The 55,414-nt window shown below is 73.0% G+C and carries 66 protein-coding genes and 3 pseudogenes (1 of these 69 cut by a window edge); 54 read left to right on the plus strand and 15 right to left on the minus strand.

All coding sequences use genetic code 11. The annotated features are described in order from the left end of the window. The first annotated feature begins 932 nt into the window (after positions 1-932). On the plus strand, positions 933-1,151 hold the full coding sequence (locus BI06_RS22975) for an AlpA family transcriptional regulator (protein ID WP_043470954.1): 219 nt from the start codon (positions 933-935) through the stop codon (positions 1,149-1,151). Between the two features lie 455 nt (positions 1,152-1,606). After that, positions 1,607-2,845: a tyrosine-type recombinase/integrase gene (locus tag BI06_RS22980; protein WP_043470957.1), complete on the plus strand. Its 1,239-nt coding sequence runs from the start codon at positions 1,607-1,609 to the stop codon at positions 2,843-2,845. Between the two features lie 81 nt (positions 2,846-2,926). Here BI06_RS22980 and BI06_RS22985 read toward each other — a convergent pair whose 3' ends face one another. Next, the gene (locus tag BI06_RS22985; RefSeq protein WP_030393721.1) at positions 2,927-3,685 is read right to left on the minus strand and encodes a phosphoglyceromutase; all 759 of its coding nucleotides are present in this window, start codon (positions 3,683-3,685) and stop codon (positions 2,927-2,929) included. Positions 3,686-3,833: 148 nt separating this feature from the next. Here BI06_RS22985 and BI06_RS48290 point away from each other — a divergent pair. Then, positions 3,834-3,971: pseudogene (locus BI06_RS48290) on the plus strand (MFS transporter); the annotation flags it as partial. Positions 3,972-4,011: 40 nt separating this feature from the next. Next, entirely contained in the window at positions 4,012-5,733 is a 1,722-nt protein-coding gene (locus BI06_RS22990) for a recombinase family protein (protein ID WP_206743643.1), read from the plus strand. A gap of 69 nt (positions 5,734-5,802) precedes the next feature. On the opposite strand, the gene BI06_RS49615 is transcribed toward BI06_RS22990, so the two are convergent. Next, positions 5,803-6,030 carry a hypothetical protein gene (locus BI06_RS49615; protein WP_043470960.1) on the minus strand — a complete coding sequence of 76 codons (228 nt, stop codon included), beginning with the start codon at positions 6,028-6,030 and terminating at the stop codon, positions 5,803-5,805. Positions 6,031-6,119: 89 nt separating this feature from the next. After that, positions 6,120-6,506 (minus strand): hypothetical protein, encoded by a 387-nt coding sequence (locus tag BI06_RS22995; RefSeq protein ID WP_043470963.1) that lies wholly within the window; start codon positions 6,504-6,506, stop codon positions 6,120-6,122. Positions 6,507-6,716: 210 nt separating this feature from the next. Between BI06_RS22995 and BI06_RS23000 the strand changes: the two genes are divergently transcribed. From BI06_RS23000 to BI06_RS23170, 36 genes are all read left to right on the plus strand, one after another. Then, a complete protein-coding gene (locus tag BI06_RS23000; protein WP_043470966.1) occupies positions 6,717-6,902 on the plus strand; it encodes a hypothetical protein in 186 nt (61 codons plus the stop codon). Then, a complete protein-coding gene (locus BI06_RS23005; protein ID WP_043470968.1) occupies positions 6,899-7,198 on the plus strand; it encodes a hypothetical protein in 300 nt (99 codons plus the stop codon). The genes BI06_RS23000 and BI06_RS23005 overlap by 4 nt, the downstream gene beginning before the upstream one ends. Then, positions 7,195-7,662 (plus strand): hypothetical protein, encoded by a 468-nt coding sequence (locus tag BI06_RS23010; protein WP_043470970.1) that lies wholly within the window; start codon positions 7,195-7,197, stop codon positions 7,660-7,662. Before BI06_RS23005 ends, BI06_RS23010 begins: the two co-directional genes overlap by 4 nt. A gap of 160 nt (positions 7,663-7,822) precedes the next feature. Further along, the gene (locus tag BI06_RS23015; RefSeq protein WP_043470972.1) at positions 7,823-8,008 is read left to right on the plus strand and encodes a hypothetical protein; all 186 of its coding nucleotides are present in this window, start codon (positions 7,823-7,825) and stop codon (positions 8,006-8,008) included. A gap of 148 nt (positions 8,009-8,156) precedes the next feature. Next, on the plus strand, positions 8,157-8,981 hold the full coding sequence (locus tag BI06_RS23020; protein WP_063795011.1) for a helix-turn-helix domain-containing protein: 825 nt from the start codon (positions 8,157-8,159) through the stop codon (positions 8,979-8,981). After that, on the plus strand, positions 8,978-9,661 hold the full coding sequence (locus tag BI06_RS23025) for a hypothetical protein (RefSeq protein WP_043470975.1): 684 nt from the start codon (positions 8,978-8,980) through the stop codon (positions 9,659-9,661). The genes BI06_RS23020 and BI06_RS23025 overlap by 4 nt, the downstream gene beginning before the upstream one ends. Next, a complete protein-coding gene (locus BI06_RS23030) occupies positions 9,658-10,080 on the plus strand; it encodes a hypothetical protein (RefSeq protein ID WP_051741623.1) in 423 nt (140 codons plus the stop codon). Before BI06_RS23025 ends, BI06_RS23030 begins: the two co-directional genes overlap by 4 nt. Positions 10,081-10,157: 77 nt before the next feature. Further along, the gene (locus BI06_RS23035; RefSeq protein ID WP_043470978.1) at positions 10,158-10,376 is read left to right on the plus strand and encodes a hypothetical protein; all 219 of its coding nucleotides are present in this window, start codon (positions 10,158-10,160) and stop codon (positions 10,374-10,376) included. Continuing rightward, complete coding sequence (locus BI06_RS23040; protein ID WP_043470981.1) at positions 10,373-10,834, plus strand: hypothetical protein; 462 nt, start codon at positions 10,373-10,375, stop codon at positions 10,832-10,834. Before BI06_RS23035 ends, BI06_RS23040 begins: the two co-directional genes overlap by 4 nt. Positions 10,835-10,920: 86 nt before the next feature. Further along, the gene (locus tag BI06_RS23045; RefSeq protein WP_043470984.1) at positions 10,921-11,757 is read left to right on the plus strand and encodes a hypothetical protein; all 837 of its coding nucleotides are present in this window, start codon (positions 10,921-10,923) and stop codon (positions 11,755-11,757) included. Positions 11,758-11,916: 159 nt separating this feature from the next. Continuing rightward, a complete protein-coding gene (locus tag BI06_RS23050) occupies positions 11,917-13,194 on the plus strand; it encodes a hypothetical protein (RefSeq protein ID WP_043470987.1) in 1,278 nt (425 codons plus the stop codon). A 116-nt stretch (positions 13,195-13,310) separates the two neighbouring features. Continuing rightward, on the plus strand, positions 13,311-13,523 hold the full coding sequence (locus BI06_RS23055; RefSeq protein ID WP_043470989.1) for a hypothetical protein: 213 nt from the start codon (positions 13,311-13,313) through the stop codon (positions 13,521-13,523). A 148-nt stretch (positions 13,524-13,671) separates the two neighbouring features. After that, positions 13,672-14,241, plus strand: coding sequence for a hypothetical protein (locus BI06_RS23060; RefSeq protein WP_043470993.1), 570 nt, complete (start codon positions 13,672-13,674; stop codon positions 14,239-14,241). Between the two features lie 132 nt (positions 14,242-14,373). Then, the gene (locus BI06_RS52485; protein ID WP_043470996.1) at positions 14,374-14,889 is read left to right on the plus strand and encodes a helix-turn-helix domain-containing protein; all 516 of its coding nucleotides are present in this window, start codon (positions 14,374-14,376) and stop codon (positions 14,887-14,889) included. A 3-nt stretch (positions 14,890-14,892) separates the two neighbouring features. Further along, positions 14,893-16,167 carry a PBSX family phage terminase large subunit gene (locus BI06_RS23070; protein WP_043470999.1) on the plus strand — a complete coding sequence of 425 codons (1,275 nt, stop codon included), beginning with the start codon at positions 14,893-14,895 and terminating at the stop codon, positions 16,165-16,167. Beyond that, entirely contained in the window at positions 16,154-17,620 is a 1,467-nt protein-coding gene (locus BI06_RS23075) for a phage portal protein (protein WP_043471001.1), read from the plus strand. Before BI06_RS23070 ends, BI06_RS23075 begins: the two co-directional genes overlap by 14 nt. Before the next feature lie 20 nt (positions 17,621-17,640). Next, positions 17,641-19,872 carry a phage minor capsid protein gene (locus BI06_RS23080; protein ID WP_043471004.1) on the plus strand — a complete coding sequence of 744 codons (2,232 nt, stop codon included), beginning with the start codon at positions 17,641-17,643 and terminating at the stop codon, positions 19,870-19,872. A gap of 8 nt (positions 19,873-19,880) precedes the next feature. Continuing rightward, positions 19,881-20,045: an Rmf/CrpP fold protein gene (locus BI06_RS51060; protein WP_158516453.1), complete on the plus strand. Its 165-nt coding sequence runs from the start codon at positions 19,881-19,883 to the stop codon at positions 20,043-20,045. 295 nt (positions 20,046-20,340) lie between these two features. Then, the gene (locus tag BI06_RS23085) at positions 20,341-21,519 is read left to right on the plus strand and encodes an IS30 family transposase (RefSeq protein WP_107113307.1); all 1,179 of its coding nucleotides are present in this window, start codon (positions 20,341-20,343) and stop codon (positions 21,517-21,519) included. A gap of 89 nt (positions 21,520-21,608) precedes the next feature. Further along, entirely contained in the window at positions 21,609-22,319 is a 711-nt protein-coding gene (locus BI06_RS23090; RefSeq protein ID WP_051741626.1) for a hypothetical protein, read from the plus strand. Between the two features lie 15 nt (positions 22,320-22,334). Then, positions 22,335-23,348, plus strand: a complete 1,014-nt coding sequence (locus tag BI06_RS23095) for a major capsid protein (protein WP_043471007.1) — start codon at positions 22,335-22,337, stop codon at positions 23,346-23,348. Then, on the plus strand, positions 23,348-23,605 hold the full coding sequence (locus BI06_RS23100; RefSeq protein WP_043471010.1) for a hypothetical protein: 258 nt from the start codon (positions 23,348-23,350) through the stop codon (positions 23,603-23,605). The genes BI06_RS23095 and BI06_RS23100 overlap by 1 nt, the downstream gene beginning before the upstream one ends. A 17-nt stretch (positions 23,606-23,622) precedes the next feature. Then, on the plus strand, positions 23,623-24,015 hold the full coding sequence (locus BI06_RS23105) for a hypothetical protein (protein WP_043471460.1): 393 nt from the start codon (positions 23,623-23,625) through the stop codon (positions 24,013-24,015). After that, complete coding sequence (locus tag BI06_RS23110; RefSeq protein WP_051741628.1) at positions 24,009-24,332, plus strand: hypothetical protein; 324 nt, start codon at positions 24,009-24,011, stop codon at positions 24,330-24,332. The genes BI06_RS23105 and BI06_RS23110 overlap by 7 nt, the downstream gene beginning before the upstream one ends. Further along, positions 24,329-24,685, plus strand: coding sequence for a minor capsid protein (locus BI06_RS23115; protein WP_043471013.1), 357 nt, complete (start codon positions 24,329-24,331; stop codon positions 24,683-24,685). The genes BI06_RS23110 and BI06_RS23115 overlap by 4 nt, the downstream gene beginning before the upstream one ends. Next, positions 24,678-25,097: a minor capsid protein gene (locus BI06_RS23120; RefSeq protein ID WP_043471015.1), complete on the plus strand. Its 420-nt coding sequence runs from the start codon at positions 24,678-24,680 to the stop codon at positions 25,095-25,097. Before BI06_RS23115 ends, BI06_RS23120 begins: the two co-directional genes overlap by 8 nt. An 11-nt stretch (positions 25,098-25,108) precedes the next feature. Beyond that, on the plus strand, positions 25,109-25,603 hold the full coding sequence (locus BI06_RS23125) for a phage tail tube protein (protein WP_043471018.1): 495 nt from the start codon (positions 25,109-25,111) through the stop codon (positions 25,601-25,603). Beyond that, entirely contained in the window at positions 25,600-26,076 is a 477-nt protein-coding gene (locus tag BI06_RS23130) for a hypothetical protein (RefSeq protein ID WP_043471021.1), read from the plus strand. The genes BI06_RS23125 and BI06_RS23130 overlap by 4 nt, the downstream gene beginning before the upstream one ends. Positions 26,077-26,307: 231 nt before the next feature. Next, the gene (locus BI06_RS23135; protein WP_043471024.1) at positions 26,308-28,755 is read left to right on the plus strand and encodes a phage tail tape measure protein; all 2,448 of its coding nucleotides are present in this window, start codon (positions 26,308-26,310) and stop codon (positions 28,753-28,755) included. Between the two features lie 4 nt (positions 28,756-28,759). Beyond that, entirely contained in the window at positions 28,760-29,710 is a 951-nt protein-coding gene (locus BI06_RS23140) for a phage tail family protein (RefSeq protein ID WP_043471027.1), read from the plus strand. 12 nt (positions 29,711-29,722) lie between these two features. Then, positions 29,723-30,865, plus strand: coding sequence for a hypothetical protein (locus tag BI06_RS23145; protein WP_149030448.1), 1,143 nt, complete (start codon positions 29,723-29,725; stop codon positions 30,863-30,865). A gap of 26 nt (positions 30,866-30,891) precedes the next feature. Beyond that, positions 30,892-32,001 (plus strand): hypothetical protein, encoded by a 1,110-nt coding sequence (locus BI06_RS23150; RefSeq protein ID WP_043471030.1) that lies wholly within the window; start codon positions 30,892-30,894, stop codon positions 31,999-32,001. Between the two features lie 3 nt (positions 32,002-32,004). After that, positions 32,005-32,736, plus strand: a complete 732-nt coding sequence (locus BI06_RS23155; protein ID WP_051741632.1) for a hypothetical protein — start codon at positions 32,005-32,007, stop codon at positions 32,734-32,736. Positions 32,737-32,814: 78 nt separating this feature from the next. After that, positions 32,815-33,951: a peptidoglycan-binding protein gene (locus tag BI06_RS53735; RefSeq protein ID WP_233290258.1), complete on the plus strand. Its 1,137-nt coding sequence runs from the start codon at positions 32,815-32,817 to the stop codon at positions 33,949-33,951. A gap of 54 nt (positions 33,952-34,005) precedes the next feature. Further along, on the plus strand, positions 34,006-34,236 hold the full coding sequence (locus tag BI06_RS23165) for a hypothetical protein (protein WP_043471033.1): 231 nt from the start codon (positions 34,006-34,008) through the stop codon (positions 34,234-34,236). Continuing rightward, a complete protein-coding gene (locus BI06_RS23170) occupies positions 34,233-34,562 on the plus strand; it encodes a hypothetical protein (protein ID WP_043471037.1) in 330 nt (109 codons plus the stop codon). Before BI06_RS23165 ends, BI06_RS23170 begins: the two co-directional genes overlap by 4 nt. A gap of 66 nt (positions 34,563-34,628) precedes the next feature. Here BI06_RS23170 and BI06_RS46625 read toward each other — a convergent pair whose 3' ends face one another. Together BI06_RS46625 and BI06_RS23175 are read right to left on the minus strand one after the other, a co-directional pair. Next, positions 34,629-34,838, minus strand: coding sequence for a DUF397 domain-containing protein (locus BI06_RS46625; protein ID WP_082558622.1), 210 nt, complete (start codon positions 34,836-34,838; stop codon positions 34,629-34,631). Further along, positions 34,835-35,653 carry a helix-turn-helix transcriptional regulator gene (locus BI06_RS23175; protein WP_043471040.1) on the minus strand — a complete coding sequence of 273 codons (819 nt, stop codon included), beginning with the start codon at positions 35,651-35,653 and terminating at the stop codon, positions 34,835-34,837. The genes BI06_RS46625 and BI06_RS23175 overlap by 4 nt, the downstream gene beginning before the upstream one ends. A gap of 124 nt (positions 35,654-35,777) precedes the next feature. Between BI06_RS23175 and BI06_RS23180 the strand changes: the two genes are divergently transcribed. The 5 genes from BI06_RS23180 to BI06_RS23200 all read left to right on the plus strand — a co-directional run bounded on the left by BI06_RS23180 (position 35,778) and on the right by BI06_RS23200 (position 38,812). Continuing rightward, a complete protein-coding gene (locus BI06_RS23180) occupies positions 35,778-36,233 on the plus strand; it encodes a hypothetical protein (protein WP_043471043.1) in 456 nt (151 codons plus the stop codon). Positions 36,234-36,729: 496 nt separating this feature from the next. Continuing rightward, entirely contained in the window at positions 36,730-36,957 is a 228-nt protein-coding gene (locus tag BI06_RS23185; RefSeq protein WP_043471047.1) for a hypothetical protein, read from the plus strand. Positions 36,958-37,119: 162 nt separating this feature from the next. After that, on the plus strand, positions 37,120-37,359 hold the full coding sequence (locus BI06_RS23190; RefSeq protein WP_043471050.1) for a DUF397 domain-containing protein: 240 nt from the start codon (positions 37,120-37,122) through the stop codon (positions 37,357-37,359). 86 nt (positions 37,360-37,445) lie between these two features. Then, positions 37,446-37,925 (plus strand): hypothetical protein, encoded by a 480-nt coding sequence (locus tag BI06_RS23195; RefSeq protein WP_043471053.1) that lies wholly within the window; start codon positions 37,446-37,448, stop codon positions 37,923-37,925. Positions 37,926-37,939: 14 nt separating this feature from the next. Beyond that, positions 37,940-38,812 carry a JmjC domain-containing protein gene (locus BI06_RS23200; protein ID WP_051741635.1) on the plus strand — a complete coding sequence of 291 codons (873 nt, stop codon included), beginning with the start codon at positions 37,940-37,942 and terminating at the stop codon, positions 38,810-38,812. Positions 38,813-38,858: 46 nt separating this feature from the next. Here the strand turns inward: BI06_RS23200 and BI06_RS23205 are convergent, their stop codons facing one another. Continuing rightward, positions 38,859-39,113, minus strand: a complete 255-nt coding sequence (locus tag BI06_RS23205; RefSeq protein WP_051741748.1) for a winged helix-turn-helix domain-containing protein — start codon at positions 39,111-39,113, stop codon at positions 38,859-38,861. Positions 39,114-39,266: 153 nt separating this feature from the next. Here BI06_RS23205 and BI06_RS23210 point away from each other — a divergent pair, with 153 nt between their 5' ends. Next, complete coding sequence (locus tag BI06_RS23210; RefSeq protein ID WP_043471059.1) at positions 39,267-39,671, plus strand: hypothetical protein; 405 nt, start codon at positions 39,267-39,269, stop codon at positions 39,669-39,671. Between the two features lie 411 nt (positions 39,672-40,082). Then, positions 40,083-41,285, plus strand: a pseudogene (locus tag BI06_RS23215) (MDR family MFS transporter); the annotation flags it as partial. A gap of 46 nt (positions 41,286-41,331) precedes the next feature. Here the strand turns inward: BI06_RS23215 and BI06_RS23220 are convergent. Together BI06_RS23220 and mshA are read right to left on the minus strand one after the other, a co-directional pair. Continuing rightward, positions 41,332-41,871, minus strand: coding sequence for a YbjN domain-containing protein (locus BI06_RS23220; protein ID WP_051741638.1), 540 nt, complete (start codon positions 41,869-41,871; stop codon positions 41,332-41,334). Between the two features lie 109 nt (positions 41,872-41,980). Further along, on the minus strand, positions 41,981-43,372 hold the full coding sequence (gene mshA / locus BI06_RS23225) for a D-inositol-3-phosphate glycosyltransferase (protein ID WP_043471481.1): 1,392 nt from the start codon (positions 43,370-43,372) through the stop codon (positions 41,981-41,983). 381 nt (positions 43,373-43,753) lie between these two features. Here mshA and BI06_RS23230 point away from each other — a divergent pair, with 381 nt between their 5' ends. After that, the gene (locus BI06_RS23230; RefSeq protein ID WP_030393717.1) at positions 43,754-44,587 is read left to right on the plus strand and encodes a methylase; all 834 of its coding nucleotides are present in this window, start codon (positions 43,754-43,756) and stop codon (positions 44,585-44,587) included. A gap of 180 nt (positions 44,588-44,767) precedes the next feature. Here the strand turns inward: BI06_RS23230 and BI06_RS23235 are convergent, their stop codons facing one another. Further along, positions 44,768-45,319, minus strand: a complete 552-nt coding sequence (locus BI06_RS23235; RefSeq protein WP_037779831.1) for an O-acetyl-ADP-ribose deacetylase — start codon at positions 45,317-45,319, stop codon at positions 44,768-44,770. Between the two features lie 238 nt (positions 45,320-45,557). Between BI06_RS23235 and BI06_RS23240 the strand changes: the two genes are divergently transcribed. Beyond that, entirely contained in the window at positions 45,558-47,129 is a 1,572-nt protein-coding gene (locus BI06_RS23240) for a PP2C family protein-serine/threonine phosphatase (protein ID WP_030393715.1), read from the plus strand. Positions 47,130-47,274: 145 nt separating this feature from the next. On the opposite strand, the gene BI06_RS23245 is transcribed toward BI06_RS23240, so the two are convergent. From BI06_RS23245 to BI06_RS23260, 4 genes are all read right to left on the minus strand, one after another. Beyond that, a complete protein-coding gene (locus BI06_RS23245; RefSeq protein WP_030393714.1) occupies positions 47,275-47,628 on the minus strand; it encodes a DUF2516 family protein in 354 nt (117 codons plus the stop codon). A gap of 138 nt (positions 47,629-47,766) precedes the next feature. Beyond that, on the minus strand, positions 47,767-48,297 hold the full coding sequence (locus tag BI06_RS23250) for a hypothetical protein (protein WP_037779798.1): 531 nt from the start codon (positions 48,295-48,297) through the stop codon (positions 47,767-47,769). Positions 48,298-48,317: 20 nt separating this feature from the next. After that, on the minus strand, positions 48,318-48,773 hold the full coding sequence (locus BI06_RS23255) for a helix-turn-helix domain-containing protein (protein WP_037779797.1): 456 nt from the start codon (positions 48,771-48,773) through the stop codon (positions 48,318-48,320). A gap of 136 nt (positions 48,774-48,909) precedes the next feature. Next, positions 48,910-50,034: a MerR family transcriptional regulator gene (locus BI06_RS23260; RefSeq protein ID WP_043471062.1), complete on the minus strand. Its 1,125-nt coding sequence runs from the start codon at positions 50,032-50,034 to the stop codon at positions 48,910-48,912. Between the two features lie 189 nt (positions 50,035-50,223). On the opposite strand from BI06_RS23260, the gene BI06_RS23265 reads away from it, so the two are divergent. Continuing rightward, positions 50,224-50,850, plus strand: coding sequence for a YceI family protein (locus tag BI06_RS23265; RefSeq protein ID WP_043471064.1), 627 nt, complete (start codon positions 50,224-50,226; stop codon positions 50,848-50,850). A 280-nt stretch (positions 50,851-51,130) separates the two neighbouring features. Here BI06_RS23265 and BI06_RS23270 read toward each other — a convergent pair whose 3' ends face one another. Next, positions 51,131-52,096 (minus strand): LysR family transcriptional regulator, encoded by a 966-nt coding sequence (locus tag BI06_RS23270; RefSeq protein ID WP_043471067.1) that lies wholly within the window; start codon positions 52,094-52,096, stop codon positions 51,131-51,133. A gap of 173 nt (positions 52,097-52,269) precedes the next feature. On the opposite strand from BI06_RS23270, the gene BI06_RS23275 reads away from it, so the two are divergent. Continuing rightward, the gene (locus BI06_RS23275) at positions 52,270-53,541 is read left to right on the plus strand and encodes an MFS transporter (protein ID WP_063764208.1); all 1,272 of its coding nucleotides are present in this window, start codon (positions 52,270-52,272) and stop codon (positions 53,539-53,541) included. Positions 53,542-53,551: 10 nt separating this feature from the next. Beyond that, positions 53,552-54,043 carry a macro domain-containing protein gene (locus BI06_RS23280; RefSeq protein ID WP_043471070.1) on the plus strand — a complete coding sequence of 164 codons (492 nt, stop codon included), beginning with the start codon at positions 53,552-53,554 and terminating at the stop codon, positions 54,041-54,043. On the opposite strand, the gene BI06_RS23285 is transcribed toward BI06_RS23280, so the two are convergent. Then, complete coding sequence (locus BI06_RS23285; protein ID WP_043471073.1) at positions 54,028-54,570, minus strand: GNAT family N-acetyltransferase; 543 nt, start codon at positions 54,568-54,570, stop codon at positions 54,028-54,030. The genes BI06_RS23280 and BI06_RS23285 overlap by 16 nt on opposite strands. A 207-nt stretch (positions 54,571-54,777) precedes the next feature. Between BI06_RS23285 and BI06_RS46630 the strand changes: the two are divergent. After that, positions 54,778-55,035, plus strand: a pseudogene (locus tag BI06_RS46630) (TetR/AcrR family transcriptional regulator); the annotation flags it as partial. A gap of 281 nt (positions 55,036-55,316) precedes the next feature. After that, positions 55,317-55,414, plus strand: the start of a protein-coding gene (locus BI06_RS23295) for a TetR family transcriptional regulator (protein WP_082558624.1). The gene runs 649 nt beyond the window's last position; only the first 98 of its 747 coding nucleotides appear in the window; its start codon is at positions 55,317-55,319; its stop codon lies off the right edge, out of view.

Consider the following 55,414-nt stretch of genomic DNA (forward strand, 5'->3'; position numbering starts at 1 on the left):
CACTTTCCGCCACGCAAAAACCCAGCTCAGACCCCTTTACGGCCTTTCCGGCCTTTCCGGACCACCCCCGAGACGACGGAGACCACCACCATGACCCCCGAACACACCCCGCCGACCACCCGACTGTCCAGAAAACTGGACGCCCCACCGGCCGCCACGACACCCCGCGCCCGCTCCCCACCAAGCCCCGGACACCCTCCGAACGGCCAAGCCGCTAGCAGCACCACCCGCTAGACCTAGCACCCCCGCTAGCGGGCGACCCCGGCCGCGACCGGCCACCTAGCGCCTAGCGCCCCCGCCGGCCGAGCCCCGGAAGCCGCCCGCAGCCCGACCCGGTACCCCGCCCCCGGTCGCTAGAACCGGTGACTCCTCGCAATCTCCCCCCTCCCACCCCCCACCCCGGAAAGCCCTCCCCCCGCCCGCTCAGGGGCCCGGGAGGACGTTCTCCGGCCGGGTGGGGGGTGGGAGGGAAGTCACCCTCCGTCACAAGGACGCCGGATTCCGAGCGTCAGGCCCCGGGTGTCAGAGATCGTCTGACACCGCTGACGCCCAAACCCCCGGGTAACGCGCACGCGCACGCGAGCTGACACCTCTGACACCCCCGTCTGACGCCCCTGACACCCCGGTCGGCACCCGCCCCTGACGGCTCTGACACCCGCCCGGCGCCGGTCCTGACGGCCCTGACACCCCGCCGGAGCCACCCCGCCGCCGACCTGACACCCGGCCCCGACCGTGTGACACCGGCCTGACGGCCCTGACACCTCACCCACCGCAACCGACCAAGCCCCCTGTCACCTGTCCTGTCACCTGTCATCCCCACCCCCGGAACGGGCCCCGCACTGCCCGAACCCACCCCTGCCCCGCCTCGTACAGGCGACAGACAGGTGACAGGTGACAGGTGACAAACAGGCCGACCGCACCCGGAGACCACCTTGGCCAACCACCGCGCCCCGACCACCACCGCCGCCCTCCCCACCCGCTTCCTCACCCCCGAGGACATCGCCTCCCTCCTCTGCGTCCCCCTGGAGACCGTCTACCAGTGGCGCCGCAAGCGCACCGGCCCGCCCGGCTTCCGCGCCGGCCGACACGTCCGCTACCACCCCGACGCCGTCGCCCAATGGGTCACCGACCAGACCCAACAGGCCGCCTGACCGATCAGGGACCCGCCAGGGAGGCAGGGAGAACTCCCTCCCCGCCTCCCTGGCACCCACCCCCACCCCGACCAGCAACAACACCGCCACAGGGAGGCAGGGAGGCACCCCGCAGCCCCCGCCCAACACCCCGAAAACGGCCCCTCCCCCGGGTACTGGAGCCTCCCTCCCTGCCCCACCACACACCCCTCCCGACACCCAACCGGACAACCCACCCCGACCAGCCACCAGCCAGCCACCCTGCGGGCCACCCCGGGACACTCCCCATCACCGCCCCCGGGCACCGCCCCGGCGGTCGTACGCCGGGCCGCTCCAGCCCCTCCCCCGGGGAGCCGCCGAACGCCCCGCCCCCTCGACTACACCCGCCGCGCGACCTGCGGAAACACCTCGGCTACAGGCCCGACAACACCCCGACTACACGTCGACTACAGCCCCGACAACAGAGGAGCGGCCCCATGGCCGGACACATCCAAGACCGCTGGTACAAGACCGAGACCGGCCCCGACGGAAAGCCGCGGCGCGGCCGCACCGACCGCTACGGCACCGGCAAGCGCTACCGCGCCCGCTACGTCGCGCCGGACGGTACCGAGAAGAGCAAGAGCTTCCCCGACCGCCAGAAGCGCTTGGCGGAGGAGTGGCTGGCCCGGATCGAGGCCGACATGTCGCGCGGGCAGTACCTCGACCCGGCGGCGGCGAAGACCACGTTCCAGGAGTTCGCCGAGCACTGGCTGCGGAGCCAGACCAGCGACCCCAACACGCAGGCGTCGATGCGCTCGCAGCTCCGGCGGCACGCCTTCCCCCGGATCGGGGCCCGGCCGCTCGGCTCGTTCCAGCCGGGGCACATCCGGGAGTTCGTGGCGCAGTTGGAGACGTCGGGCATCTCCGGCTCGTACGCCCGGGTCATCTTCTCCAATGTCCGCGCCGTGCTGAGCGCGGCCGTGGACGACGGCCACCTGCCCCGGAACCCGTGCGCGGCGCAGACGGTCAAGCCGCCGGTCGTCGGGTCGAAGCGGGTCGTCCCGTGGCAACCGGAGCGGGTGTTCGCCGTCCGGGCCGCGATGACCGAGCGGTACCGGGCGACGGTGGATGTCGGCGCCGGCTGCGGGCTGCGGCAGGGCGAGATCCTCGGCCTGGCCGTGGACGCGCTCGACTTCGACGCGGGCACGGTGCACGTCACCCAGCAGCTGAAGCTCAGCCTCAGCAAGCCGGTGTTCGCCCCGCCGAAGGGCGGGACGCTGCGGAGCGTGCCGCTCCCCGGGCCGGTTGCGGACGTGCTCCGGGCCCACATCGAGCGCTTCCCGCCGGTGGAGGTCACCTTGCCGTGGATGAAGACGGGCGGGCCGCCGGTCACCAAGCGGCTGGTCTTCACCAGCCTCTCGGACTCGATCGTCTGGCGCGGCGTGCTCAACGAGGACCACTGGAAGCGCGCGCTGGCCGCCGCCGGGGTGATCCCGCCCCGGGCCCGGGGCGAGTCCCACGCCGCCGCCCGGGAGCACGGCATGCACGCGCTGCGGCACTTCTACGCCTCGGTGCTGCTGGACGCCGGGGAGAGCATCAAGGTCGTCAGCGAGTACCTGGGGCACGCCGATCCGGGGCTGACGCTGCGGGTGTACGCGCACCTGCTGCCGGACAGCCGGGACCGGGCCCGGAAGGCGATCGAAGGGGTCTTCGGGGTCCAAGATCACGAAGGCTGACGGCCCACAGACGGCCCGGGAATGACAACGGCCCCTCACCAGCGCCATACGCGCAGGTGAGGGGCCGTAGCGGCAAGTGGCTTACTTCTTGCCCTGGTTCTTGACCGCCTCGATCGCGGCGGCGGCAGCGTCCGGGTCGAGGTAGCGGCCGCCGGGGACGGTCGGCTTGAAGTCGGCGTCCAGCTCGTAGACCAGCGGGATGCCGGTCGGGATGTTCAGGCCCGCGATGTCGGCGTCGGAGATGCCGTCGAGGTGCTTGACCAGCGCGCGCAGGCTGTTGCCGTGGGCGGTGACCAGCACCGTCCGGCCCGCGGCGAGGTCCGGGACGATGGCGTCGTACCAGTACGGCAGCATCCGCTCGACGACGTCCTGGAGGCACTCGGTGCGCGGACGCAGCTCGCTCGGGATCCCGGCGTAACGGGCGTCGCCGGCCTGCGAGAACTCGGAGTCGTCGGCCAGCACCGGCGGCGGGGTGTCGTACGAGCGGCGCCAGAGCTGGAACTGCTCCTCGCCGAACTCCGCCAGGGTCTGGGCCTTGTCCTTGCCCTGGAGCGCACCGTAGTGGCGCTCGTTCAGGCGCCAGCTGCGGTTGACCGGGATCCAGTGGCGGTCGGCCTTGTCCAGGGCGATCTGCGAGGTGCGGATCGCGCGGCGCAGCAGCGAGGTGTGCAGGACGTCCGGGAGGTAGCCCTCGGCGGCGAGGAGCTCGCCGCCGCGCGCGGCCTCCTTCTCGCCCTTCTCGTTGAGGTCGACGTCGACCCAACCGGTGAACAGGTTCTTCTGGTTCCACTCGCTCTCGCCGTGGCGGAGCAGGATGAGTCGGTACGTCGTGTCAGCCATGGCGCCCAGCTTAGTGGAGCCCGATAAAACCCCTGGTGGGCGGACCCCCCGATGAGTAAGGTGTGATCCGTACCAGTGACACTTACCTTCCCGCCGAGCGGTCCTGCCCGCGTGCTCGGGGGTCGGCCGCCTGCCCGGGAGCCCCCACATGCCCGTTTTCGTCCCGGCCCGCGTGGTCGGAGCCCTCACCGAAGCCATGAGCGGACTGCCGCGGCAGTTCTGGTGGCTCTGGACCAGCACCCTGATCAACAAGCTGGGCGCGTTCGTGGTCACGTTCGTGGCTCTTGCTTAGACCGTACGATCGAAACGATCTAGGGGGCAGCATGGTGCCAACGACGTTCACCGGCCAGCAGGGGGCCGATACTCCGTACGCCGGGCTGCGGGGCGGTAGCTACGCCCGCAAGAGCAGTTACCAGGGCAAGAAGGCCCGCAAGGGCGAGTCCGTGCGCGAGCAGCTCGACGCCAACCAGAGGGACGGCGACCGGCTCGGGGTGGTCATGGTCGAGACGTTCATCGACGACGACCGCTCGGCGTCCCGACACGGGGCGAACACCGAGCGCGAGGACTTCGAGCGCATGATCGAGTGGATCGAGACCGGCAAGCTCGACATCGCATTCGCCTGGGCTTCGACCCGCCTGCAGCGTGACCTAGCCGTTTACGTGCGGCTGCGTGATGCGTGCGCGAAGCACAACGTGTTGTGGTGCTACGGCGGCAAGATCTACGACCCGCGGGACAAGGACGACCGCTTCCGGACCGCGATCGATGCCGTGCTCGGCGAGCGTGAGGTCGACGAGCTTCGCGCGAACGTGATGCGGTCGCTTCGGGCAAACGCCGTTGCGGGCAAGCCGCACGGGCGCAAGGTGTACGGGTACCGGCGCGTCTACGATCCGTACACGGGCGCCTTTGTCCGGGTGGAGAAAGAGCCGGCAGAAGCCAAGGTGGTTGCTGAAATCTGCCGCCGAGTGGCCAGCGGTGAGGCGTACAGCAAGATCGCCAGGGACCTGAACCGCCGCGGCGTCGAGCCGCCGGCACCCGAGTGGACCAAGCAGCAGGTAACCAGGCTGGCCGAGTGGCGGCCGGGGCTGCCGACGGATCGGGATCTTCACCCTGACCTGATCGCTCGGATCACCGATCGTCTCGACCTGCAGCGGGAGGTGCAGGAGCGTCTCGCGGCCAAAGAGCTGCCGCTCGACATCTCGCGGGACTTCAACTCGCGTGGTGAGCCGCGGATCATGTGCCGGTGGGTGCCGCCCACGATCGTCGAGTTTGCTCGTCACACTCGGTACTTGGGCGTTCGGTCCCACCATGGCGAGGTGGTTTCGGAGCAGGCTTGGCCGCGGATCGTTCCGAAGGCGACGCACGCGCGGTGTCTGCTGGTGATCAAGGACCGTCGGGACGGCGGAAAGTGGAACTCTCGGCCGGGGGCGTCGAAGTACTGGCTTCCGGGCATCGCCGAATGCGATGTGTGTGACGTCCCCGTCGGGTCGGACATCCGCCGCGGGGGTGTCCCCCGGCTTGCATGCCAGCAGCCGGGCGCGGAGGACGAGACCGGGTATCACGTGAGCTCTGAACTGGAGCCGATCGACGAGTTCGTGCGGGGCAAGCTGCTCGATTGGCTGTCGAACCCGGCGTTCATCGCCGCGTGCACGCGAGACGACGAAGAGACCATGAAGAAGTTGGAGGAGGCGGAGGCCGAGGTGGCGCTGCTCTCCGCTCAGCTCGATGAGTTCTACGTCGAGGCGGGGGCGGGGCGGCTGACCGCGCGGGCGCTCGTGGCCGTGGAGGCTGACTACCTTCCGCAGATCGAGGCTGCGAAGAAGCGTGCGCAGGCTCTGCGGGCGCCGTCGGTGGTGGGGGACCTCGCGGGTGCTACGCGGGAGGATCTCGAACGCGCCTGGCCGTCGCTGAAGTTGGAGCAGCAGCGGCTCATCGCGCAGACGCTCCTCGTTGTGCGGATCAAGCGGCGGGGCCGCAACGGTCGGGATCTGCCCGTTGAGGAGTACGTGACCGTCACACCGAGGGGCGTGGACTTCGTCGAGGCCGCATAGGGGTCGAACGAACTTGGGCCGCACAGCGTTTGCTGTGCGGCCCGTTGCGCTTCGCTGAAGAGCGGGTGATCAACAGTCGGTCTCCGTGCTCGTCTCGTCGCCTCCGCCGCGCCCTACAAGACCGTTCAGGGCGGTCTCGATGGCTGCGGCGCCGGTGGGCGTGATGTGCCGATCGTCCACTGCGAGTTCTAGTGTCTCGCAGGTGGCGCGGACGACGGCCGGAGCGCCGGCGTCGAGTCGGGTTCGGGTGACTTTGATCATGCGCGTCTTTCCCCCTGTGGGCATGTCGAACGTCACGATTCGTACACGTTTCCGAATCGGGCTTGCACACATTACCCCGCAGGTCGTCGCAGGTCACGCACGTTCTGTGACGACCTCACCCACTATCACCCGCCGCCTCCTGACGCCCAGTTCCGTAGCAGTTCCTCGACTCTGGGCATGTCCGCGCGGCGTAGCCCAGGGACGTGCGCAACTACAACGGCTGTCTCTGGGGTACTCGTTCCGAACGGGTCATCGGCAAGCAGCCCGATGTACTGCTCGGCGGCGGCGGCCTGTACCTCTCGGACGGGCCGGCCGACCGCCGCCGCGACCGCTCTCACGATCCACGGGGCGATCTTGACCATGTCGCCGTGACCGATCTTCCACAGGGTGTTGTGGGTGAGGCTCTGCCCCGTTTCCGGGTCGATCGCCAGCTCGGCAAGTTTTCGATACGTCACACCGTCGGGCGCTTGGGCTTCGCGCACCATGTCGGCGAACGGGGTCGATTCCCACATCTTTTCTCATCTCCGTTCGTGTCTCGTTACGCGAACAGCTCTATTGAAGCGCACATGCCGCCGAGTCGACTACTCGGGATATGCGTTGACGTGCCGTTTCGGCCGACCTAGGTTCGTTGTTGTCTCGAAACAGAGACAGCCTGACGGGTGCGACTCCTACGGACAAGCGGCCCGGCTGTCTCTGTTCCGCAACAGGAGGAGGGGGAGCCGATGTCTGATCACAACGACGACGACGCCACGGCCGCAGAGGTGCGGGCGTGGCCAGATCCCACCGACGAGCAGCTCAGCCTCGTGGCGCGCATCCTCGGACCGCATATCCGCCGAGCGCGCGCCGATCGACTCGCGGCCGAGAAGTCCGCCGGAGCACGGCCGAACTCTGCGCAGGTGGCAGCGTGACAGCCGCGCAGGTCGTCGAGTTCCTCGGCCCGCCGCCGCCGGCCGAGACCAAGCACAGCCGGATCGCGTCCGCGCTGCGCGCACGGCCGGGCGAGTGGGCAGTCGTCCACCGGGCCGACACCGTCACCCGAGCCGCATCCGCCGCACAGGCCATCCGATCGGCGAAGCTCGCGGCCTACGGGCCGGCGGGCGCCTTTCAGGCGGTCTCGCGAACCGTCGACACTGAGCACCGGGTGTATGCCCGGTTCGTTGGGGACCCGCGCCGGCCGCCAGTGGTCGGCGGTGGTGCCCAGTGATCCGGGCCGATCTGCATCCGGACGGGTACACCGTCCGCCTCGACGTCACGGACGGGGCCGAGCGCCTGCTCGACCTGGTCGCGCTCGCCTACGCAGCCGACGAGCAGCTCGTCGGCGAGCTGCTGCGCGAGCTCGCCGCGGCCGCCGACCACCACCGTGCCCGGAAGACCGACCCGCGCGCCGACGACGTCGCCCTCGACTGGTCGGGGGCCGCACTGGACGCCTCCCGTGCTCGGGCCCGGGCGGGGGTGCGCGGCGCGCTGCTGCGGTGGGCCCACCGGCGGCGCCGGGCCGGGGTGCTGCGGCGCCGCCGGGCCGCACTCGTCGACGAGCTTCCGCGCGACGGCCTGCTCGCCGCCGATCTGTCCTACCGGGCGGCGGCCGAGCTGGGCCGGCAGCTGCAGCAGCTCGCCGAGTGCACGGTCGCCGGTCGACATCTAATCGAACTGGAGTACGGGTCATGATCCGGCGGTGCTGGCTGGCCGCTGCCAGCGGCGCGCCGGACGTCGAACAGGTCCGCGGGCTCTGGCGGGCGGCGCGGGCGGCGGGTGAGCCGCGGTGGTACCTCGATCTGATCGCGCGCATCGGCCGACAGACCGCCGCCGGGCCGTCGAGGGACGGCTCGTGAGCGGCCGGCGGTCGGCCGTCGAGGGTCGGGTCGAGCGGCCGGTGCAGCTCGCCCTCGACGGCAGCGCGCAGCCGTACCCGACCACCCCGCCGCCGGTGCGCCGGCGGCCGCGGCGCCGGCCGGTGGTCGAGGACGTCGTCGATCCGGTACCCGGGCAGCTCGACGCGCTCGACACCGCGTGAGTCCGTTCTGCGGCGCCGGCCCGGGCCCGTGCGGTCGACCGGCTCGCCCCTACCCGTGCGGGCCGCGGTGCACCGCCCATTCCCCGGCCGCCGTCGCCCGGCGCCCCGATCCACCGTCTACGCCCAACACCCGAGGGAGGGAACCCCGTTGAGTCATCTTGCCCGTGAGTGGGTGTGGGAGTGCTCGGATGCCCGCGGCACGGCCCGCCTGGTCCTGCTCGCCCTGGCCGAGCGCGCCGGCAGTGAGTGCGTCGCGTTCGGGTCGACCCGCACCCTGGCCGCCCGCACGAACGCGAGCGAACGCTCGGTGAGCGACGCGATCAAGGCTGCGATCCGGCTCGGCGAGCTTGAGCTCGTCGAGGGCCGGCTCGGGCCCTACGGCGCCCGCGTCTACCGCCTCCCCAAGGCCGTCGGCTGGACGCCCGGCGCCGCCGTCGAGGGGGAGGAAGATTCTTCCGCCCCGGCCGATGGGGGGTGCGAGAACTGCACCCCCGGGGGTGCAGATTCTTCGGGGCGGGGGTGCAGTTCCTGCGGGGCGGGGGGTGCAGATTCTGCCCCCCAGAACCAGAGGGAACGAGAAGTAACGGGAGGGAAGCAGAGGAGCGCGCGCGGGCGCGGGGGCTCTGCGGCCGTGGGTGGTCCTGCTGCGATCTCTCTGCCTGCCGACTGGCAGCCCGACGACGAGCTGCTCGGGTGGGCCGCGGTCTCCGGCCACCTGCAGCGCCTCGGGCCCGACGGCCTCGACCACGCCACGCTGAAGTGGGCGCAGCACCGGGCGACTGCGCCGGCCCGCACCCCTGCCCAGTGGCGCGCCGACTGGCAGCAGTGGATCGGCCGGGAGCGCCCGACGGGCCGCCCGGCGCTGCGGTCCGTGCCCGGGGGCGCCTCCCGCCCCTCACCACCGGCCACCCGGAACGCCGCGTTGCTGCAGGCCGCGCTCGACGACCTGCAGGCCCGCGGGGGTGCCCGATGAACCCCGCCGAGGTGGCCGCGCTGCTCGCCTACGCCGCCGAGCTGGACCCCCGCAACGCCAACGCCGACGAGGACGAGGCCCGCGCGCAGCTGCGGCGGTGGTGCGAGCTGCTGCAGGACGTGCCGGCCGTCGCGGTCGAGGGGTGGGACGCGTCCGCGGTCGTGCGCCGGCACATCGCCGAGACCCCGTGGCCGATCATCGCCGCGGACGTGGCCCGGCCGTGGGCCGCGCACCGTCGGGCCCTGCTCGCCCGGCACACCGACCCGCGCCCGGCCGTCGACCCGGACGACGACCGTGCCTACCGGCACGCGATCCGGGAGCAGCGGGTCGCGGTTGCCACCGGGCAGGCCGCGCCGACCAGCACGCGGCAGCTGACCGGCGGGCCGGCCGCGTCGGTGGCCGCCCGGATCGGCGCCGGTCGGGCGCTGCCGGCGGCCGCCGTGGAGCAGCTCGCCCGGTACCGGCCGGTGCGGGCGGCGCGGGAGGCCGCGGCCGCCGCCGGGCGCCCGGACGCACTGGCCGTCTCGTGCGACTGGTGCCACGCGCCGGCCGGTGAACCGTGCCGGCGGCGCACCCTCGCGCCCGGCGCGCAGGCCGGTACCTGGTCGAGGCGCCGCACCGTCCACCCCACCCGCACCGACAAGGCCGCCGCCGGCCGCCGACAGGAGAGTGCCGCGTGAAAAGCCGCCACCGCCCGGGTGCCCGCCACCCGATCCCGACCCCGGCCTATCGGCTCACCGCCACGTGGCCGGGCCGCGAGCAGCCGGCCCTGTTCGAGTCGTCCGACCGCCGCCAGTTCCGACGGGTGGCCCGCACGCACGCCGCGGCCGGCGCCGTGGTGCTCTGCGAGGAGTCCATCGGGTACGGCCGGTGGCGCGTGGTCGACCGCCTCGACGGGCCGGCCCTGCTGCGGGCCCGGCGTGAGGCCGAGATCGCCGCCCGCCGGGTCGAGGCCGAACTGCTCGCCGAGCAGCGCCGCGAGGAGCAGCGGGCCGTCGAGCTCGCCGCCGTCGAAGCCCTCATGGTGCAGCCTCCGATCCCGCGCGACGGCGGCCGCCCGCGGGCCCGAACTGTCGCTCACTGTAGGGGAATTCGATGATCCCTGCGCCGCGACCGGTCGATGCGCCCCCCATGCGCGCGGGTGTCCGCGCCGCCCCTCCCGAAAGGTCACAGCCCGTGCCTGCCCTGCCCTCCCGCTACCTCGTGCACGAGACCCGCGCCGAGCGGGCTCTGCCCTTCCCCGTGTCCCTGCCCGTGGTCGCCGAGCTGCTCGACACGGTGCGCGCCGAGCTGCGCGCCGCCGGCCGTCCCGCGGTGGACGCCGACCTGTTCCTCGACCCCGTCGAGGGCCGGCTCGTCGTCGCCTACGTCCTCGACCCACGGGACATCCCGTGAGTGCGACCCCCACCGACCGGGCGGACGTCGAGCGGATGCTGCACCTGGTCGACCGGGCTGCGCGCGGCGCCCTGCTGCCCGGTGAGGCCGAGCTGCTGCGCGACGGGATCGGCGAGCTCGCCCGCTACCGGGAGTGGTGCGCCGAGTGGAGCCGGCTTCACGACCGCTTGCGCCGCACGGCCCGCCAGCGGCTGCGGGCCCTGCGCCGGGCCCTGGCCAGGGCGCAGCGCGGCCGGGCCGTCGAGTCCGAGCTCGCCCTGCTGCGGGAGCGCCTCGACGCCGCGGCACGGCCGGCCGTCGACGACCGGGCCGACTACGAGGAGCTGCTCGCCGCCGAGCTGCTCGACGGATGGGCGCTGGCCCGCGGCCGCGCCGCCGTCGAGCTCGCCGCGGCCGGCCTGCAGCCCGTGCCCGACCGCCGCTCCCCCGCCGCGGCCGCCGACCGGTCGGCCACCTAGACCGGGCCCGGGCGCCCCCGTACCGCGACAGAGGGGCGCCCGGGCTCACCAACTCTCCACCTGCACAACCTACTTGGGAGCGCATCGTGTACCCGTCCACCCGCATCCGTCAGGCGGTCGAGCAGCTGCGCACCGTGCGCGACCACTGGGGCGCACTGCTCGTCGCGATCGAGACCGGGCCGGCCCCCGTGTGGCCGCCCGCCCAGTTGTCCACCCACCTTGCCCGGCAGGCCGCCGCCGACGCCGAGCTGCTCGTCGACGACCGCGTGCCGCTCACTCTGCGCCAGCACCCCGCCCCCGCCAACCTCGCCGCCGTCGACGCCGCGGTGCGCGTCGAGCGGCTCGTGTTCGAGACCGCCGACACGCTCGCCGCCGCGGTGCAGCGGCCGATCGAGCGCCGGCCCGTCTCCACCCCCGGCCGGCCGGTCGTGTGGGCCGTCGACGCCGCGGACGCGGGCGACCCCCGCCGGTGGCACTATGCGAGCCCGACCGACCCCGGGAGCCGTCGGCACGGCCTGCACTGGGCTGCGCTGTACGTCGAGGGGCGCCTGCTCGACGAGGACACCGACCCCGAGCAGCGCGCCGGCTCCCGCACGCGCAGGCCGGCCCTGTTCGGCCTGCTGCCCGAGCACCTCGCGCACGAGGCGGTGCGCGTGGCCGGACAGGCCGAGCACCTCGTGCTCGGCGCGCTCGGCCTCGACCGCGCCGAGACCGTGATCGAGGGCCGGGCGTGCCCGTGGTGCTCCGGCGAGCTCACCCTGCATACCGACCCGCGTACCGCCCCGAGCGTCACCTGCGCCACCGGCCGCACCTGCCCCGCCCCTGTCGACCGCGACCGGCGCGGCCGGCGCGCGTGGCACGCGGCCGAGCTCGTCGAGCTGCTCGCCGCCCTCGACCGCCCCGCCGCCGGCCGGGCCGCGTGACCCCGGGGCACACCCCCGAAGACGGGCCCGGGCTGTTGCCCGGGCCCGCGTTCGTCACCCCCTTGCCAACGCGAACTGTAATCATTACAGTAATCATTACTGCAGTGATTGCAGGGCCGGCCGCTACCCGGCACCCCATCGACACAGGGAGAGCACCCCATGCGTTACGCAACCACCAGCGCCCGCAGCGCAGTTCTGCACAAGCAGGACAACGGCATCACCGTTGGCTACTGCAAGCGGCTCGCGCTGCACGTCGTCGACCCCGAGACCGCGGCCAAGGGCCTGTCCACCGGCGCCCTGCGCGTCTGCAAGAACTGCGACCGCACGCACGGCGACCGCCGCCGCGCCGAGCTGTCCCTCGCCGATCAGCCGCTGCTCAACCCCCCGGCCGCCCCCGCCCGCAAGCGCCCGGCCGCCGTCGAGCCGACCCTCTTCGACACCCCGACCGCGCCGACCCCGGCCGCCGTCGAGCAGGCGCCCGCCAAGCCGCGCCGCCGTCTGGCACGGCCGGCCGCGCCGGTGGCCACCAACGCGTTCGAGCAGGCCGTGCTCGGCGTGCACGAGCCGCGCCCGGGCCGGTACGCCCTGCAGGTGTGCGAGGACCCGCGCGACGTCTGCGAGCGTGGCACCTGCAGCCTGCGCTCGACCCGCGCCGCCGGCACCCTCGACGAGGTGCGCGCCGGCGCCGCCATGTTCCGCCACGCGTGGGCCGTCAGCCCGTCGGGCGAGCACATCCCGCTGACCGAGCAGCCCGTGCCGGCCGCGGCCGAGCAGGCGCCCGTCGAGGCACTGCCCGACGGCCCCATGCGCGTCCGGGTGAAGATGGGCATCTCGCAAGCCGACCTCGACCGGATCAAGGCCGAGGCGGCCGTCGCCCGCGCCGCGTTCGAGGCGAACTCTGCCGAGCGGCGCGCCGCGGAACGGGCGAAGTACGGCCCGAAGGACGAGGCGCAGCAGGCGCCCGTCGAGGGCACCGTCGTGGCGCACCGCGGGGAGTCTCGCGGGTGCCTGCCCAAGCACGCGCAGCACCCGGACGTTCGGGCCGCGCTCGGTGCTCTCACCGGCCACGGCAAGCGGGAGACGCTGCGGCTGGCCGCGCTGCAGGGCGACGACATCGAGGACAACCCGCACGCGGCCGGTGTCATGGTCGAGCCGCGCGGTGACAGGCTGGTGGCGCTCTACTGGCTCGTTGACGGCCAGCACCGCGACCAGGACGGTGCGCCGCACCGAGTGCAGTTGGAGATCCTGCGTACCCGCATGGCGGCCGCCGACTGGCTCGTCGAGGCCGGCGGTGGGGGCGAGGTCCGGGCGTGGCGCCTGTACGAGCACGCGCCCGTCGAGGAAGCGCCGGAGGAGATCGAGAGCGGCCCGCGCTGCCGTGACTGCTCCGGTCGCGGGTGCAACTTCTGCGACTTCAGCGGCCGTCGCCGCAAGTAGGCGGCGCGGGTCGACCGCCGGCGCCGCGGCGCGCCGGCGGATCGGCGAGAGTAGGCAGTGACAGCACCGGCCGGTCGAGCAGCAGCTCGGCCGGCCCCACGGAAGGACCTCAGACCATGCCCGAGCAGCAGCAGGACGAGCCCCAGCTCACGTACGAGGATGCCGTGCGCATCCGGCGCGAGTCGGCGCCGCTCGAACGGCAGCTCGCCCGGATCGTGGTCGAGGCGAAGAACGGCGGCCGGTCGGCAGCCCAGATCGCGCGGGATCTGGAGTACACCGAGGGACGGATCTACCAGATCATCCGCAAGCACCGCACTGAGCAGGCGTGAACGCGGGTCGGCCGGCGCCGCTACAACGCCGGCCGACCCCGCGGCCCCGAGGGGCCACGCACCCGGCAGAGAGCACCTGTCAGGGGCGCCACCTACCCTACGGCGGTAGGGCCCGGCGCCCGCACCGAGCGCTAGGGAGGCGCCCACCATGACCGAGAAGCCCGACCCCACCGTCTACGTCAAGCGGCCGGCCGGGGAACCGATGACCGAGCAGGAGCAGCGGGCCGGCGCCCGCACCTTCGCCGAGCAGCTCGGCACGCTGCTCGACGACTTCGACGCCGAGACGGCGCTCGCCCGGCTGCGCACGGCACGGGAGCACGCCGCGGCCGGCCGCCCGATCGAGGGGCAGCTCGCCGCCCTGGTGGTCGAGGCGGCCGCCGAGGGCCGTCTGCCCGCCCCGGTGATCGCGGCCGAGCTGGACGTCGCCGAGGACCGGGTGCGCGCGGTGATCGACGGGCACATGCTGTTCGCGTACCGGGTCGACCTGCAGACCGCGAGCGGGTGGGAGGTCGAGGACGACGCCGAGCTTGCACCCGTCGAGATCGTCGACGCCGACCCGGCGCGCAACGCGCAGCGGTTCGCCGCGGTGACCGTCGAGGAGGTACTCGCCGACCACGCCGCGGACGAGGAGGTGACGGCCGTGCGCGTGCTGGTCTGGCCCGGCCGCCCCGGGACCGATGCGGAAGCCGCTGCGGTCGTCGAGCGGGCCCGCAGCTAACCCCTTGCACCGTTACCACTTCGTGACCTAATGTTGGAGGCGCTTCCGGCGTGCCCGGAACGCACTCCAGACCTACGGCCCGCCACATCCCCCCGTGGCGGGCCGTTCTGCGTGCCCGGGAGGTGATGCCCCGTGCGCGAGCCCATCACCGACCAGGACCGCGAGCAGGTGCGCCGCCTGCACGCCGACGGCCTGTCCCGCAACGCCATAGCTTCCGCGATCGGGCGCAGCAGCTCGACCGTCTCGAAGATCGCGGCCGAGGAAGGGCTCGCCTTCACGGGCGGCGCCCGGACGGCCGCGGCGACCGCGGCCCGGCAGGAGGATCTCGCCGCCCTGCGACGTGACCTGACGGCCCGGCTGTACCGGCGGGCGGCATCGAACCTCGACCGCGTCGAGGCCGACGCGTACGTGCGCGTTGAGCTGCTGCCGACCGGTGACACGGTCGAGGTCGTGAGCGACGACCCGCCGGCGCAGGACGAGCGCCACCACTCGCAGGCGATCGGCGGGTATCTGACCAGCGCGGCCCGGTTGGCGGAGATCGACGCTGGCACGTCCGGGCACGAGGTGCGCAGCATGCTCACCGATCTTGCCCGGGGCCTGCGGTCTGCCTTCGCCAACGAGGACGAGGCGGCCGCCGACGGGGGGTGAGCTGTGCTCGCCCCCGCTCCCGATCTCCCCCTGTCCCGCAAGCAACTTCGGTCGGTCGCCCGGGCCACCGCCCGCATCAACATTTGGCACGGCGCGGTTCGCTCCGGCAAGACGGTGGCCTCGCTGCTGGCGTTCCTGCTGGCCGTCGCGGAGGCGCCGCCGTCCGGGCTGATCATCGTCTGCGGCCGCAGTCTGCAAACGATCGAGCGCAACGTGCTGGAACCCCTCAGCGACACGGCGCTGTTCGGGCCGGTCGCCGCCGGGCAGGTCCGGCACACCCGCGGCGCCACCACCGCCGTCATCCTCGGGCGCACCGTCCACTTGATCGGCGCGGCGGACGCCCGGGCCGAGGGTCGGCTGCGCGGCCTCACGGCGTACTTGGCGTACGTCGACGAAGCGACGTTGTTGCCCGAGGCATTTTGGGTGCAGCTGCTCGCCCGACTCAGCGTCCCGGGTGCGAAGTTGCTGGCCACCACCAACCCCGACTCGCCGCGGCACTGGCTTCGCACCGGGTACCTCGACCGCGCGACCGAGCTCGACCTGCGCGCGTGGCACTTCAGCCTGCGCGACAACCCGAGCTTGTCGCCCGCCTACGTCCGGGCGCTGCACTCCGAGTACACCGGCCTGTGGCGACGGCGCATGATCGACGGCGCGTGGGTGATCGCCGAGGGGTCGATCTACGACTGTTGGGACGAGCAGCGGCACGTCGTCGACGAGCTGCCGCCCATGGTCCGGCACTGGCTCGGCGTGGACTACGGCACGTCGAACCCCTTCGCCGCGATCCTGCTCGGCTTGGGCGAGGACAACCGGCTGTACGCGTGCGCAGAGTGGCGCTACGACTCCCGTGCCCGGCGCCGGCAGATGACCGATGCCCAGTACAGCGCAGCCCTGCGCGGCTGGCTCGACGGCCTGCAGGTCGAACCCGAGTGGACGTTCCTCGATCCGTCGGCCGCGAGCTTCCTTGCCCAGCTCTGGGAGGACGGGCACCCCGGGACCACCCGGGCCAAGAACCAGGTGCTCGACGGGATCCGCTCGACGTCGACCGCCCTCGCATCAGGGCTGATGCGTGTGCACCGCTCGTGCGAGGGCCTGCTCTCCGAGCTGCCCGGGTACGTCTGGGACCCGGCCGCGACCGCCGCCGGCGAAGACCGCCCGCTCAAGATCAACGATCACTCGTGCGACGCGCTGCGGTACGTCGTGCACTCGACCGCCGCCGAGTGGCGCCACCTGGTCCCCGATCTGCTGGCGGAGGAGGTGATCGCCGATGCCACTCCCTGAAGCCAACAGCCCTTGGCCGCCGCGCCGTTGGGCGCCCGAGCTCGCCGAGATCGCGATCGACGACGCGTGGTACTCCGGCGACCCGCGCCGCCTGGCCGCCGTCTACCAGGGGCAGGCCCGTCGGCGCGACGGCCGGCGCCGCCTGTGGGGGCGCGAGCGCACGTCCACCCCCGACCGGCGCGAGAGTCGCCTGCACATCCCGATGCCTGCCGACGTCGCCCGCCGCTCCGCCGGTCTCCTGATGGGCGAGCCCCCGCGGGTGACCGTCACCGACACCGCCCTGCAGGCCCGGCTCGACGAGCTGTTCGGCCCGCGCGCCGAGCGGACCCTGCTGGAAGCCGCGGAGGTGTCCGCCGCGCTCGGCGGGGTGTACCTGGTGGCCGCGTGGGATGCCGAGATCGGCCCCCGCCCGCTACTCACCACCGTGCACCACGACGCCGCTCTGCCCGAGGTCCGATACGGGCACCTGGTCGCCCTGACCTGCTGGGAGGAACTGGAGCGACGCGGCTCGACGGTGCTGCGCCGACTGGAGAGGCACGAGCGCGGCCGCATCGAACACGCCCTCTACGAAGGCACCACCGACAACATCGGCCGGCAGGTGCCCCTCACAGAGCACCCGAGCACGGCCGCGGTCGTCGAGTCGCTCGGCCCGTCCGGCACGATCGAGACCGGCATCCCCGGCCTCACCGCGGCCTACTGGCCCAACATCGGCCCCAACCGCTCCCACCGCGGGAGCCCGCTCGGCCGATCCGACCTGCAGGGCCCGGCGCGCGACATGTGCGACGCGCTCGACGAGGTGTGGTCGAGCTGGATGCGCGACATCCGGCTCGCCCGCGCACGCCTCATCGTCCCCGCCGGCTACCTGCGCAACCGCGGCCCCGGCCAAGGCGCCAGCTTCGACGACGACCAGGAGATTTGGTCGACGCTCGACATCCCGCCGACCGACACGGGCGCCGGCATCACCATGAGCCAGTTCGCCATCCGCGTTGCGGAGCACAAGGCGACGTCCGACGCGCTCGTGCGGCAGATCGTCGAGGCCGCCGGCTACTCCCCGAGCACGTTCGGGCTCGACGGCGGCCCGCCGGTCACCGCGACGGAGACCCTGGCCCGCGGGCACGACAGCATGGTGACCCGCAGGGCGAAAATCAGCTACGCGTCCCCGGCCGTCGCCGACATCGCCGAGGCCATGCTGCAGCTCGACCGCGCACTCGGCTTCTCCCGGCTCGCCCCCGAGCGGCCGACCGTGGCATTCGGGGCCGCGGTCGCCCCGGACGCCCAGACGCAGGCGCAGACCCTCTCCCTGCTCGGCCAGGCACAGGCCGTCAGCACCGAGACCAAGGTCCGAATGCTGCGCCCGGAGTGGGACGCCGATGCGGTCGCCGCCGAGGTGGCCCGCATCCACGCCGAGACCGGGCAGGCCGTGCCCGACCCGGCGCCCAGCTTCGGCGTGTAGGTGGTCGAGGGGGTGATCGCGTGCCGGTCTCCCCCTGGATGGCCGAGGATCTCGCCGACCGCGTGCGGGCCCTGTACGAGGACGCCGAGCAGCGCCTGCTCGGCATCGTCGCCCGGCAGATCGCCGACGGCCTCGAAGCCCCCGGGTGGGCCGTCGCCAAGCTCGCCGACGTGCAGCCGTTGCGCCGCGCGGCGCAGGGTGTCGTCGACGCGCTCGGCACGGCCATGACCACCGAGGTGCACGACGTCGTCGCCGAAGCATGGAACCGCGGCGCCCGGACCGGGCTGGCCGAGCTCGGCGCCCTGGCCGACGTCGACGCCGCGCGTATCGCGGAGTCGACCCCGGCCGGCCGCGCCGTCGACCGGCTCGCCATAGAGACCATCCAGCTCGTCACGGCCACGCACCGCGGCATTCTGCGCGGCGTCGAGGACGGATACCGACAGGTCGTCTCCGAGGTGGCCGCTACGCCGCTGCTCGGCATCGACACCCGCCGCCAGGCCACCGCCCGGGCCATGGAACGGTTCGCCGACCGCGGCCTCCGGTCCTTCGTCGACAAGTCAGGCCGGTCCTGGCAGATGCCCAGCTATGCCGAGATGGCCGTGCGGACCGCCGTCGGCCGGGCCGCCGTGGAGGGGCAGGCCGACCGGCTGCGCGCCGCCGGCGTCGACCTGGTCAAGGTGTCGAGCGCGCCGCGCGAGTGCCCGCTCTGCCGAAAGTGGGAGGGCAGGGTGCTCTCGCTCGACGGCCCGGACGGGCCGCGCGAGGTCGAGGTCGAGCACGCCGTCGACGACGGCCGCGCCGTGCGCGTGCGGATCGCGGGCAGCGTCGAGCAGGCCCGCCGCGCCGGACTCCAACACCCCAACTGCCGACACTCGCTGAGCGCGTTCACCCCGGGTGTCACCACCGCGGACCCGCCGGAGCCGTCCGACGGCACCGGGTACGAGGCAGGCCAGCGGCAGCGCGCGATCGAGCGGCAGATCCGCAAGTACAAGAACCGCACGGCCGCGGCCGCGACGCCCGAGGCCCGGCAGGTGGCCGAGCAGCGGGTGCGCGACTGGCAGCAGCGGATGCGCGACCACCTCGCCGCCAACCCGGAGTTGAAGCGGCTCCGGTACCGCGAGCAGCCAGGGGCGGGGAACCTTCCCGAACCGCGCCGGCCGGTACCGCCGGATGCGGTCGAGGCCGCCCGGGTGCGCGCTGGTGATCACCGGACGCCGGGCGAGATGAGCGACGAGCAGCTCGGCGCCGCGCTGCGGCACGGCTCCCTCGACGAGCGCGGCCGTGCCCGCATCGAGGCCGAGGCGAACCGGCGCGACGAGCAGTCCCTGCTCGACCGCGTGCGGCCCGGCGGCCGGATGTCGTCGCACCTGGTCGAGTTCAGCGACGACGAGCTCGCCCGCGTGCTGCCGCTGCTCGACGACCCCGGGGTGCTGCGGGTGGCGGCCGAGCTGGACCGGCGCGACATCGACGCCGCCCTGCCCGGTGCCCGCCGGGATCTGATCGGCATGTCCGAGCAGCAGCTCGCCGAGCGGGCCCGGCACGCCACCGGCGACGAGCTCGCCGCCCTGGCTGCCGAGGCCGACCGCCGGGCCCTGCTCGTCGAGCTGTTCCCCGGCGGCCGACTGCTGGCGGACCTGTCCGCCGTCGCCGACGACCGCCTCGGGTGGGCGCTGCGCTACACCGACCCCGACGGGGCCGAGCGCATTGCCGCCGAACTCGACCGCCGCTACCCCACCACCCCGCCGCCGGCCGCCGCCGGCCGCGGGATCGAGGCGCAGCTCGCCGACCGGGCCGCCCTCGACGACGCGCTGCGCCCGGGCTCCCCAATGGACGACTGGTCGTGGGTCGACGCCGCCCCGGACGAACACCCGTGGGACCGGCTCCCGGCGGCCGAGCGCTGGCTCGCCGAACGGGAGTGGGCCGAGACCGGGAACCGCCGGGCGTTCACCACCAAGCAGGTGCGGCAGATGTACGAGGAGTACGTCTACGCGCAGTGGCTCGACGCCGAGGAATGGTGCCGCGGGGTGCTGCTCACCAAGCGGGCCGAGCTCGACGGCATCGACCCCCTGACCGTCTTCTCGGGCCCTGCCCACGTGGCGTACGCCCGGGCCTCCGAGGAACTCAAACGGTACTGGGCCGAGGTGTCCCCGCGGACCACGCTCGCCGAGTACACCGAGCAGCTCACCGGCGTACGCTCGGCCGCCGCCGACACCGCCCGCAAGAGCAGCAGCGACGTCTCCAACAAGTTCTAGGGGGTGAGGTGTTGGGGTTCCGCGCCGACGCCGTGCGCGCCACCCGGGCCGGCCGCGATGCGGCCCGGGCCGGACAGCCGATCACCGCCTGCCCCCACTCGCGCGAGTCCCTGCTGCGCTCCGCATGGGTGCGCGGCTACGCCGCCGCCCGCCCGCTCACCGCGCCGCCGTAGCGCGCCACCCACCACCGCCAAGGCCCGCACCCCCACCGGGCGGGTTCTAGCGATCCCCGCAACACCCTGACCCCAGGGAGTTGCGGGGATCGTGGATTTTGAGGACTTGAAGGCGAGGTTCTTCGAAGCGCTGGACCGGGAGGACGGCAGTGTCACGGGGGCGGCCCGGGCGGTCGGGGCGAACCGTCACACGGCGGCCGGGTGGGCACGCAAGGCCGGTGTCCGTGGCCGTGGGAAGCCGGGAAGGAACAGGCACTCGGGCCGGGCGGAGTACGAGCGGCTTCGCGCGGCCGGGGTGCGACGGCAGGACGCCGCCGCGCGGGTCGGGGTCCACAAGCGCACCGCCCAGGACTGGGACCACGGGATCCGCAAGAGCGGCAACGCGCGCCTCCACCCCGATGGACACAAGATCGACTACACAACGGGCATGACCAGCACCGTTCCCCGCACGCCGGCGCCCTCGACAGCGGCGGTCGAGGCCAGGCTGCACCCACGGTTCCTGACGGTGACCGAACGGGAGCTGATAGCCGACATGCGCCGCGAGGGCCGGTCGCTGCGGGCAATCGGGCGGGCCCTGGGCCGGCCGGCCTCCACCGTCAAGCGCGAGATCGACACCCGTGCGGTCGACGGCGTCTACCGGCCGCACCGGGCCCAGCGGGCATGGGCGGCAAGCCGATCACGCCCCAAGGAGTCCAAGCTCGCCCGGCCGGGCGCACTGCGCGAGTTCGTCGCGGACGGGCTGCGGGAGCGGTGGTCGCCCGAGCAGATCTGTCACGCTCTGGTCAGCGAGTTCCCCGACGACGAGAGCATGCGGGTGAGTCCGGAGACGATCTACCAGGCGGTCTACGTCCAGGCCCGCGGCGGGCTGCGACGCGAGGTCGCGCTCGCACTGCGCACCGGGCGCACTCGCCGCAAGCCGCACCGCAGCCCCGAGCAGCGCACCCGCCGGTTCGTCGACGAGATGGTGATGATCTCCGAGCGGCCCGCCGAGGTCGAGGACCGGGCGGTGCCCGGCCATTGGGAGGGGGACTTGATCGTCGGCCCCCGCAGTGAGAGCGCGATCGTGACCCTGGTCGAGCGCTCCACCCGCTACGTCATGCTCGGGCACCTGCCCGGCGGGCACACCGCAGCGGAGGTCCGCGACGTGCTGGTGCCCTTGATCCAGAGCCTGCCCGAGCACCTGCGCGGCTCGCTGACTTGGGACCAGGGCTGCGAGATGGCCGCGCACAAGCAGTTCACCGTCGCCACGGGAGTGCCGGTCTACTTCTGCGATCCGCACTCGCCCTGGCAGCGCGGATCGAACGAGAACACGAACGGTCTGCTGCGGCAGTACTTCCCCAAGAGCACCGACCTGTCCGTGCACAGTCCCGAAGACCTCGAACACGTCGCCCAGCAACTCAACCGCCGGCCACGCAAAACGCTCGGCTGGAAGACCCCAGCCGAGCGCCTGCGTGATCTACTGACAGCCGCATAGGCCATCAGGTGTTGCGAGGACCCCTAGAAACCGCCCCGGGGGCACGGGCCTTTTCCGTTTCCGCCCCCGGCCCGGAGGGACCAACCGCCTTGACCACCACCGCACTTCCGATCCACCCCCGAACCGGACTGCAGGCCGTCGGCCGGCGCCGCGACGGGCGCCCGATCTGGCCGATCCTCGGAGGCTCCGGCGACACCGGACCCACCGGCGAGCCCACCGGCGCCCCGCCGGCACCGCCCGCCCCGGGCCCCACCGACCCGCCGGCCGCACCGCCCGCCACCCCGCCGGACCCGACCGGCCCCACCGCGGAACAGCTCGCCGACGCCCAGCGCCAGGCAACCGAAGCAACCGCGCAGCGCGACCAGCTGCAGGCCGCCCTCGACGCCATCAACAAGGCGATCAACCCCGACGCCGGGGACGGATCGGACTCCGATCCGGCACAGCTCACGGCGCAGGTGGCCGACCGCGACCGACAGCTAGGCGAGCTGACCGACCGGCTGCGTACCGCGCAGGTCGAGCTCGCCGCCCACCAGGCCGCCGAGGCCGCCGGCGCGCGCCCCGATCGCCTGCTCAACTCCCGCAGCTTCGCGGCCGCGGTCGCCGACCTCGACCCGGCCGACGGCCAGTTCGGCGAGCAGCTCAAGACCGCCATCACCGCGGCGGTCGAGGCCGACCCCGATCTCTACCGCGCCGCCCCCGCCGCGCCCGCCCGGTCCGGCTCCGAGTTCCGCGGCGCCCCCACCACCCGTACCGAACCCGCGTCGCTGCTCGAAGCGATCAGCGCGCGACTCGCCAAGTAAGGAGGTCCCTGCCCCATGGCTATCACACTGGCCGACGCCAAGCTCAACACCGTTGACCCCGTGGACCTGCAGGTCATCGACGAGTTCCGCAAGAACTCGTGGCTGCTGGACAACATGATCTGGGACCAGGCCGTGAACCCCGCCGGCGGCGGCGCAGCCCTGTCCTACGGCTACACCCGGCTGGTCGCCGAGCGCCCCGCCGGCTTCCGCAAGCTCAACTCGGAGTACCCGCGTGGGCAGGCCAAGCGCGCCCGTTACGACGTCGATCTCGCGCCGCTCGGCGATGCCTTCGAGATCGACCGCACTATCGCTCAGCTGGGCCCGGCTGCGAGCAACGAAGTCACTTTCCAGATGACGCAGGCGATCAAGAGCGCGAACACGTTCTTCAGCGAGCAGGTCATCACGGGCAAGAAGCAGACCACGCCCGAGGGCGACGTGCTCGGGTTCGACGGACTCGACGTCGCCCTCGCCAACTCCGCCACCGAGATGGGCGCCGGCTCGTACCTCGACTGGACCGGCAGCACGCTGGGCACCGACACGGCCAAGGCGCACGCCGCGCTCGACGCACTCGACGAGTTCCTCGACCTGCTCGACGGCACCCCCTCCGCACTGCTCGGCAACGGCAAGACGATTGCCCGCGTGCGTTCGCTCGCCCGTCGGGCCGGCTACTACAACCGTGAGTTGAACGCGTTCGGCAAGAAGGTCGAGTTCTACAATGGGATCCCTCTCGTCAACCTGGGCGACCGGGCCGGCAGCACCCTGCCGGTGGTCCCGATCGAGTCCCGGGACGTCGACGGCGCCGGCCCCGGCGGACAGATCACCGGCCTGTCCGACCTCTACGCCGTCCGCATCGGCATCGACGGCTTCCACGGCGTGACCACCACCAGCGGCAACCTCGTTCAGCAGTGGCTGCCCGACTTCAGCACGGCCGGCGCGCTGAAGGTCGGCGAGGTCGAGCTCGGCCCGGTCGCGGTCGTACTCAAGGCCACCAAGGCGGCCGCGGTGCTGCGGAACATCAAGGTGAAGTGATGTCGTACGCGATCACCTCCCCGTTCGGGGACGACGACACCGTCGCCGGAGTCCGCTTCACCGCCGGCCGGGCCACCGTCGACGAACTCGACGTCGGGGCCCGGCTGTACTTCCTGCGCTACGGCTACGAGATCGAGCAGCTCGACGACACCGACGAGCAGGAACCGACGGGCGACGACCCGCCGCCCCCGCCCACCAGCGCCAAGGGGCGCGCCCGCGCCAAGGAAGGGACGGCGCCGATCGCGCCGCCCCAGTGATCGGGGGTGGCGGCACCGTGGCTCCCACCTACGCCACCCCCGAGCAGCTCGCCACATGGCTGGGCCGGCCCGCGCCGGCGGACGCCGAGCGGCTGCTCGCCCGCGCATCCGAGGACGTCGACGCCGCGCTGCTCACCGCCTGCTACCCCGTCGACTCCACCGGCGCCCCCGCTCACCCCGCGCACGCGGGGGCGCTGGCCGATGCCGCGTGCGCTCAGGTCGAGTACCAGCTCGCCGCGGGAGAGGACGGGACCGGCGCGGCCGCGCGCTGGTCGTCCGTGAGCGCCGGCTCGATCAGCCTCTCGGCGAGCAGCACGGCCCCGGCCGGCGCACTCGATCTCGCGCCCCGGACACGGCGTGCCCTGCAGCAAGCCGGACTCACCGGTCACGGGGTGGGCGCCCCATGGTGACCCGCGTACCCCGGTGGCTTCTGCGCCACCGGATCACCGTCGAGCCGTACGTCGGGGATTCCGCGTACGGGCCCGTCTACGGCCCGCCGCTCGACGACGTGCCCGCCCTGGTGTCCGAGACGGTGCGACTCGTGCGCGCCCCGGACGGCCGGCAGGTCGTCAGCTCGGCGCAGGTCGTGCTCGACCTCGACACCGCCGTGCCGGCCGGCTCCCGGATCACCCTGCCGACCGGCCGCACAACCGTGCCGATCACCGTCTCGACCGTCGACGCGCCGGGCCTACCCGTGCCCGCGCACAAGGAGGTGACCTGCGAATGAGCCGACCCCGCTCCCGGATCGAGTGGACCGGCGACGCCACCCTGCGGGCCGAACGTGCGGCCGCGGCGCGCGGCCTGCTCGCCGCCGCCGAGCACGTGCTGCAGGTCTCCCGCGAGGTGGTGCCGATCGAAGAGGGCACCCTCGCCCGCTCCGGCGTCGCCAGCGTTGACGAGCAGCAGCTCGTCGCCGCCGTCTCCTACGACACCCCCTACGCGGCCCGCGTGCACGAGGATCTCAACGCCCGCCACGACCAGGGCCGGACGGCGAAATACCTCGAACGCCCGGCCGCCGCGGAAGCCGCGGCGGTCGAGCAGATCATCGCGGCCGCGGTCCGGCGGGCGCTTCGTGGCTGACGTCCTCGACTCCCTCGCCCGCTACCTGCAGGCCACCGGCCTGCTCGCCTACGACCCCACCGGCGTCCGCGGCGACACCTTCATAGAGCTGCTGCCCCCGGCGCCCGACCGCGCAGTGCAGCTCTCCCTCTACGGCGCCGGCACCCCCGACCCGCTCAACGGCTGGGACGAGCGGTCGCTGCAGGTGCGCGTGCGCGGCACCGCCGACCCCCGGGTGTCCCGTGCCCGCGCCGAAGCGATCTACGGCGCGCTGCACGGGCTCGCCGGTGTCGACCTCCCGGGCGGTCTCTGGCTCGTGCTGTGCATCGCGCAGCAGACCCCCGCCCCGCTCGGCGTCGATGCCGCCGGCCGGCACGAGCACACCATCAACTTCCGCCTTGACATCGAGGCGACGACCCCCCGACCTACCTAGGAGGTGACCCCATGGCGACCCCCGGAACCCCCCGCCCGATCGACGCCCGCGGCTGGCTGTTCGAGGTGCAGGACGTGACGGCCAGTTCCGAGACATGGCTGCGCGTCGGCATGCTGACGAGCTTCTCCCACTCGCCCGGCGAGAACGAAGAGACGGAGGACATCACGACGTTCGATGACGACGGCCACTACTCGCAGGACGTCATGCAGCGTGGCGCGTCCATCTCCCTTGAGTCCAAGTACGCCGCGGACAAGGTGGGTGTTCGCGACCCCGGGCAGGCGTACGTCGACGAGGCGTGGGTGCCCCGTCTCGGCGCCGAGTCTCACAACCCCGTGCGCTGGCGACACAAGTCCCAGACCAAGTGGGTCGTCTGGGACGCCACGGTCAGCCCGGGCGAGCAGGGCGGCGGCACCACCGAGAAGACGTCGTGGTCCGCGACGATCACCCGGTGCGGCAAGCCGTCGACCGCCGCGGTGACCCCGCCGCCGGCCGGGGGTGGCTCGTGACCGACGACGAGCTCGACCTCGACCACCAGGACCCGCCCGGCGACGGGGGGTTCGCGGACTTCGATGCGTTCTTCGCCGAGCAGACCGCCGACGCGCCTGCAGAAACGTTCCAGCTCTACGGCCGGACGTACACCTTGCCGGACGCGCTGCCGTTGATGTTCACGCTGCAGATGGAGCGGCTGCAGGCGTCCGAGGACCCGGACGACGTCCGGACGATGCTGCGGACCCTGGTCGGCGAGAATGCCCTCGACCACTGGGCCGAGCAGGGCATGACCGACAGGCAGCTCGGCATCGTCCTCATCTATGCGGCCGCGACCGTGCGCCGGCCCGGCAGCGTCACCATGCAGCGCGCCGCCGAGCTCTACGACCGGCAGAACGCGACCGTGGGAAAAGCCCCGGCACCGGCGGCGCCGAACCGGGCGACCCGCCGGGCGAAGACGCGCCGGCGGGCGGACTCTGGTCGGCGGTCCTGACGCACTGGGCCGCCGTCGAGGCGGACCTCACCCGCACCTACCACCTCACCGCCGCCGAGATCGCCGCGCTCAGTGAGCGGCGGTTCGTGGTCCTGCTCGGCGGTGTCGGCGAAGACTCCCGTTTCCGTGAGCTGTGGGCGCGCACCCCGCGCACCGTCTCGTCGGCCGCGGAGATCGCAGCGATCACCGGACTGCCCGCCGGAGGGTAGACCGCCGAGGGGGTGAGCCGAGTTGGCGCTCACCGTCGGCGAGCTGCTCGCCACCATCACCGTCGACGACAGCGGCGCCGAACAGGGCCTGCGCCGCACCGAGCAGGGCATCCGCCGTACCGCGCAGGTCGTCGAGGACGAGGCGGGCCGGGCCGGACAAGCAGCCGGGCGCGAGCTCGGCGAGCAGCTCGCCGAGGAGTCCGAGCGCGGAGCCGAGCGCGCCGGCTCCGGCATCACGAGCGCACTCGGCGCCGTCAAGGGCGCCCTGATCGGCGGCGCGATCGGCGCCGCGGTGGTCACCGGCCTGTCCGAGGCCGTCGGCCAGCAGAAGGGGACGAGCCTGCTCACCGCGCAGCTCGGCGCGAGCCCCGAGCAGGCTGCCCAACTCGGCAAGGCTGCAGGCAAGTTGTACTCCGGTGGCTACACCGAGTCGGTCGAGACCGCCAACGAGGCTCTCAAGAACCTTTGGCAGCAAGGACTCGTCCCGGCCGACGCGACGGCCGAGCAGCTGCAGAAGGTCGGCGGCCGCGCGCAGCAGGTCGCCGACATTCTCGGCGAGGAAGTCGGCCCGGTCTCCAAATCCGTTGGGCAGATGCTCAAAACGGGGATGGCCAAGGACGCCGACGAGGCTTTCGACATTCTCGTAAGGGGAACTCAGCTCGGCGCAAATAAAGCCGAAGATCTGCTCGACACGTTCAACGAATATCCGGTCCAGTTTCGGGATCTGGGCATTGATGGAAAGCAGGCCATGGGCCTTATCCATCAGGGCTTGGAAGCGGGAGCGCGCGACGCCGATCTCGTCGCCGACGCGTTCAAGGAACTGAATATCAGGGTCAAGGACGGGTCAGCTGCCGACGGCCTGAAGGCCATCGGATTGAATGCGGACAAGATGGCTGCCGCGTTCAACAAGGGCGGACCGTCGGCGAATGCCGCGCTTGATCAGCTCATGGATCGGCTGCGGCAGGTCAAGGATCCGTCCGAGCGGTCCAAGCTGTCTTTCGCGCTGCTGGGAACGCAGGCCGAAGACCTTTCCAAGGCTCTCTTTTCGCTCGATCCGTCGAGCGCGGTCGCAGGTCTCGGCGCGGTCGACGGCGCCGCGGCCAAGGCGGGCGACACCATGCGGGACAACGCCTCGACCCGCTGGACCGCGTTCACGCGCGGCCTGCAACAGGGCGCCGTCGACGTGCTCGGTGCCAAGGTCGTGCCCGCCCTCATGGCGGCCGCCGACTGGGTCGGCACGCTCGGCAGCAAGTACGACACCGCCCGCAAGTTCGTCGGCGAGCACAGCCTCGCATTCAGCATCGCGGCCGGCATCGTCACGGCCGTCCTGCTGCCCACGCTCATCGCGCTTGCGGTACAGGCCGTGACCACCACCGCTACAACAGTGGCCGGTTGGGCGGCGCAGTCCGCGGCCGCGGTGCGCACCGGCGCCACGTACCTGGTCACCAACGCCGAGATGATCGCGGGGTGGGTGGCGCAGGGAGTCGCCGCCGTTGCGGCCGGCGTCCGGGTGGTCGGAGCGTGGGTGCTCATGGGCACGCAGAGCCTGCTGCAGGCCGCGCGCATGGCGGCCGCGTGGGTGATCGCGCTCGGCCCGGTCGGGTGGATCATCGCGGCGGTGGTCGGTCTGGTCGCCCTGGTGGTCAGCAACTGGGACACCGTCCGCTCCGCAACATCCGCAGCGTGGCAGTGGGCCCTCAACTTTGTGAAGTCGGCGGCCGGCTGGATCGTCGATGTCTTCTTGAACTGGACTCTCGTCGGGCTCCTGATCAAGCATTGGGATTCGATCAAGTCGGGCGCCGTCAACGGCTGGAATGCGACCGTGGATTTCGTCCGCGGCATCCCCGGGCGCATCGTCGAGTTCTTCTTGAACTGGACTCTCGTCGGGCTGCTGATCAAGCATTGGGATTCGATCCGTTCGGGCGTTTCCGAAAAGGCGTCCGGGCTCGTCTCGGACATCAAGGCACTGCCCGGCCGGATCGCCGACTCGCTCGGGAATCTGGGCTCGCTGCTGGTCGACAAGGGGCGCGACATCGTGCGCGGCCTGTGGTCCGGCATCCAGTCCATGGGCGGATGGTTGAAAGACACCCTGATGGGCTGGGCCAAGGATCTGATTCCGGGCCCGATCGCCAAGGCTCTGGGCATCCATTCGCCGTCCCGGGTCATGGCCCGGCAGGTCGGCCGGTGGATTCCCGCCGGCATCGTGTCGGGGATCGAGGGCGCGCAGCCCGAGCTCGCCGCCGCGATGCGGGACCTGGTCGAGGTGCCGGACACTCCCGCGCTCACCGCGGCCGCCCGCTCGCCACTCGCCGCGGTCGCCGCGCCGTCCCCGGCCTCCGGCTACGGGCCGGCCGCCATCGGACAGTCCGGCGGCGGTCCGCTGCTGCACATCGACCAGTTCCACGCCGGCGGGCAGTCGCCGGAGCAGCTCGCGGCGGCACTCGGCTGGGAACTCAAGGTGAGGGGGTGAGGCTGTGGCCACGGGCGACCGCGTCACCCTGCCGGGGCACATCCAGTTCGGCGAGCAGCTACTGCTCGGCCCCGGCACCCCCTACCGATGGCGCACGCTCACCGGGTGGTCCGACTCCCCCGCGTGGGACTCCGGCACCACCAACCGGCCGGCCGGTCACGGCGCCTACCCCGGTGCCCTGTGGGCGCAGCCGCGCACGATCACGGTCGACGGGATCGTGATCCGGGCGCCGGCCGCCCGGATCGGGGCGGTGGTCGGGCAGTTCGAGGCGGGCGCGGTGTCGCTCGACGACGAGCTGCCGCTCGTGGTGCACCTCGACGAGCGCGGGCCGCTGCTGGTGTGGGCGCGGTGTCTGCGGTGGTCGGTGCCGACCGGCCGCGGGTACCGGGTCGGCACCATCACCGGCTGTTCGCTGCAGTTCGAGGCGACCGACCCCCGCCGCTACAGCCTCACGGAGCAGCATGCCGACACCGGCCTGCCCGTCGACGAGCAGGGCCTCGACTGGCACCTCGACGCGGCCGCCGAGCGCGGCCTCGACTGGCACCTCGCCACCCCGCCCGGCGGCGCACCGGCGACCGAGGACGGGCTCACCTTCGGGTCCGGCGGGTCCACCGGCATCATCACCGCCACCAACGCCGGCCGGGCCCCCACGCCTGCTGTGCTGGTGTTCACCGGGCCGGTCGAGCAGCCTTCGCTCGTCGACCTGCGCACCGGCCGGCGGTGGGAGTACGACATCACGCTCGGCCCGGGCGAGCAGCTCGTCGTCGACGGGGCGGGGGGCACGGTCACCCTGTCCGGTTCCTCACGGCTCCACACCGTCACGGACCGCTCGGCCCCCGAGCAGCTGCTCGCCGTCGCGCCCGGCACGAGCGACTTCGCGTTCGCCGGCGCCCCCGACAGCGTTCCGAACCCCGCCGCCCGCGCCGACCTGCGCTGGCGTCACGCCTACTGGTAAGGAGGTACCAGCGTGCCCGTGCGCGCCGCGTGGCTCCCGCCCACCGGGCAGACCCGCACCGACACCCGCCTGTCCCCCGTCGGCACCATGACGCCCACCGGGGCGACCACCACCGCCCCCGGAGTGATCCCCGGCGGTACCCCCTTCTCGCTCACCTCGACGGCCCCCATGCAGGCGCAGCTCGGCGCCGGCCGGGCCGTGGTGCAGGGCACCGCCCTTCAGGGCGCCTACCCGCTGACGCTCACCCTGCCCGAGCCGCTCACCTTTGCGCCCGGTCACACGCAGTGGGACCGGATAGACCTGGTCGTGCTGCACGTCTACGACGGGCTCTACGACCAGAGCGGCAAGGCGTTGGCCGCGGTCGAGATCCTGAAGGGCACCGCGGCCGCCGACCCGAAGCCTGCGCCGCTTCCCGCCTGCTCGCTCCCCCTGTGGTCGGTACGGGTGCCGGTCGCCGCGTCCGCCGGTACCGGCGGCATCCCCTGGGCCACCGCCCTGGTCGACCTGCGCACCTACACGGTCGCCGCCGGCGGCATCCGGCCCGACGCCAGCACCGACCCCGGTTCCTACGTCGGGCAGGTGCGCGACACCGGCACCCGGGTTGAACGGTGGTCCGGAACCAAGTGGGTGGCGTACCCGGCCGCGGTCGGCGGCATCGTGCCGCAGTCCGTGACCGGGTTCGGCAGCTACACCGGCCAGTGGCGCGACGGGAGCACCGGCCTCGAACGCTGGTCCGGGCTCGGGTGGGTGCCGATGGGCAGTTGGGTGCCGTACGCCCCGGCTTGGACGGGCCTTGAGATCTACGGAGAGGCGACGGCCGGCGGTCGTTACTGCCGGATCGGGCGACACGTCGAGGCCGTCGCGTGGCTGAGCTGGGGTACCGGCAGCTCGCTCGGCGCCGGGTACATCCGGGTGTCGCTCCCGACGGCGGCCGCGGACGTCGGGGCGCCTCACGGCTGGCAGGGCACGGGGCGCCATCACGACGCACAGTCCTACTGGCGCGAGCTGCTGCCGACGCTGGACGCGGGCGAGGACTCCGCGCAGGTACTCGCGACGGCCCCCGACGGGTCGTGGATGACCCCGGGCACCCTCGGGTACCGGTGGGCCATTGCCGGAGCCTCGATGCGCATACAGATCACCTACGAGACCGCCTAGGCCCACCGGCCCCGGCACCCCGGGGGGTGGTCGCGCTGCTGCCCTTCACCCCGTACCGCGTGCTGATCTGCGACCTGCGCAGCGACCAACTGCTCGACGTCCTGCCGCTGTGGGGCGTCAGCTTCGACGAGTTCCTCGGCAAGACCGGATCTCTGCGAGCGACCGTCCACCTGGTCACCGCCGAACTCGCCGCCCGCGCCCGCGCCGCGCTCGTCCCCGGGCGCACCGCTCTGTGGGTCGAGCGGGCCGGCGCGATCTGGTGGGGCGGCATCCTGTGGACCAGCAGCCTGGCCAGCGACGAACGCGGCGAGCTCTCCCTCGCCCTGCAGGCCGCCACCTGGGACAGCTACCTCGCGCACCGGATGCTCTACGACACCCTGCAGGCCGACGGGGTCGATCAGTTCGACATCGTGCGCACCCTCATCTCCTACACCGCGGCGCAGCCCGGAGGTGACATCGGGATCGAGGTCGACACCGCGGTGTCGGGCGTCGCGCGGGACCGCACCTACTCGCGGTACGACCAGCCGTTCGTCCGGGATCTGATCGAGCAGCTCTCACGGGTCGAGCGGGGGTTCGAGTGGCGGATCGCCTCGACCCGCGACCCCGACAGCGGCCGGCGGGTCAAGCAGTTGCAGCTCGGCCACCCGGTGATCCGGGCCGGCTCGACCGAGGTGGTGCTCACCCGCCCGGGCCCGATCCTGTCGTACACGTGGCCCGTCGATGCCACCAGCAAGGCCAACGTCTGGCAGGCGCGCGGCGCGAGCACGAACCGCAACCAGACGGCCGAGTCGGTGCCGTTGCTGTCCCCGCTCGTCACCGGCGAGGCGGACATCGCGGCGGGGTGGCCGCGGCTCGACGGTTCCGCGGACTACAGCACCGTTGAGCAGCAGGAGACGCTCGACGCGCACGCCCGTGCGGACGCCGCCGCCCACCTCGACCCGCGGACCGTCCCCGAGATCACGGTGCGACTGGACGCACAGATCAGCCCTGCCCTGCTCGGCGCGACCGCGCGCGTCAAGGTCACCGATCTGTGGTGGCCCGAGGGCATGACCGCCCGCCACCGGATCATCGGGATCACCGTCACACCACCCGAGCGCGGGCGCCCAGAATCCGCCAAACTCCTTTTGGAGGCATAGCCGTTGGCCGCGATCCCGCAGGATCTTCTCGACCGCATCCGCGCCCTCGAACGCCAAGTGCGTGAGCTCTCCGGCCGCGCGCAGACGCGACCCGCCATGGATCAGATCCAGCACGGCCCCGTCGTGATCGCCGAGGGCGGGACGCTGACTGTTCGGGACGGCGACGGCACGCCCATTGTGTTCATCGGGCGACTCACCATCGACCGGCCGGACGGCTCTGCGCAGTACGGCGTCGTGATCAAGCGCGAAGACGGCTCCAACGCCCTTGCCCTGTTCTCCGGTGGCACGCAGCCGCAGGGCCTCGACATCTACGACTCCCGCGGGAACACGATTTTCACCGAGGACCGGGTGAACGGTGGGCTCGCCGTCCCCTACCTGCACAGCCCGATGTACCCCGACGGGGACCTCGATCGTTACGCCAAGACGCAGTCCGACGGGCCCGACAACATGTGGACCGCCGCGCACGTCCGTTACCACCCGATGCTGACGGTGGCCGGCTACGCGGCCGCGGACTTCGGCACCACCGGCGTCGCGCAGGTCTACGTCAACGGCGAACCGTGGGGCGAGCAGCGCGCGATCGGCGGCGGCGACTGGTTCCATTTCAGCGACGGCCCGAAGCTGTGCCCCGGCAGGTACGGCGACATCTCCACGGTGCAGATCAAGGCATGGCGCACCGGCGGCGCCGGCACCGTCTACGCCTGCCCCGTCGGTGTCATCGGCACGCAGACCCGCTAGCCCAACTCACCAACACCTCACGAACGTTCGCCCCGTGGCCTGTCGGCCCCGGGGCTTTTCCATGTCTGGAGACCCCTCATGTCCTGGTACCCCGGCGCCGAGCGGATCGAGCTGCAGCCCGAGAGCGACGCCCAACCGGCCATCACACCAACGCAGTTCATCGCGCACTCGATCGCGGCCGAGTGGGGACCGCGCCGGATCTTCGAGTACTGGCGCGACTCGACGAACCTCGAATCGCACTTCGGGCTCGGCTACGGTGGCGAGCTCGGCCAGTTCATCGGCACCGGCACGCGCGCGGACGCCAACGCGGCCGCCAACCGCCGGCCGGACGGGACCGGCGCCGTCTCGATCGAGACGGAGAGCAACGACCAGCACAGCGACCCGTGGACCGAGCAGCAGATCGAGCAGCTCGTCGCGCTCGGCGTCTGGCTCCACCACGAACACGGCATCCCGCTGCGGATCTGCCGCACCCCGGACGACCCCGGCTACGGCTACCACCGGCTCCACCCGTCGTGGTCCACCTCCGGCACCGCGTGCCCCGGCGACGCCCGGGTGCAGCAGTGGCACGAGCGGGTGTTCCCCGCGATCGTGGCCCGGGCGACCGGCACCGTCCCGGACCCGACGCCGGCGCAGCCGACGCCCGATCCGCAGCCGGCCGGGCCCGCCCGCTACCGGGTGACCGTCGGCGGCCTGGAGTACGGGTTCGGCGCGCACGGCCCGCACGTGCGGCAGGTCGGCAAAGCGCTGGTGGCCGCCGGGTACGGCCGGCACTACGCCGTCGGCCCGGACGAGGACTGGCGGGACGCCGACACCCTGAACTACGCCGAGTGGCAGGCCGCGCTCGGCTACACGGGGAGCGATGCCGACGGGGTGCCGGGCGAGCAGTCGCTGCGGCGCCTGCTCGGCGGCGCACTGCCCGGCGAGCAGGCGGTCGTCGACCTCGACCAGGTGGCCGCCGCCGCCCGCCGTGACCCCGGCCTCCCGCAGGGCGGCACCACCCACCCCGACGCCGTCCGGCCCGTCGAGGCCGCCCTCGCCGCCGAGGGCCTGCTCGACGGCCAGTGGACCGGCGACGGCTCGTTCGGATCGCGCACCCGCGCGGCCTACGCCCGGTGGCAGCAGCAGCTCGGATACCGCGGCGCGGACGCCGACGGCATCCCCGGCCGCAGCTCGCTCGCCGAGCTCGGCGAGCGCCACGGCTTCACCGTCCGCTGACCATCCGCCCGGGGCCGGCCGGCCCCGGGCACCCCACACACGGGAGACACCCCCATGACCGAGGCCACCCGCCGCACCATCCGCACCGGCCTGCAGAGCCTGCTCGGCCTGCTCGCCGCGCTCCCCCTGCTCGTCTCCACCGCCGGCATCCCCGAGACCCTGCCCGGCGTCGCTGTCGCGCTCACCGTGGCCGGAGCCGTCACCCGCGTGATGGCTCTCGACGTCGTCGAGCAGCTGCTGCCCGCGTGGCTGCGCACCCCGCCGAAGGGGGACGGCACCGAGTGAGCACCGCCACCGGCGCCGGCCGGCTCGACGACGTCCTGCTCTGGGCCGGCGCGGTGGTCACCCTGTCCGCCGCGCTCGGCCTGCTCTGGCGCGCCACCCGCGGCGCCCGCCGCCTGGCGCAGCGCGTCGAGGACGTCGTCGACGACTGGACCGGCACCGACGACCGCCCCGGTGTCCCCGGCCGGCCCGGCGTCATGGCCAGGCTCGACAAGATCGAGCACAAGCTCGTCGCCGTCGAGCACGAGCTGCACCCCAACTCCGGGGCGAGCCTGCGCGATGCCGTCGACCGCGTCGACCGCCGCACTGTCCACCTCGACCCCCCGTAGACAGCACTGCGCCCCCTGCACCGGCCACGGCCGGTACGGGGGGCGCTTTCGTCGTTGGGGCAGGGATCAGAGGGGGCCGAAATCTCCCGCCCGAACGGCGGCGACGAAGGAATGCCAGGCACTGGCCGGGAAGGTCAAGGCAGGTCCGTGCGGGTCCTTAGAGTCGCGCACAGGCACGGCACCCGGCAGGCCGTCGCCCACCTCGACGCAGTTCCCGCCGTTCGTGCTGTGACGGCTCTTCCTCCACGTCACATCAAGGTCACTCGCCCTGTTCATCTCTTCAGTTCCTCCACTCGCGCGCCGATCAGCTCGGCCGACGCCTCTGGCGACAGGGCAACCGCCCTGAGCAGATCATAGGCGCGCCCCGCCTCGACAACCTCGATAGATTCGAGCGCCAAACGCCCTTGCGAGAAGCCGTCAACGTAGAGGACATCGGGCTGTTCATCGAAGGACATAACCGTGAACGGGCCGGCGAGTCCAGGGTGAGCAACGACGCTGGCCGGTACCACCTGAATGACCGTCCGCGGCTGCTGGCCCGCATCGAGGAGACGTTCCAACTGCTCGATCATGATCTGCGCTCCGCCTATGGTCCGCAGCAGTGCCTGCTCGTCGACCACGAACCAGGCATGCGGGGGCACCTCCCGCTCGAACAGCGCCTGCCGAGACATCCGAGCCGCCACCAGGTCGTCAAGGTTGTCCGGCCGTACGGCTGTGAGCATCGCGCGCGCATACCCTTCCGTTTGCAGCAGCCCCGGAACAATCTGGCTCTCGAACACTCGCATGGACTTGGAGTCGTGTTCCAACTGGACGTACGGCAGGAACCATGACGGGTAGGCGTAGCGCAGCACCAACGGCAGCAGCCTGCCAAGGTGGCCGCCCGTCGCGAACACCACATCGAGATCCCGAACGAGATCCTCAGTGGGCACGCGCTTGGCCGACTCCAGATAGCTGATCATGGCCTGCGTGGTGTGCGCCTCCCGGGCGAGCGTGCCCTGAGACCAGCCGCGTTCCGTCCGAAGCCGAAGGATCTCCGAACCAAGAAAGGCCAGCAGCGACGAAGTTGGGTCCGGCGCGTCAGTCTCGACGGTCACGCGACCAGCTCCTATAACTCTCCGGGTGTTATAGCTCGACTCCTGGTGAGCGTAGCGGCAAGTGACGATCCTTAGAACACAGCGAGGACGTACGGAGCGCTACAGCACCAACGGAGACGCATTCATGACGGATCATCAGACTTTTGGGTCGGACACCTTCGGGCACCCGCCGGTGGTGGAGGACCGACACATGAGGCCGTGCACCTGCGGCCAGTGCAGCAGCGGAGCACCGATCCCCGACCTCTCCGCGCTGGCTCCGATGTTCTCGAACGGCGACCCGACCCAAAGCGCGCACAAGCCTCTCGCCAACCCCTACGACGCGCCGCGCGGCGCGCTCGTGTACGACGTGCTGACCGGTCGCCTCGGGGTGGTGATGGAGCGAGCTGGGCGCACGGTTCACCTGCGTCCGGAGGCGGGCGGATGCGAGTGGGAGACCGATGTCCGGTTCATCGAGCGCCCTCCCAACCGCACGCGGGCAGAGGCGCCCCGTCCGCTCGTCGACATGGTGGAGCAGCCCAACGTCGAGGGCACCCGAACGCTCGACCGCTCCGATCTCCCGCCCCCGGCTTCCGCCGCGTGACCTTGTGGGTCGTCACGCGGCGGGCCCGTCGGCACCGGCCCCCAAGCCGGTGGTGGCACCGTCCGGCACGGGCAGCCTCCCCGGCGCCCAGCCCCGCGCCGGACTCCGCACACGTCGCTGCCTGGCGTCTGCGGCAGCCGCCCGCTTCCCACAGCGGGCGGCAGAGCTCCAGCGCACGCCCCAAGGTGGCGCCGCGCTGGAACGCGCTCCGGAGTCTCGTCATGGTTCCTCCGTGGAGCGCGAAGTCCCTGCCGGCCAACGTCGGGAGCCCGGCCGGCAGGGACACCCCTCGATCACCCGCCCCACTCGTCGCGTGACAAGCAACGTGCGGGGCGGGACCAACCTCCGGCCTCCTGCGCGGCCGGCGGGGTGCACCACCCCCCTCGCCACGGTGACAAGTCCTGGACGGCTTGGACGACCGTGGCGAGGGGGCGCTCGTACCGTCCGCCTACTCATATGGACCATCCCCATGACAGCACTCCCCACGGAATCTCGGATGAAGCCGATCCCTCGCCAGCGTGAGCCGACGCGCGCCGAACGCGAGGAGCTGATTAGGCGCTACCGGGAAGGCGCCACCATGGACGCTCTCGCCCGGGAGGTCGGCCGCTCCGACGACTGGCTGCGCCCGCGCATGCAGCTCTGGGGCGTTCACATACGAGGCCGGTCCGAGTCGCAGCAACTGCGCTGGAAGCGACACAACGCGGCCAGGCGCGCCGCCCCGTAGGAGCGCGCGGCCAGGCAACGGCGGGACACCCCGCCCCCATGGCTCCGTCTGCAGGTGCCGCACAAGCGGCAGTGCGGGCGGGCGGCGGTGCTGCCAGTCGCGCCGCCACGCGTTCGGCCAACCGGCCGAACGGTCCTGTGCACCAAGCCCATTGGAGGAACAATGTCCGACCTCTACACGCTGCCGGAGGTCACTTCCGGCCTGTTCGTGCGGCAGTGCGGCGGCAACCTGGAGAGCGAGAGCGAGACCTGCGTCTCGCTCGCCGCGATCCCGGGCGCCGCGGATGGGTTCGCCATCCGTGACAGCAAGGAGGAGGGAGCCGGCCGCGAGCTGCGGTTCTCCGCCGCCGAGCTCGACGCGTTCGCCTGCAGGTGGGTCGCCGACCGGGGTCTCGCGGCCTGACGTCCTAGGCTGACGCACCCATGAACACGGAGGTGCCTGCCCCAAACTCAACTTGGGGCAGGCACCTCCTCATTGGAGGATAACCCGTGAACTTCACTGGCCACTGGCACGGGTACGGCCCCTGGATCGGCACGAACACCCAGTACCACACAGAACACCTGCGCCGACCGGCCCCGATCGACACCGAGTGGCTCAAGTCGCAGAAGAAGACACCCGACCCGCTCGCCTTCACGCCCTTTGAGCGCAGAACCATCCCGCCCACCCAGACGGGGCACTACCTGCTGCGCCGGCCCGCCGACCTCGCCGATCGGACGTGGAAGGAAGTCGATCCGGCGGTGAACTGGCTCGTCACGACCTACCAGTCGACCCCACCCGAGCAGCGGCGGGACAAACGGGCGGTCGACGCCGGTCTCGACATCAAGACCCAGCAGGCTCGCACGGACATCACCAACGGCGTGGACGTCGTCTGGTGCTACTACATCCCCGGCGAACGGATGATCAACTTCGCGATCATCGCCTGCCCGAACCGCCACCTCCCCGAAATTGCATGCCCACTCGGACTGTGAAAGGAGACTGTTCGATGTCCCTCTCAGAGCTGCTCGGGCAGGACGCCGAGTCACTGCTCGCCGAATGCCCCACCGGCCCCACGTTGTACCACCGCAAGGGGTCCGAGCTCGATCACCGGGTCACCCTCGAACTGATGACGACCCACATCGATCACGGTCTGCTGACTCCCTCGTACACCGCCGCGGTGAAGGACGGACGTGCCGTTCACCCCGGACGGTTCTCCCAGGACGGGGAGATGACCCCCGGCAAGATCCGCGCTCTCTTCGACGACGGGCACACGATCCACCTGCGCGAGATTCAGCGCACCGTGCCGTACCTCGCGGAGCTCTGCCGGGCCATTCAGGCTGAGACCCGCTACTCCCTGTACGTCTCCGCGATCATCTCGCCGCCGGGGAGCCAAGGACTCAACCACCATTGGGACCAGTTCACCGCGGTTGTCGCACAGTTGCACGGACGCAAGGTCTGGCCCATCTGGCGCCCCGAGGTCGAGCTGCCTACCGCGAGGCACCTCACCTCACCGGACATGTGGACGCCGGAGATGCAGCAGCGCTGGGACACCACTGGCCCGGCCGCCGAGTACACGCTCAATCCGGGCGACACACTCGTGCTGCCCCGCGGGTGGGTGCACAAGCCGCACGCCGTCGGCGATGACACCAGCTTTCACCTGACCTTCGCCCTCCGGGAGCGGACCCGTCTGGATCTTGCGCGGGCGCTGGTCGAGACACTGTTGCCCAACGCCGGCTTCCGCGCTGGGCTCGCCCCCGCCTCCCTGCAGGACGCAGCCCTTCCCGGGACCCTGCAGGACGTCCGCGATCAACTGGTCACGCATCTCGCCCAAGCCGACATGGGCCACGCGGCCGGCACCGTCAGCCCGCTACTGACCTGACGGCGCCCGGCCTGCGGCCCCGCCCGGTTCGTCCGGGCGGGGCCTTTCAGTCTCCGGCCGGCGGCGCGACCACGCGCGACCCACGGCCCCACTCGGTCTCAATGAGCCCACGCTCACGCAGCGTCGCCACCGCCCGCCGTGCCGTCTCGCGTGCCACGCCGAACCGCGCACACAACTGGTGCTCCGACGGAATGGAGTCGCCCGGCGCGTACGTGCCCGTCCGAATTTCCGCGGTCAACTCCTCAACGATCCGCATGTATGGGGCGGTCGACCTGTACGGGGCATCCGGACTCTCAGCCATACGCCGAGCGTAGACAACACTCAATTGCCCGACCACTTAGACAAGCAGACCACCTAGACAAGCTAGACAAGTGGCTACTACCGTCGAAACAGAAAGACCCCCGATCGGCTGGCACCGCCCGGGGGTCCGGCCCTAGCTTCGTGGAGCTAAGACATGCATCAGATTATCGGCTGGCTGCTCAGCCGCGTTCGAACCCTGCTCGCCCCCGGCACTGGCCAGCGGGCCCGCCGCCCCCAACACCGCACAGCCCTTCGCGAGACTGCACTCGCATTGATCACCCCACCTCCGACCCCCGAAGCGACCCACTTGCCCGCTGCAGGTCTGCGCCGTGAATCGCCAGCGCACCACCTGCAGCGCGAGGAACCGATCGGGGGAACCCTGGTCCGCCCGTACGTCGATCGCGACGCGTGGCGCCGCGAGCTCGACGAGATCCAAGCGGCGTACGAAGCCAGCCAGCTGGAAGTCCGACGAGCCGCAGCTGCTGCGGCGGCCGCGGGCTACCCCGACCCCGGGTACACCTACCCGGGCGCGCACACCCTCGCTGGGGCGGTGGCGTGATGGCACGCGGGTTCATCAAAGACCTCTCAGACGGCACCCGGCAGGGCAACACACGCGGCCTGCTGAAGTGCAGGGCGAACGGGTGGCAGATCATCAACCATCAGCGTCACGGCGTGTGGCACGCTCCCCGAGTACCCAACGACCCGAGCCCGTGGACTGATGGCGTGACCCGGTACCGCGCGCTGGACTGTTGGGCGGTACCCCTCCACCGCCCCGGTACCCGCCCCGCCCGGTAGATGCACCGTGAAGCCCCCTCCCGACCCGGGGAGGGGGCTTCCGCGTTCCCAAGGTGCCCCGGGCTGCTTCACCACGTCAGGTAGACCGTAGCGCGGCTATCAACCTAACTACCTGCGGACAGCCACCCGCCATGACTATGATCAGGGCTAAGCAAGAGTCACCTTCCTCGCACTCTACTTGACCACCGAGCGGGGCTACTCGGCCTCCTACGCGGGGCTGGTCGCCTCGCTGTTCGGCCTGGGCTCGGCGGTCGCCTCGCTCGTCGCCGGGGTGCTGAGCGACCGGATCGGACGGCGGCCGACGCTGGTCGCCGCGCAGCTCGGTACCGCGCTGTTCACCGCGGTGCTCGGCTTCACCGACGGCCAGGTGGCCATCGCGGTGGTCGCCTTCCTGGTCGGCTTCTGCAACAACGCGACCCGGCCCGCCACCTCGGCGATCATCGCGGACATCGTGCCCGCCGAGGACCGGGTCCGCGCCTTCGCACTGAACTACTGGGCGATCAACATCGGCTTCGGCCTCTCCGCGGCGGCGGCCGGCCTGATCGCCACCCACGGCTACCTCACGCTCTTCCTGCTGGACGCGCTGTCCACGGTGGTCTGCGCGGTGGTCATCTTCGTCCGCATCCCCGAGACCAGGCCCGACACGCCCGCCGTGACCGCGGACGGCCCGAAGGCGCGGCCGACGATCGGCCTGGCCGCGGTCTTCCGGGACGCCCGCTTCATGGCGGTGGTGGTGCTCAACCTGCTGCTCGCCCTGGTCGCCCAGCAGGGCTCCACCACGCTGGCCGTGGACATGGGCCGGTCCGGCATCACCGCCACCCAGTACGGCCTGGTGATCGGCCTCAACGGCCTGCTCATCGTGGTGCTCCAGATCCCGGTCACCCGGTGGATGGAGGGCCGGGACCGGACGGCGCTGCTCGTCGCCAGCGCGCTGTTCATCGGCTGGGGCTTCGGGCTGACCGCGCTGGCCGGCTCCTCGGCCTGGTTCTACGCCTTCACCGTCGCGGTCTGGACGCTCGGCGAGATCCTGAACGCGCCGACCATGATGGGCCTGGTCGCCGAGCTGTCGCCGGCCGAGGCGCGGGGGCGCTACCAGGGCGTGTACTCGCTCTCCTGGTCGCTCGCCTCGTTCCTCGGGCCGGCCGCCGGCGGGGTGCTGCTGGAGCGGGCCGGCAGCGGGGTGATGTGGGGGGCGTGCGCGGTGCTCGGCACGGTCGCCGCGGGCGGCTACGTCCTGCTCGGCCGGCGGCCGGGGGCGGCACTGGCGAAGTCGGACGTGGTGGGGACGGGAAAGGGAACGGTGGGGACGGGACCGGGAACGGTGCGGGTGGTCCCGGCGGAGACCGCCGAGCCGGAGCGGGCCGCGACGGGCGGCTGAGCCCGCACGGCCGGGCCGACTCTCCGGCCCGGCCGTCGTCGGCCCGCTACTCGGCGGCGGGCGCCGCCGCCGCGGGGTCCGGGACCGGACCGGCCAGGTGGGCGAAGGCCGCCAGGTTGCGGGTCGACTCCCCGCGCTTGGTGCGCCACTCCCACTCCCGCCGGATCGCGGTGGCGAAACCCAGCTCCAGCAGGGTGTTGAACGGCTCGTCGGCGCTCTCCAGCACCGTGCCCAGCAGCCGGTCCACGGTGTCCGGGGTCAGCGCCTCCAGCGGCAGCCGGCCCGCGAGGTAGACGTCCCCGAGCCGGTCGACCGCGTACGCCACGCCGTACATGCGGGTGTTGCGCTCCAGCAGCCAGCGGTAGACGGCCTCGTGGTTCTCGTCCGGGCGCCGGACCACGAAGGCGTTGACGGAGAGGGTGTGGTCACCGATCCGCAGCGCACACGTGGTGCTCAGCTTCCGGGTGCCCGGGAGGGTCGCCACCAGGGTGTACGGGTCGGCAGCGGCCGGCTCCCAGGCCACCCCCGCCCCGTCCAGGGCGGTGCGCAGGAGGGTCAGGGCCTCGTCCTTGGTGCGGAATGCCATGGGGCTGACGTTACTCGGGAGTACGGCCGCGCGCAGCAGCGCGGGTCGGGCCGGGTCCGGCGGCGGGCGGCCCGCCGGTCGCCGCCCGCGACCGGCGCCACTGCTCCGCTCAGGCGAGCAGCCGACGGGCCCCGGTCAGCCGGCCGGCCGGGCGGGCCAGGGTGCCGGCGTACACCTCGGCGGTGGTCGCGGCCGCGGTGTCCCAGCCGAAGCCGGCCGCGTGCCGCGCCGCCGCGGCGCCCCGCCGGCCCACCAGCTCCGGATCGACGACGTACGGCTCCAGCGCCCGCGACCAGTCCGCCGGGTCGTGGCCGTGCACCAGGGTGCCCGTCACGCCGTCCCGGACGGCGACCGGCAGGCCGCCCACCGCGGCCGCGACCACCGGTGTGCCGCAGGCCTGCGCCTCCAGCGCGACCAGGCCGAAGGACTCGCTGTAGGAGGGCATCACCAGCGCGGTCGCGGCCCGGTACCACTCGGCGAGCATCGCCTGGCCGACCGGCGGGTGGAAGCGCACCACGTCGCCGATACCCAGCTGGGCGGCCAGCTTGTGCAGGCTCTCCGGACGGGCCATCCCGGTGCCGGACGGACCGCCGACCACCGGCACCACCAGCCGCTCGCGCAGCTCCGGACGCCGCTCCAGCAGCACCGCGACCGCGCGCAGCAGCACGTCCGGGGCCTTCAGCGGCTGGATCCGGCCGGCGAAGAGCAGCACCGCCGCGTCGGCGGGCAGTCCCAGCCGGGCCCGGGCGGCACGGCGGGCCTCCGCCGTGCCCGGGGCGCCCGCCCCGCCGGGGCGGAATACGTCCAGGTTGACCCCCGGGTGGACCACGGCCAGCTGCTCGGGGCGGGCCGCGTAGAAGCGGGCCAGCTCGGCGGCCTCCTCGGTGGTGTTGGCGATCAGCCGGTCGGCCGCCTCCACCACCTGGGTCTCGCCGATCACCCGGGCCGTCGGCTCGGGGGTGTCGCCCTCGGCCAGCGCCGCGTTCTTCACCTTCGCCATGGTGTGCATGGTGTGCACCAGCGGGACGCCCCAGCGCTGGGCGGCCAGCCAGCCGACCTGGCCGGAGAGCCAGTAGTGCGAGTGGACCAGGTCGTAGTGCCCGGGCCGGTGGCCGGCCTCGGTGCGCAGCACACCGTGGGTGAATGCGCACAGCTGGGCCGGCAGGTCCTCCTTGACCAGGCCCTCGTACGGACCGGCCGTGACGTGCCGCACCAGCACGCCCGGGGCCAGCTCCACGGTGGGCTCGTCGTCCGAGCAGATCGACCGGGTGAAGACCTCGACCTCGATGTTGAGCGCGGCCAGGCGCTTGGCCAGCTCCACGATGTAGACGTTCATGCCGCCCGCGTCGCCCGTGCCCGGCTGGTGCAGCGGGGAGGTGTGGACACTGAGCATGGCTATCCGGCGCGGGCGGCGCCGGCCGGCCTGGACGAGCGACTGGAGCCGCCCGCGCGCGGGCGTGGCCGGCTGGGCACGGCGTACCGAACGGACGGGGTGCTGGATCACCTGGCTGAAGCCTCCTCGTGTGCTGCCCGCCTCGCAGCCCTTGCCTGCTGCCTGTTCCTGCTGCCTGTTTCCTGCTGGTCGGGTGTGTGCGCCGCCGCCCGCGCCGCCCGGCCGGGACGCCCGCCGGGGCGCGCGTCGGCCTGCCGCCCCGTCCGGGCACACATCACCACCAGTCTGCCAACCACGCGATCGGTGACCCGCATTCCCGGGTCGCCGGACGAGATGGCCCGCGTGGCGCCCGCGTGGCCGGGCGCCGGTGCCCGCGTGCCCGGTCCGGGCCCGGTCGCGGGGTGCCGCGGGGCCTTTCCCGGGGCGCCCGGGGCCCGCCCCGGGACGGGCCCGCCGTCCGGTCCCGGCCGGGCCCGTACCCTGAGGGACATGGCCGCCTCCTCCTTCGATTCCGCGACCGCGCCCGCCCGCGGACCGGCCCGGCGGCCGGTGGGCACCGTGACCCGCGGCACCACCAACACCAACCGGCTGCGGCGGATGGACCGCTGGATCGCCCACACGCTCGGACCCGCGCTGCGGTCCGCCGACCGCCCGCCGACCGCCGTCGACCTCGGCTACGGCGCCGCCCCGTGGACGGCGGTCGAGCTGTCCGGGCGGCTGCGGACGGTACGGCCGGACGTCCGGGTGGTCGGGATCGAGATCGAACCGGCCCGGGTCGCCGCGGCGCTGCCCTACGCGGTGCCGCCGCTGCTGACCTTCCGGCGCGGCGGCTTCGAGGTCCCGCTGGACGGCGGCGGGTCGGCCCAGCTGATCCGGGCCGCCAATGTGCTGCGCCAGTACGACGAGTCCCAGGTGGCCTCGGTCTGGGAGCGGCTGTGCGCCCGGCTGGCGCCGGACGGGCTGCTGGTCGAGGGCACCTGCGACGAGATCGGCCGCCGGCACGTCTGGGTGGCGCTCGGCCCGGAGGGGCCCAGGACGGTCACCTTCGCGGCCCGGCTGGGCGGCCTCGACCGGCCGTCCGACCTGGCCGAACGGCTGCCGAAGGCGCTGATCCACCACAACGTGCCGGGCCGGCCGGTGCACGCGTTCCTCCGTGACTTCGACCGCGCCTGGGCCGCGGCCGCGCCCTACGGGGCGTTCGGGGCCCGGCAGCGCTGGGTGGCCGCCTGCACCGCGCTGGCCGGGGCCTGGCCGCTGGTGGACGCGCGCGGCCGGTGGCGGCAGGGCGAGGTCACCCTGCCCTGGACGGCCCTGGCGCCGTAGCCACCCTGGCGGTGGCCGGCCTGGCACCGTGGCCGCCGGCGCCCCTCCCGGCCCCGCACCCCCGACCAGCGGCTCACGGGCGCCCGCGAGCGAGTCCACGGATTCACTCGAACGAGTTATCGAATATCTCTGGCGTGTTGACGCCCCGTCACGCCACCATGGGGGCACCCGATCGGTACCTCACTCCTGCCCCGTCAGCCCCAGCTCCTGTCCGACGCCGGCGAAGACCTCGTACATCTCCGCCCCGAACAGCACGAACCGCACCTCCTCCGGCCCGTCGTCGCGCTCCGCCACCACCGCCGCGACGGTCCCGAGCGCGATCCTGGCCGCATCCGCCGGCGGCCACCCGAAGATCCCGGCCGACACCGCCGGGAAGGCCACCGTGCGCGCGCCCAGCTCCGCCGCCACCCGGAGCGACTCGCGGTAGCAGGAGGCCAACAGCTCCGCCCGCTCCTCGTACTCGTCCGCCAGATGGACCGGCCCCACGGTGTGCACCACCCAGCGGGCCGGGAGGTCACCGGCCGTGGTCGCCACCGCCCGCCCGGTGGCCAGCCCCCGCCCGTACTGTGAGGCCCGCAGCTCGCGGCACTCCGCCAGAATCCGCGGTCCGCCCCGGCGGTGGATCGCACCGTCCACCCCACCACCGCCCAACAGTGAGGAATTGGCGGCGTTCACCACCACGTCCACCTGCTGCGCCGTGATGTCACCCTCGACCAGGGTGATGCGCGTCACCATGCCACTGCCCCTCTCCCGAACCGGCCCGGCGCCCGCTCCACGGGCCACCGTCGGCCTCCCCGCCTCATCCGTCACACTGCCACCGGCACGGCACGAGCCACAACGGCACCGGCCGACCGGAGAAATCCCCGGAGATCACGTTATGGTCGCGAGAAGTTCCCCGACGCAGGGTGCCGAGCGGGCACTGCGGACGGACCTCGGCCGTTACGCACTCGGGGAAAGGGAGGATCAGTCGATGCCCGCAACGGGAGACGGGCGGGCACCTGGTGCCACGGGCTCGCCGGGCGCCCAGGGCGGCGCCCGTCCCGGGCACGCCCAGGACCGGTCCGCCCCCGCAGCGCCCGCCCACGGCTGCGCGCCGGACCGCGCCCCGGCGCCCGGGCAGCACCCGGCCCGGCCACCGGAACGCCGGGCGGACCGTCGGTCGGACCGCCCCACCAGGGCCACCGCGCCGATACCCCACCCCCGGTCGAAGGCCGCCGGCCAGGCGCCGACCACCGGACCGGCCGCTCCTCCCGCCACCGCCCCGCTCAAACTGCTGGTCATCGAGGACGACGCCACCGACGCCCAGCTGCTCAAGGCCGCGGTGGCCGACAGCGGCGCCCCGATCGAGATCCACTGGACCCGCGGCCTCGACCAGGCCTTCGCGCTGCTCGCCCCCACCTCCTCCGGCTCCCGCCGCAGCCGCTCGCGCGGCGGCGACCCCGGCCGCGGCGGCGACTTCAGCTGCGTCCTGCTCGACCTCGCCGCCCCCGCCGACCTGCCACACCCCTCCGATTCCTCCGACGGTCTGGAGGGCCTGCACGAGCTGCTCCGCCGGGCCCCGCACACCGCCGTCGTGGTGCTCACCGACGCCGCCGGCGCCGAACTCGGAGCGGCCGCCGTGGCCGCCGGCGCCCAGGACTTCCTGATCAAGAACGAGACGGACGGCCCGCTGCTCGCCCGCGCCCTGCGGTACGCCGTCGAACGCAAGCGCGCCGACGAGTCGCAGCGCCGGCTCGTCGAGGCCGAGCTGCGCGGCCAGGAGAACGCCCGCCTCCAGCGCCACCTGCTGCCCACCCCGCTGCTCGACGGCGCGAACCTCTCCTTCACCCGCCGCTACCGGCCCGGCCGCCGCCGCGCCCTGCTCGGCGGCGACTTCTACGACGCGGTCCGCACCGACGACGGCACCGTGCACGTGGTGATCGGGGACGTCTGCGGCCACGGCCCCGACGAGGCCGCGCTCGGGGTGGCGCTCCGGATAGCGTGGCGCACCCTGGTCTTCGCCGGCCTCACCGGCGAGACCCTGCTGACCACCCTCCAGCACGTCCTGGAGCACGAACGGCGCAGCGACGAGATCTTCGCGACGCTCTGCATGCTGGTCATCGAGCCGGCCGACGCCGGCACCCCCGGGGCCGTCGAACGAGCGCGGCTCTACCTCGCCGGCCATCCCCCGCCGCTGCTGCTCGGCCAGGACCACACCCCGATCGGGCTCCCCTCCGAGCACGCCGGCCCCGCCCTCGGGCTGCTCCCCTGCGACGACGGTCAGGCCGTCTGGCCGTCGCACACCTTCGAGCTGCGCCGCGGCTGGCGGCTGCTGCTCTACACGGACGGACTGATCGAGGGCCGGATCGGCGCCGGTTCGCGCCGGCTCGGCCAGGACGGCCTGGCCGAGCTGATCGGCGACCACCAGTCCGCTGGGCTCACCCGGGGGCGGCTGGTCGACAGCGCGATCGCCGAGGTCGAGGAGCTGAACGGCGGCGCGCTGACGGACGATGTCGCGGTGCTGCTGCTGGAGCGCAACCCGGCGCAGCTGATCCTGGGCTGACGAGCAGGAGCCGGGCAGCAGGAAGCCGGGCAGCACGGAGACGGACAGCACGGAGACGGACAGCACGGAGCCCCGGTGTCCGGGCGGGTGGACCCGCCGGACGACCGGGGCTCGGCCGTTCCCCTGACTGTGAGCGCCGGGAGGGCTACCAGGGCCCGTACGGCCCCATGTTGCGCTGGTCGCCCCGGCCGCCGCCCCGGTTGGTGAGCGCGCGGATCGCCGGACGGACGTCCACCACGTAGACGATCGCGGCGACCAGGCCACCCAGGGTGAGGAAGCTGGTCATGAAGTTGGCGCCGAAGAGCAGGTCCAGGCCGAAGGCGACACCGAGGATCGCCAGCCAGAAGCCCTTGGTCTTCTTGTCGGCCGCCCGGTACCCGTCCTCCGGGCGGGTGGCGGCGTCGACCAGCGCGAACAGCTTGTAGCCCAGGATGGCGACGGCCAGCCACCAGAACGGGTTCAAGTAGTCCAGGATCAGAATCTGGGCCACTCCGCCCATCACGGCCTCCTCTGCGTCTCGCTGCGGCACACCTGCCCGCCCATCCTGGCACGGCGCACGGTGCACCACGGGGTCAAACGGCCCGGCGGCACCCGACGTGCCCCGGGGTGCCGGGCCTGCGGCCCGGCCCGCGCGGAGCTACTCGGCGCTCTTGCGGGACCGGCCGCGCTTCGGGGCGACGGGCGCTTCGTCCTCGACCAGCTCGCCCTCGACCAGCTCTCCGGCCTCGGCGGACTCCGCGTCCACCCGCTCGGCGACGGCCTCGCCCGCAGCGGCGGCGTCGGCGTCGGCGCCACGGCCCCGGTCCACCGCGACCTTGCCGCGCTCGGCCAGCTCGTCGTAGGTCTCCTTGGCCTTGACCGCCAGCTCGACGGCGCGGCCGACCTGCTGCAGGGCGAAGCTCTGCGCCTTCTCCTGCAGTGCCTTCAGGTCGGTCGGCAGGGCGTTCACCGAGCCGCTGACCTTGGCCTGGGCGTCGACCAGCCGGGCCTGGGCCTCGGCCAGCGCGGCGGTGGCCTTCTCCTGGGTGCCCTTGCGGTCGGCCGCGAGCGCCTCGACCCGGCCCGGCACCTCGCGCAGCTTCTCGTAGGCGAGGTCCCCGGCGCCGGCGAGGGCGTAGAGCGGGGTCGGGTCGGTCAGGGTCTTCTTGATGTCGTCCGTGATCGGCATGGCCGGTCCTCCCGTGATGTTTAGGGTGCCTCGCCCCGGTGCTCGTCCGTGCTCCCGCCCACGCCCCCGGCCTGGTCCGTCGCCGGCTCCTCCGCCGCAGCCTTCACCGGGTCGGCGCCGGACGGCCGTCCGGCGGCGTTCTCCTTGAGGAAGGCGTCGTAGACCGCGAGCAGCGCCTGCTTCTGCTGCTCGTTGATCAGCGGATCGGCCAGGATCGAGGCCCGCAGTTCCAGGCCCTCATCCCGCCGTTCCTCCAGGATTCCGGCCTGGACGTAGAGCGTCTCCGCCGAGATCCGCAGCGCCTTGGCGATCTGCTGCAGGATCTCCGCGCTCGGCTTGCGCAACCCTCGCTCGATCTGGCTGAGGTAGGGGTTGGACACGCCGGCGGCCTCCGCCAGCTGCCGCAGCGAGTACTGCGCATTGCGCCGCTGCTCGCGGATGTACTCGCCCAGCGGGCCGACGTTCAGTGAGGCCATGCGGACACCCTGCCCCACCGCGCTTGCAATTGCAAGCACAGTGCTAGCACCAGCAAACGGCCGGCCCGACGCGAAGCGCGTCGGGCCGGGTCGGGGCACAGCGAGGCGCCGGCTCGTGGCACAGCGAGGTGCCGGGTCAGGCGGGGAGGCGGACCGGCATCAGGACGGAGAAGGTGCCGGGGCGGTCGGCGGTGCGGACGGCGAGGGGGGTGATCGGGCCGCCGAGTTCGAGGACCAGCTGCCCGGGGGCGTCGGCCGGGAGGGCCTCCAGCAGGAAGTCGCGGTTGACCGCCACCCGGAGGGCTCCGGCGGCCAGGTCGGCGTCGGCCCCCGGTGCGGCGACGGCGAACCGGCCCTCGCCGTCGACGGTCAGCAGGGTGACCTCGCAGGCCGCGCCGTGCGGTCCGGACGGCAGACTGCTGGTCGCGGCGGACACGAGGGCCGCGCGCAGCTCGGCGGCGGGCAGGCCGATCCGGTGGACCGGCTCCAGCCGGACCAGGGGCCGGTAGTCGGGATAGTCGTGGTCGAGGGCGACACCCTCGATCCGGTGGCCGCCCACCGTGACGTGCACCGTTCCGGCGCCGAGCGCCAGCTCCACCACCCCGGCGGCGGAGCCGAGCAGCGCGCGGACGGCGTCGGCCAGCGCGACCGGCACGACGGCGGAGGCGGCAGGCGCGACCGGCACGGCACCCTCCTCCGGCACCGCGGACTCCACGGACACCTCGGCGAGGGCGATCCGGTAGCGGTCGGTGGCGACCAGCCGCAGCAGGCCGCCGTCGAGGTCGAACAGCACGCCGGACAGCACCGGCAGCTCGGGGTCGCCGCCGACGGCGAAGCGGACCGCGTCCAGGGCTTCGGCCAGCCCCCGGGCGGGGACGGTGAAGCGGTACTCGGCGGGGGGCGTGGCCATGGGGTTCTCCCTCTGGTCGATCAACCGGCGGATCAGTGAGAGTTCGCGGCGCGCGTCGGCGAGGCCGTGCTCCAGCCGGCGCAGGTGCTCGTCCATCAAGCGCTGGGCGGCACCGCTGCCGGGCGCCGCGCCGAGCACGGCCCGGATGTCGGCCAGCGGCAGGCCCACCCGGCGCAACCGGGCAAGCAGCCGGGCGTCGGCGAGCTGCCCGGGGGCGTACCAGCGGTAGCCGGTGCGCGGGTCGACGCGGGCGGGGGCGAGGACCCCGGCGCCGTCGTAGAAACGCAGGGCGCTGATGCTCAGACCGCTGTCGCGGGCCAGCTCGCCGATGCTGCGCAGGTCGCTCTCCATGCCGGGGACTCTGGGGCCTCGACCGGGTCGAGGGTCAAGCGGGGAGGCCGGACCGGCCCGACGATACCGCCGCCCGACACACCGGACGGAGGTTCTCGCGATCAGTGGTTGAACTTTGAACGAGTCGGGTCTACAGTGGAGACATCAAGTTGAAGCCTAAACAAATGGCTTCGAACCCGAGGAGGAGCCATGGGCCTGTTCAACCGCACCAAGACCACCGAGACCGCGACCACCGCCGTCGCCGTCGCCGAGAACCCGGCCGGCCAGGACCTCGGGCTCGGACACCTGACCGGTGACTGGACCATCGACACCACCCACAGCGAGATCGGCTTCGCCGTCCGCCACGCGATGGTCACCAACGTCAAGGGCCGCTTCACCGAGTACGAGGGCAAGCTGCACCTGGACGGCACCACCCCGACCAACTCCCGCGCCGACCTGGTGATCAAGGTCGCGAGCATCGACACCAACCAGGCCCAGCGCGACGAGCACCTGCGCACCGGCGACTTCTTCGCCGCCGAGACCTTCCCGGAGATGCGCTTCCGCAGCACCTCCGCCGAGCGCGTGGGCGACGAGTCCTACCGGATGAGCGGCGAGCTGACCATCAAGGACGTCACCCGCCCGATCACCCTGGACCTCGACTTCACCGGCCACGCCGTCGACGCCTACGGTGCCGACCGGGTCGGCTTCGAGGGCAAGGCCGTCCTGGACCGGACCGACTGGGGCCTGACCTACAACGCCGCGCTGGAGACCGGCGGCGTACTGATCGGCGAGAAGGTCAAGCTCACCTTCGACATCTCCGCCGTGAAGGCGGCCTGACCCGGCCGACCTCGACTGCGGGCCCTGCGGGGCCCCAGACAGCGCGGGCGCGCGCGTCGGCCCTCCGGCCGACCGCCCGCCCGCACCCGACTCCACCCCTGCCGACCCCCGAGCGGCAGGGGTGGAGTCGTGTCCCGCCACAACAACCCGTCGTGGCACGGTGATTCCTGATCCGGTGAATCCCGGTCCGGCGGATCCCGGTCCGGCGGATCCCGGTCCGGCGGATCCCGGTCCGGCGGATCCCGGTCCGGCGGATCCGATCGGGCAGGACGGTTGCTCGCTAGACCGCCAGCAGCGCGGCGTCCGGCGCCGGTAGCCAACTGCCTGCCGGGCGGCGCAACCAGGTCTCGCGCGCTCCGAGTTCGGCCGCCGCCGTGAGCAACGCGGTCAGCCCGGGATGCCGCAGGTCCGGGCGGTGCACCAGGCTCACCAGACTGAGCGGGACCGGCTCGACCAGCGGCACGTTCACCGCGCCCGGCAGCACCGGGCCGCCGACGGTGGTCAGCATCGGGTCGCCGTGCCGGGCCAGGTAGCGGGCCGTCTCGTCCACCCCCACCGGCGGGACCCGCGGGGGCGCCGCGTCCAGACCGTGCTCCTCCAACAGCCGCCGGCCGAGGTCGGCCCACTCGGTGGTCGCCGGATTGCCCGCGCAGATGTCCACCGGGTGCCCGGCCAGTTCGGCGAGCCGCAGGGCCGGCCGCCCGGCCAGCGGATGGCAGGCCGCCATCATCACCGAGACCGCCTCCAACCTGACCGGGCGCTGCGCGAGCCGGTCCCGCGTCCGGGCGGGCAGTCCGGCGTAGCGGCCGAACGACACGTCCAGCCGGTGGGCGAGCAGTTCGGTGGCCGCGGCCGCCAGACCGCCGTGGAACCGGGCCAGCAGTTCGCCCTCCGGCCAGGCGGCGCGGGCCCGTTGGAGCAGCCGGTCGCTGGTGAGGTCCGGGCCGGTGACGTCGCTGTTGAGGTCGAGCAGCAGCGGCCGGTGCGCGACACCGGACAGGATCTCGTCGTGCAGGGCCAGCAGTCGGCGGGCCTTGGGCAGCAATCCGTGCCCGGCGGTGGTGAGTTCGACGCTGCGCGTGGTGCGGAGGAAGAGCGTGTCGCCGAGCAGCCGTTCCAGCGTCCGGACATCCCGGCTGAGCGCCTGCTGGGCCACGTGCAGCCGCTCCGCGGCGCGGCCGAAGTGCAGCGTCTCGGCGGTCGCGACGAAGCCGCGCAGCAGACGGGGGTGCAGGTCGTGGGGCATGGCGGCAGGCTAGCAACGCGCGGCCGACCGGGCGGGCGGTGCGGTACGGCGGCCGCCCGGCCCCGATAAACAGCATTCTGTTGTCGATGCGGCGGAACAGGTGTTGGACCGCGAACGACCGGCGGCCCGAGGCTGGAGCCCTTCCCCCTCCCCCTCTTCTCCCGCGGAGTCCCGTGCTCGCCCCGTACCGACGTCTGTTCTCCCGGCCCGGCACCGTCGCCTTCACCCTGGCCGGACTGCTCGCCCGGCTCTCGATGTCGATGACCGGCGTCTCCCTCGTGGTGCTGATCGCCGAACGGCGCGGCTCCTACGCCCTCGCGGGCACCGTCGCCGCGGCCGGGCTGGTCGCGGTGGCGATCGGCATGCCGCTGATCGGCCGCCTCGTCGACCGGTTCGGGCAGGCCCGGGTCACCGTCCCGGCGGTGCTGTACAACCTGGTGCCGCTGTGCGGGCTGCTGCTCTGCGTCCGTCTCGGCGCGCCCGACTGGACGCTCTACCTCTGCTGGGCGGCGGGCTCCGCGGTGCCGAACCTCGGCGGCATGGCGCGGGCCCGCTGGGCGCACCTGCTCCGCGACGCACCGGACGACCGGCACCTCGCCAACTCCCTCGAACAGTCCCTGGACGAGCTCTGCTTCATGGCCGGACCGGTGCTCGGCATGGTCCTGTGCACGACGGTCGCCCCGGAGGCCGGGATGCTCGCCGCCGGCGGCGTCGGCGCGGTCGGCGCGCTGCTCTTCGCGGCCCAGCGGCGGACCGAACCGCCGACGGCCGACCGGACCGACGCGACCTCCCCCTCCATCGGCTCCGGCGCCGCGGACCGCTCACCGCTGCGGGTACCGGCCCTCCGGGTGCTCGCCCTGACCTTCCTCAGCACCGGCATGGTCTTCGGCGCGCTCGACCTGACCACCGTCGCCTACGCGGACGCGCTGGGGAACCGGCCGGTCGCGGGCGGGCTGCTGGCCCTGGTGGCGGCCGGCTCCTGCGTGGCGGGGCTGGTGTTCGGCACCCTGCGGCCGACCGGCCCCGCTGGTACCCGTTTCCTGCGGGGTGTGGCGGCGATGGCGGGGCTCCTGCTGCTGCCGCTCGCCGCCGGGCTGGGCGGCGCGGGGCTCGCACTGCTCGGGGTGGCCCTGTTCGCGGCCGGCACGGGTACCGCGCCGACCATGGTCACCGGCATGACGCTGATCCAGGAGCTGCTGCCGCAGCGGCAGTTGAACGAGGCGATGGCGATCGCGGTGTCCGGGATCATGATCGGCATATCGACCGGTTCGGCACTGGCCGGCGCGCTCGCCGAACACGCCGGGCCCGGCGCGGGCTACTGGATCCCGGCCGGGGCGGCGGCGCTCGCCCTGCTGATCGCCCTCGCGGGCCGCCGCCACCTGGGCACCGGGCCCCGGCCCTCGGCCCGCACTTCCCCCGAACCCACTGTCGGTGCCACCCGCTAGCTTGCGGGGTATGACGGCGGCAGCGAGCACCATCGACTACGTCCGGGGCGATGCCACGGCGCCCCTGGGCAAGGGGGTGAAGGTGATCGCGCACGTCTGCAACGACCTCGGAGGTTGGGGGAGGGGGTTCGTACTGGCGGTCTCCCGGCGGTGGGCCGAGCCGGAGGCTGCCTACCGGCGGTGGCACCGGGAGCGCTCGAAGAACGACTTCGGGCTCGGCGCGGTGCAGTTGGTCCAGGTGACGGAGTACCTCTGGGTGGCGAACCTGATCGGCCAGCGCGGCATCCGGACGGGCCGCTCCTCCGGGCCGCCGGTGCGGTACGAGGCGATCGACACCGCGCTGGCGACGCTCGGCGGACACGCGCTGTCCCTGGGCGCCTCGGTGCACATGCCGCGGATCGGCTGCGGACTGGCGGGCGGGCGCTGGGAGACGGTGGAGCCCCTGGTACGGGCCCGGCTGACGGAACGGGGGGTACCGGTGACGGTCTACGACCACGACTGACCGGCCGGCGCGGCGGCCGACCAGGTGTACTCGTACTCGGGCAGCGTGTGACCGCCGGGGAAGACGCCCTGCCCGGCCGCGGTGCGCCTGCCGCCCGCGCGCTCGTAGAAGGCGATCGCGCGAGTGTTGGCCTGCAGCACCTCCAGGCAAAGGTCCGCTCCGGGGTGCTGCCGGACGACGTAGGCGCAGGCCGCCTCCAGCAGGTCCCCGCCGATCCCGGCACCGGTCAGCCCGGGGCGGACGTGCAGGTTGTCGAGCAGCACCCGGCCGTCCGGCATCGGGACCAGGTAGGCGAAGCCCACGGTGTCGCCGGCCTGTTCGGCGATCAGCAGCTCGGGGGTCGCCTCCGGGGCGCCGTAGTCGACGCTCAGCCGCAACTCCCAGATCTCGCGCCGCTCGTCCGCCAGCCCGTCACCGAGGGCGCCGTCGGGGACGATGCCGGTGTACGCGCTGCGCCAGCTGGCGGCGTGCAGTGCGGCGACGGCCTCGGCGTCCCGGGCGTTCCCCCGGCGGATGGTGGTGATCACGGAACGAGCCTCTCATCCGCCCTGAACGCGTTCAAGCCCGGTCCGAAGTCATGGCATGCTTTTGAACGCGTTCGAAGTGACTCGAGGAGAGTTCACGGAGAGCGGCGCCCGTGTGGGCACCGGATGCGGAGGGGGCATCCGGTGCCGCACCGCGCCGACACCGCCTGGGACTGGGCCGATCGGGCTAGGCTCGGGGCCGTGGACGACCTGGCAGCGACGAACGGCCCGAGCGCGACGAACGACGGCAGCGGCACCGACGGCGGCACCCCTTCGGCACCCGCCGAGACACGTGGCAGTCGCGCCCAGCCGAAGACGGACAAGAGCGAGCAGACCCGGGCCCTGATCCTGGAGACCGCGATGCGGCTCTTCCAGGAGCGCGGCTACGAGAAGACCACCATGCGCGCCATCGCCGCCGAGGCGGGCGTTTCGGTCGGAAATGCCTATTACTACTTCTCGGCGAAAGAATTGCAGGTCAGGTCTAGTACGGGTTCGGCCTGCGTGGCCGCCAGCAGTCGGCGCCCGAGGTCCGTCCAGTCCTGCGGCGCTGCCGGGTTCGGTCCCCCGAAGATCCACCACGCCCCGTCCGGCGCCGCCAGGTCGCGAGGCCCTGCCGTGCACGGGATTCCCTGGCCAGCCAGCAGGGCAACAGCGGCTTCCGCATCCATCTTGATCATGAGGGCAGGCTACCGCCCAGGGCTTACGCGGGACGGGGTTTCGCCGACCCCGGCCCGGTAGGGTCGGCCAGCGTGGACAAGCCGAACGAGACTGGCGCCCCCGAGCTTCCGGGCGGGCGCGCCCTGCCCAAGACGGACAAGAGCGAGCAGACCCGCGCCCTCATCCTCGA

The organism is Kitasatospora sp. MBT66, assembly GCF_000710405.2.
GTDB lineage: Bacteria > Actinomycetota > Actinomycetes > Streptomycetales > Streptomycetaceae > Kitasatospora > Kitasatospora purpeofusca.

Coding starts and splice junctions, on each gene's coding strand:
- BI06_RS23060 (WP_043470993.1), top strand. CDS start 13,672: ATGACCGAGAAGCCCGACCCCACCGTCTACGTCAAGCGGCCGGCCGGG.
- BI06_RS23125 (WP_043471018.1), top strand. CDS start 25,109: ATGGCGACCCCCGGAACCCCCCGCCCGATCGACGCCCGCGGCTGGCTG.
- BI06_RS23210 (WP_043471059.1), top strand. CDS start 39,267: ATGCATCAGATTATCGGCTGGCTGCTCAGCCGCGTTCGAACCCTGCTC.
- BI06_RS23050 (WP_043470987.1), top strand. CDS start 11,917: ATGCGTTACGCAACCACCAGCGCCCGCAGCGCAGTTCTGCACAAGCAG.
- BI06_RS23190 (WP_043471050.1), top strand. CDS start 37,120: ATGTCCGACCTCTACACGCTGCCGGAGGTCACTTCCGGCCTGTTCGTG.
- BI06_RS23185 (WP_043471047.1), top strand. CDS start 36,730: ATGAAGCCGATCCCTCGCCAGCGTGAGCCGACGCGCGCCGAACGCGAG.
- BI06_RS23230 (WP_030393717.1), top strand. CDS start 43,754: ATGGCCGCCTCCTCCTTCGATTCCGCGACCGCGCCCGCCCGCGGACCG.
- BI06_RS46625 (WP_082558622.1), bottom strand. CDS start 34,838: ATGAACAGGGCGAGTGACCTTGATGTGACGTGGAGGAAGAGCCGTCAC.
- BI06_RS22980 (WP_043470957.1), top strand. CDS start 1,607: ATGGCCGGACACATCCAAGACCGCTGGTACAAGACCGAGACCGGCCCC.
- BI06_RS23025 (WP_043470975.1), top strand. CDS start 8,978: ATGAACCCCGCCGAGGTGGCCGCGCTGCTCGCCTACGCCGCCGAGCTG.
- BI06_RS23265 (WP_043471064.1), top strand. CDS start 50,224: ATGGGCCTGTTCAACCGCACCAAGACCACCGAGACCGCGACCACCGCC.
- BI06_RS23250 (WP_037779798.1), bottom strand. CDS start 48,297: ATGCCGATCACGGACGACATCAAGAAGACCCTGACCGACCCGACCCCG.
- BI06_RS23100 (WP_043471010.1), top strand. CDS start 23,348: ATGTCGTACGCGATCACCTCCCCGTTCGGGGACGACGACACCGTCGCC.
- BI06_RS23115 (WP_043471013.1), top strand. CDS start 24,329: ATGAGCCGACCCCGCTCCCGGATCGAGTGGACCGGCGACGCCACCCTG.
- BI06_RS23220 (WP_051741638.1), bottom strand. CDS start 41,871: ATGGCATTCCGCACCAAGGACGAGGCCCTGACCCTCCTGCGCACCGCC.
- BI06_RS23055 (WP_043470989.1), top strand. CDS start 13,311: ATGCCCGAGCAGCAGCAGGACGAGCCCCAGCTCACGTACGAGGATGCC.
- BI06_RS23165 (WP_043471033.1), top strand. CDS start 34,006: ATGACCGAGGCCACCCGCCGCACCATCCGCACCGGCCTGCAGAGCCTG.
- BI06_RS23245 (WP_030393714.1), bottom strand. CDS start 47,628: ATGGGCGGAGTGGCCCAGATTCTGATCCTGGACTACTTGAACCCGTTC.
- BI06_RS22995 (WP_043470963.1), bottom strand. CDS start 6,506: ATGTGGGAATCGACCCCGTTCGCCGACATGGTGCGCGAAGCCCAAGCG.
- BI06_RS23270 (WP_043471067.1), bottom strand. CDS start 52,096: ATGCCCCACGACCTGCACCCCCGTCTGCTGCGCGGCTTCGTCGCGACC.
- BI06_RS23205 (WP_051741748.1), bottom strand. CDS start 39,113: ATGGCTGAGAGTCCGGATGCCCCGTACAGGTCGACCGCCCCATACATG.
- BI06_RS23180 (WP_043471043.1), top strand. CDS start 35,778: ATGACGGATCATCAGACTTTTGGGTCGGACACCTTCGGGCACCCGCCG.
- BI06_RS23110 (WP_051741628.1), top strand. CDS start 24,009: ATGGTGACCCGCGTACCCCGGTGGCTTCTGCGCCACCGGATCACCGTC.
- BI06_RS23000 (WP_043470966.1), top strand. CDS start 6,717: ATGTCTGATCACAACGACGACGACGCCACGGCCGCAGAGGTGCGGGCG.
- BI06_RS22985 (WP_030393721.1), bottom strand. CDS start 3,685: ATGGCTGACACGACGTACCGACTCATCCTGCTCCGCCACGGCGAGAGC.
- BI06_RS23075 (WP_043471001.1), top strand. CDS start 16,154: ATGCCACTCCCTGAAGCCAACAGCCCTTGGCCGCCGCGCCGTTGGGCG.
- BI06_RS53735 (WP_233290258.1), top strand. CDS start 32,815: ATGTCCTGGTACCCCGGCGCCGAGCGGATCGAGCTGCAGCCCGAGAGC.
- BI06_RS23095 (WP_043471007.1), top strand. CDS start 22,335: ATGGCTATCACACTGGCCGACGCCAAGCTCAACACCGTTGACCCCGTG.
- BI06_RS23255 (WP_037779797.1), bottom strand. CDS start 48,773: ATGGCCTCACTGAACGTCGGCCCGCTGGGCGAGTACATCCGCGAGCAG.
- BI06_RS23260 (WP_043471062.1), bottom strand. CDS start 50,034: ATGGAGAGCGACCTGCGCAGCATCGGCGAGCTGGCCCGCGACAGCGGT.
- BI06_RS23200 (WP_051741635.1), top strand. CDS start 37,940: ATGTCCCTCTCAGAGCTGCTCGGGCAGGACGCCGAGTCACTGCTCGCC.
- BI06_RS23280 (WP_043471070.1), top strand. CDS start 53,552: ATGACGGCGGCAGCGAGCACCATCGACTACGTCCGGGGCGATGCCACG.
- BI06_RS23240 (WP_030393715.1), top strand. CDS start 45,558: ATGCCCGCAACGGGAGACGGGCGGGCACCTGGTGCCACGGGCTCGCCG.